37 protein-coding genes and 1 pseudogene (1 of these 38 cut by a window edge) are annotated in these 41386 nt (G+C 73.8%); 20 read left to right on the forward strand and 18 right to left on the reverse strand.

All coding sequences use genetic code 11. From position 1 onward, the window contains the following. From ACVCAH_RS13040 to fabG, 3 genes are all read right to left on the reverse strand, one after another. Positions 1 to 292: the beginning of a ferrochelatase gene (locus ACVCAH_RS13040; protein WP_447136352.1), read on the reverse strand. It extends 740 nt beyond the left edge of the window; 292 of the gene's 1032 nt are visible here — the first part of the coding sequence; its start codon is at positions 290 to 292; its stop codon lies off the left edge, out of view. A gap of 115 nt (positions 293 to 407) precedes the next feature. Beyond that, the gene (gene fabI / locus ACVCAH_RS13045; RefSeq protein WP_447136353.1) at positions 408 to 1175 is read right to left on the reverse strand and encodes an enoyl-ACP reductase FabI; all 768 of its coding nucleotides are present in this window, start codon (positions 1173 to 1175) and stop codon (positions 408 to 410) included. Between the two features lie 37 nt (positions 1176 to 1212). Then, positions 1213 to 1917 carry a 3-oxoacyl-ACP reductase FabG gene (fabG, locus tag ACVCAH_RS13050; RefSeq protein WP_447136354.1) on the reverse strand — a complete coding sequence of 235 codons (705 nt, stop codon included), beginning with the start codon at positions 1915 to 1917 and terminating at the stop codon, positions 1213 to 1215. Positions 1918 to 2068: 151 nt separating this feature from the next. Between fabG and ACVCAH_RS13055 the strand changes: the two genes are divergently transcribed. The 4 genes from ACVCAH_RS13055 to ACVCAH_RS13070 all read left to right on the forward strand — a co-directional run bounded on the left by ACVCAH_RS13055 (position 2069) and on the right by ACVCAH_RS13070 (position 6083). Then, a complete protein-coding gene (locus tag ACVCAH_RS13055) occupies positions 2069 to 3295 on the forward strand; it encodes a sensor histidine kinase (protein ID WP_447136355.1) in 1227 nt (408 codons plus the stop codon). Then, positions 3292 to 3954: a response regulator gene (locus ACVCAH_RS13060; RefSeq protein ID WP_447136356.1), complete on the forward strand. Its 663-nt coding sequence runs from the start codon at positions 3292 to 3294 to the stop codon at positions 3952 to 3954. Before ACVCAH_RS13055 ends, ACVCAH_RS13060 begins: the two co-directional genes overlap by 4 nt. A 99-nt stretch (positions 3955 to 4053) precedes the next feature. Continuing rightward, positions 4054 to 4965 (forward strand): alpha/beta hydrolase, encoded by a 912-nt coding sequence (locus ACVCAH_RS13065; RefSeq protein ID WP_447136395.1) that lies wholly within the window; start codon positions 4054 to 4056, stop codon positions 4963 to 4965. Beyond that, positions 4962 to 6083 carry an acyltransferase family protein gene (locus ACVCAH_RS13070; RefSeq protein ID WP_447136357.1) on the forward strand — a complete coding sequence of 374 codons (1122 nt, stop codon included), beginning with the start codon at positions 4962 to 4964 and terminating at the stop codon, positions 6081 to 6083. The genes ACVCAH_RS13065 and ACVCAH_RS13070 overlap by 4 nt, the downstream gene beginning before the upstream one ends. 477 nt (positions 6084 to 6560) lie before the next feature. Here ACVCAH_RS13070 and ACVCAH_RS13075 read toward each other — a convergent pair whose 3' ends face one another. Genes ACVCAH_RS13075 through ACVCAH_RS13085 form a run of 3 tightly spaced genes read right to left on the reverse strand, consistent with a single transcriptional unit; the run spans position 6561 to position 9597 of the window. Continuing rightward, entirely contained in the window at positions 6561 to 7511 is a 951-nt protein-coding gene (locus tag ACVCAH_RS13075; protein WP_447136358.1) for a VWA domain-containing protein, read from the reverse strand. Beyond that, positions 7508 to 8512, reverse strand: a complete 1005-nt coding sequence (locus ACVCAH_RS13080) for a DUF58 domain-containing protein (protein ID WP_447136396.1) — start codon at positions 8510 to 8512, stop codon at positions 7508 to 7510. Before ACVCAH_RS13080 ends, ACVCAH_RS13075 begins: the two co-directional genes overlap by 4 nt. Further along, a complete protein-coding gene (locus ACVCAH_RS13085; RefSeq protein WP_447136359.1) occupies positions 8491 to 9597 on the reverse strand; it encodes an AAA family ATPase in 1107 nt (368 codons plus the stop codon). The genes ACVCAH_RS13080 and ACVCAH_RS13085 overlap by 22 nt, the downstream gene beginning before the upstream one ends. 234 nt (positions 9598 to 9831) lie before the next feature. Here ACVCAH_RS13085 and ACVCAH_RS13090 point away from each other — a divergent pair, with 234 nt between their 5' ends. From ACVCAH_RS13090 to ACVCAH_RS13100, 3 genes are all read left to right on the forward strand, one after another. After that, entirely contained in the window at positions 9832 to 10074 is a 243-nt protein-coding gene (locus tag ACVCAH_RS13090) for a hypothetical protein (RefSeq protein ID WP_447136360.1), read from the forward strand. 22 nt (positions 10075 to 10096) lie between these two features. Next, positions 10097 to 10675, forward strand: a complete 579-nt coding sequence (locus ACVCAH_RS13095; RefSeq protein ID WP_447136361.1) for a PH domain-containing protein — start codon at positions 10097 to 10099, stop codon at positions 10673 to 10675. 122 nt (positions 10676 to 10797) lie between these two features. Beyond that, positions 10798 to 12144 (forward strand): PH domain-containing protein, encoded by a 1347-nt coding sequence (locus ACVCAH_RS13100; RefSeq protein ID WP_447136397.1) that lies wholly within the window; start codon positions 10798 to 10800, stop codon positions 12142 to 12144. Positions 12145 to 12214: 70 nt separating this feature from the next. Here the strand turns inward: ACVCAH_RS13100 and ACVCAH_RS13105 are convergent, their stop codons facing one another. Together ACVCAH_RS13105 and ACVCAH_RS13110 are read right to left on the reverse strand one after the other, a co-directional pair. Then, on the reverse strand, positions 12215 to 13246 hold the full coding sequence (locus ACVCAH_RS13105) for a phosphatase PAP2 family protein (RefSeq protein WP_447136362.1): 1032 nt from the start codon (positions 13244 to 13246) through the stop codon (positions 12215 to 12217). Positions 13247 to 13305: 59 nt separating this feature from the next. Continuing rightward, positions 13306 to 13908, reverse strand: a complete 603-nt coding sequence (locus ACVCAH_RS13110; RefSeq protein ID WP_447136363.1) for a CGNR zinc finger domain-containing protein — start codon at positions 13906 to 13908, stop codon at positions 13306 to 13308. Positions 13909 to 13991: 83 nt separating this feature from the next. Here ACVCAH_RS13110 and ACVCAH_RS13115 point away from each other — a divergent pair, with 83 nt between their 5' ends. Genes ACVCAH_RS13115 through ACVCAH_RS13125 form a run of 3 tightly spaced genes read left to right on the forward strand, consistent with a single transcriptional unit; the run spans position 13992 to position 15616 of the window. After that, entirely contained in the window at positions 13992 to 14327 is a 336-nt protein-coding gene (locus ACVCAH_RS13115) for a VOC family protein (protein WP_447136364.1), read from the forward strand. Positions 14328 to 14384: 57 nt separating this feature from the next. Beyond that, entirely contained in the window at positions 14385 to 14789 is a 405-nt protein-coding gene (locus ACVCAH_RS13120; RefSeq protein WP_447136365.1) for a thioesterase family protein, read from the forward strand. Further along, positions 14786 to 15616, forward strand: a complete 831-nt coding sequence (locus ACVCAH_RS13125) for an MBL fold metallo-hydrolase (protein ID WP_447136366.1) — start codon at positions 14786 to 14788, stop codon at positions 15614 to 15616. Before ACVCAH_RS13120 ends, ACVCAH_RS13125 begins: the two co-directional genes overlap by 4 nt. Positions 15617 to 15628: 12 nt before the next feature. Here the strand turns inward: ACVCAH_RS13125 and ACVCAH_RS13130 are convergent, their stop codons facing one another. After that, positions 15629 to 16564 (reverse strand): PfkB family carbohydrate kinase, encoded by a 936-nt coding sequence (locus ACVCAH_RS13130; RefSeq protein WP_447136367.1) that lies wholly within the window; start codon positions 16562 to 16564, stop codon positions 15629 to 15631. 109 nt (positions 16565 to 16673) lie between these two features. On the opposite strand from ACVCAH_RS13130, the gene ACVCAH_RS13135 reads away from it, so the two are divergent. Further along, positions 16674 to 17072 carry a nuclear transport factor 2 family protein gene (locus tag ACVCAH_RS13135; protein ID WP_447136368.1) on the forward strand — a complete coding sequence of 133 codons (399 nt, stop codon included), beginning with the start codon at positions 16674 to 16676 and terminating at the stop codon, positions 17070 to 17072. 52 nt (positions 17073 to 17124) lie between these two features. On the opposite strand, the gene ACVCAH_RS13140 is transcribed toward ACVCAH_RS13135, so the two are convergent. After that, positions 17125 to 18279, reverse strand: a complete 1155-nt coding sequence (locus ACVCAH_RS13140) for an XdhC family protein (protein ID WP_447136369.1) — start codon at positions 18277 to 18279, stop codon at positions 17125 to 17127. A 205-nt stretch (positions 18280 to 18484) separates the two neighbouring features. Between ACVCAH_RS13140 and ACVCAH_RS13145 the strand changes: the two genes are divergently transcribed. The 5 genes from ACVCAH_RS13145 to ACVCAH_RS13165 all read left to right on the forward strand — a co-directional run bounded on the left by ACVCAH_RS13145 (position 18485) and on the right by ACVCAH_RS13165 (position 23553). Continuing rightward, entirely contained in the window at positions 18485 to 18958 is a 474-nt protein-coding gene (locus ACVCAH_RS13145) for a (2Fe-2S)-binding protein (protein ID WP_447136398.1), read from the forward strand. Continuing rightward, entirely contained in the window at positions 18945 to 19940 is a 996-nt protein-coding gene (locus tag ACVCAH_RS13150) for an FAD binding domain-containing protein (protein WP_447136370.1), read from the forward strand. Before ACVCAH_RS13145 ends, ACVCAH_RS13150 begins: the two co-directional genes overlap by 14 nt. After that, a complete protein-coding gene (locus ACVCAH_RS13155) occupies positions 19937 to 21235 on the forward strand; it encodes a xanthine dehydrogenase family protein molybdopterin-binding subunit (RefSeq protein WP_447136371.1) in 1299 nt (432 codons plus the stop codon). Before ACVCAH_RS13150 ends, ACVCAH_RS13155 begins: the two co-directional genes overlap by 4 nt. Continuing rightward, positions 21175 to 22173, forward strand: a complete 999-nt coding sequence (locus ACVCAH_RS13160) for a xanthine dehydrogenase family protein molybdopterin-binding subunit (RefSeq protein WP_447136399.1) — start codon at positions 21175 to 21177, stop codon at positions 22171 to 22173. The genes ACVCAH_RS13155 and ACVCAH_RS13160 overlap by 61 nt, the downstream gene beginning before the upstream one ends. Before the next feature lie 279 nt (positions 22174 to 22452). Beyond that, a complete protein-coding gene (locus ACVCAH_RS13165; RefSeq protein WP_447136372.1) occupies positions 22453 to 23553 on the forward strand; it encodes a lytic polysaccharide monooxygenase auxiliary activity family 9 protein in 1101 nt (366 codons plus the stop codon). A 136-nt stretch (positions 23554 to 23689) separates the two neighbouring features. On the opposite strand, the gene asnB is transcribed toward ACVCAH_RS13165, so the two are convergent. Continuing rightward, a complete protein-coding gene (gene asnB, locus ACVCAH_RS13170; RefSeq protein WP_447136373.1) occupies positions 23690 to 25651 on the reverse strand; it encodes an asparagine synthase (glutamine-hydrolyzing) in 1962 nt (653 codons plus the stop codon). 284 nt (positions 25652 to 25935) lie between these two features. Here asnB and ACVCAH_RS13175 point away from each other — a divergent pair, with 284 nt between their 5' ends. Together ACVCAH_RS13175 and ACVCAH_RS13180 are read left to right on the forward strand one after the other, a co-directional pair. Further along, entirely contained in the window at positions 25936 to 27417 is a 1482-nt protein-coding gene (locus ACVCAH_RS13175) for an aminopeptidase P family protein (RefSeq protein WP_447136374.1), read from the forward strand. Between the two features lie 481 nt (positions 27418 to 27898). Next, positions 27899 to 30184, forward strand: coding sequence for a hypothetical protein (locus ACVCAH_RS13180; RefSeq protein ID WP_447136375.1), 2286 nt, complete (start codon positions 27899 to 27901; stop codon positions 30182 to 30184). Positions 30185 to 30263: 79 nt separating this feature from the next. On the opposite strand, the gene pulA is transcribed toward ACVCAH_RS13180, so the two are convergent. The 3 genes from pulA to ACVCAH_RS13195 all read right to left on the reverse strand — a co-directional run bounded on the left by pulA (position 30264) and on the right by ACVCAH_RS13195 (position 37358). Beyond that, positions 30264 to 35759 (reverse strand): pullulanase-type alpha-1,6-glucosidase, encoded by a 5496-nt coding sequence (pulA, locus tag ACVCAH_RS13185; protein WP_447136376.1) that lies wholly within the window; start codon positions 35757 to 35759, stop codon positions 30264 to 30266. A gap of 150 nt (positions 35760 to 35909) precedes the next feature. Beyond that, positions 35910 to 36593 carry a cellulose binding domain-containing protein gene (locus ACVCAH_RS13190; RefSeq protein ID WP_447136377.1) on the reverse strand — a complete coding sequence of 228 codons (684 nt, stop codon included), beginning with the start codon at positions 36591 to 36593 and terminating at the stop codon, positions 35910 to 35912. Between the two features lie 87 nt (positions 36594 to 36680). Further along, the gene (locus tag ACVCAH_RS13195; protein ID WP_447136378.1) at positions 36681 to 37358 is read right to left on the reverse strand and encodes a cellulose binding domain-containing protein; all 678 of its coding nucleotides are present in this window, start codon (positions 37356 to 37358) and stop codon (positions 36681 to 36683) included. Positions 37359 to 37539: 181 nt separating this feature from the next. On the opposite strand from ACVCAH_RS13195, the gene ACVCAH_RS13200 reads away from it, so the two are divergent. After that, positions 37540 to 38085 (forward strand): GNAT family N-acetyltransferase, encoded by a 546-nt coding sequence (locus tag ACVCAH_RS13200; RefSeq protein WP_447136379.1) that lies wholly within the window; start codon positions 37540 to 37542, stop codon positions 38083 to 38085. 13 nt (positions 38086 to 38098) lie between these two features. Here ACVCAH_RS13200 and ACVCAH_RS13205 read toward each other — a convergent pair whose 3' ends face one another. Beyond that, entirely contained in the window at positions 38099 to 38488 is a 390-nt protein-coding gene (locus ACVCAH_RS13205) for a hypothetical protein (RefSeq protein WP_447136380.1), read from the reverse strand. 37 nt (positions 38489 to 38525) lie between these two features. After that, positions 38526 to 39188 (reverse strand): hypothetical protein, encoded by a 663-nt coding sequence (locus ACVCAH_RS13210; protein WP_447136381.1) that lies wholly within the window; start codon positions 39186 to 39188, stop codon positions 38526 to 38528. An 87-nt stretch (positions 39189 to 39275) separates the two neighbouring features. On the opposite strand from ACVCAH_RS13210, the gene ACVCAH_RS13215 reads away from it, so the two are divergent. Further along, on the forward strand, positions 39276 to 39464 hold the full coding sequence (locus ACVCAH_RS13215) for a hypothetical protein (protein WP_447136401.1): 189 nt from the start codon (positions 39276 to 39278) through the stop codon (positions 39462 to 39464). A 21-nt stretch (positions 39465 to 39485) separates the two neighbouring features. Here ACVCAH_RS13215 and ACVCAH_RS13220 read toward each other — a convergent pair whose 3' ends face one another. Both ACVCAH_RS13220 and ACVCAH_RS13225 read right to left on the reverse strand, forming a co-directional pair. Next, complete coding sequence (locus ACVCAH_RS13220) at positions 39486 to 41159, reverse strand: right-handed parallel beta-helix repeat-containing protein (RefSeq protein ID WP_447136382.1); 1674 nt, start codon at positions 41157 to 41159, stop codon at positions 39486 to 39488. A 137-nt stretch (positions 41160 to 41296) separates the two neighbouring features. Then, positions 41297 to 41386, reverse strand: a pseudogene (locus ACVCAH_RS13225) (C39 family peptidase); the annotation flags it as partial.

The raw sequence follows: 41386 nt of genomic DNA on the forward strand, positions 1-41386 counted from the left end.
CGCGCATCTGCGTGACGGTGTCGGCGAGCATCGGGTGCCAGTTGCGGTTGCCCCAGTAGACCGGCAGGTCGAGGCCGTGGGCGGCGAAGTCGGCCCGGATCGCGGCGAGCAGGTCGCGGCTCTGCTGGTTGATCGGGGAGACGCCGCCGAAGTGCTGGTAGTGCTCGGCGACCTCGGCCAGCCGCTCCGGCGGCACGCCCCGCCCGCGGGTCACGTTCTGCAGGAACGGCATCACGTCCTCCGGCCGCTCCGGGCCGCCGAAGGACACCAGCACCACCGCGTCGTACGCCATGGCTCCATTCTTCCCCGCCGCCCGCGCGGGCCCGGCGAGGCCCCCGGGATGCGTGAGCCGGGCGACCCACGCCGGCCGGCGCCCCGGGACTTCCCGGTGCGCCGGCCGGTGCGGCTCAGGCGCCGAGGGCGTGGTAGCCGCCGTCGACGTGCACGATCTCGCCGGTGGTGGCCGGGAACCAGTCGGAGAGCAGCGCCAGGCAGGCCCGGGCGGTCGGCTCCTGGTCGGTGAGGTCCCAGCCCAGCGGCGCGCGCTCGGCCCAGGCGTCCTCGAACTGCTCGAAGCCGGGGATCGACTTCGCGGCCATGGTGCGCAGCGGCCCGGCGGCGACCAGGTTGCTGCGGATGCCCTGCTTGCCCAGGTGCAGCGCGAGGTAGCGGGAGGCGGACTCCAGCCCGGCCTTGGCCACGCCCATCCAGTCGTAGACCGGCCACGCCTTGGTCGCGTCGAAGGTCAGGCCGACCACCGCGCTGCCGGCGGACATCAGCGGCAGCGCCGCCATCGCGAGCGACTTGTACGAGTACGTGGAGACCTGGAGCGCGGTGGCCACGTCCTCCCACGGCGCGTCGAGAAAGCCGCCGCCGAGGCAGCTCTGCGGGGCGAACCCGATCGAGTGGACCACCCCGTCCAGGCCGTCGACGTGCTCGCGCACCTTGTCGGCGAGCCCGGCGAGGTGCTCGGCGTTGGTGACGTCCAGCTCGATCACCGGAGCCGGCTCGGGCAGCCGCTTAGCGATCCGCTCCACCAGGGAGAGCCGGCCGAAGCCGGTGAGCACGACCTGCGCGCCGTTCTCCTGGGCGAGCTTCGCCACCGAGAAGGCGATCGAGGCGTCGGTGATCACGCCGGTGACGAGCAGCCGCTTACCGGCCAGCAGTCCGGACATACAGGGGTTCCTCCGTACTTTCTCGAGTGACCGGTGCTCAGTGACCCATGCCGAGGCCGCCGTCGACCGGGATCACCGCGCCGGAGATGTAGCCGGCGCCGTCCCCGGCCAGCCAGGTGACCACCGCGGCGACCTCGTCCGGGCTGGCCATCCGGCCCGCCGGGATCGACTTGCGGATCTCCGCCTTGCGCTCGTCGGACAGCACGGCGGTCATGTCCGTGTCGATGAAGCCGGGCGCCACCACGTTCGCGGTGATGTTGCGGCTGCCCAGTTCGCGGGTGATCGAGCGGGCCACGCCGACCAGGCCGGCCTTGCTGGCGGCGTAGTTGACCTGGCCGGCGCCGCCGGCGAGGCCGACCACCGAGGAGATGAAGATCATCCGGCCCCACCTGGCCCGGAGCATCTTCCCCGCCGCCCGCTTGGCGCACCGGTACGCGCCGGTCAGGTTGGTGTCCAGCACGGCGGTGAACTGCTCCTCGGACATCCGCAGCAGCAGCGTGTCGTCGGTGATGCCGGCGTTGGAGACCAGCACCTCGACCGGCCCCAGCTCGGCCTCGACGGCGGTGAAGGCGGCGTCGACCGAGGCGGAGTCGGTGATGTCGCACCGGACCCCGAACAGCCCCGCCGGCGGCTCGCCGCTGCGGTGCGTCACGGCCACCCGGTCGCCCTGCTTGGCGAAGGCCTGCGCGATGGCCAGGCCGATCCCTCGGTTACCTCCGGTAACCAGCACTGTTCGAGCCACGGTGGGTTCCTCTCCGAAGATCGTGCGGCTTGGAGACTAGGCGTTACCGCACGGTAATCACTAACCCGCCCGACGTCATACCGAGGTACGACGCGCTGGATCAGCCTGCGGGAGCACGACCGGAGCGCACCGCCGAACTACCCTGCCGGGGATGGACCGCAGTCCCGTCCGTGCCGCCCGGGCCGCCCTCCGCCGCGTCGCGGCAGGGCCGGACTACCCAGCGTTCCGGCCACCGCTGGACCGCTGGCCCCGAACCGCCGCCGTCGCGCCGACGGTCGGGCTGCTGGCGCTCGTCGGGCTGACCCTGATCACCGCGGCGTTCCTGATCGACTCACGGAAACTGCCCGTCGCCACCGCCTGGCTGATCGCGATGCTCACCGTCGCGCCGCTGCCGATCCTGCTGGTCCGACCGCTGTGGGCCTGGCGGATCATGTTCGTCGGGCAGTTGTTCGGCACCTTCAATCGGCGACCGACGGACGACTGGCCGTGGAGCCCCACCCAGATCCTCGTCATCCTCGTCGTGCTGACCCTTGTGGCCACGCGGGTCGACCGCGCCGTGCTGGCCTGGATCGGGCTGTTCAGCGTCATCCCGGTCTGGATCTTCGTCGCGCCGCGCAACCAGGTCGGCATCATCCTGCTCTTCGTCGTGCTGCTCCTCCTCGGCGACCTGGTGCGGCGCAACGTGCTCACCCGCCGGGCGCTGGTCGAACAGGCCGAGCGAAGCGAGCTGGAGCAGGCCCGCCGGGCGGTGCTGGAGGAACGCACCCGGATCGCCCGGGAACTGCACGACGTGGTCGCCCACCACATGTCGATGATCGCGGTACGGGCGGAGACCGCCCCGTACCGGCTGGAGGCGGTGCCGGAACCCGCGCACGCCGAGTTCACCGCCATCGCCGGCGCCGCCCGGGCCGCGCTCACCGACATGCGCCGGCTGCTCGGCGTGCTGCGCAGCGAGTCGGAGGATCCGGCCACCACGCCGCAGCCCGGCCTGGCGGACGTGCCGGCCCTGGTCGAGGCCGCCCGGCGGGCCGGCATGACGGTGAGCGCGCACACCGACGTCCCCGCCGACCCGCCGGCACCGGTCGGGCTGGCCGCGTACCGGATCGTGCAGGAGGCGCTGGCCAACGCGGCCCGGCACGCGGCCGGCGCCGCGGTGCGGGTGACGCTCCGGGGGGAGGACGGGGCGCTGGCGGTACGGGTGGAGAACGACCGGGGCGGTCCCCCCGTCGACGGCGGCGGTCGGGCCGGGCACGGGCTGACCGGCATGCGGGAACGGGCCGTCTCCCTGGGCGGTACGTTCACCGCCGGGCCGACCGACGGCGGCGGGTACGCGGTGGACGCGCTGCTGCCCTGCGAGGGGGAGGACGGGACGGGATGATCCGGGTGCTGATCGCCGACGACCAGGCGATGGTCCGGCAGGGCTTCGGCGCGCTGCTGGCCGCCCAGCCGGACCTGCTCGTGGTCGGCGACGCCGCCGACGGGGCGCAGGCGGTCGAGGCGGCCCGCCGGCTCGATCCCGACGTGGTGCTGATGGACGTGCGGATGCCGGTGCTGGACGGGCTGGCGGCCACCCGGAAGCTGCTCGGAGACCGGCCGGCGGACCGCCCCCGGGTGCTCATCCTGACCACCTTCGACCTGGACGACTACGTCTACGAGGCGCTGCACGCCGGGGCGAGCGGTTTCCTGCTCAAGGACGCCCCGGCGGCCGACCTGGTGCACGCCGTGCGGGTGGTGGCGGCCGGCGACGCGCTGCTCGCCCCGGCGGTCACCCGCCGGCTGATCGCCGAGTTCGCGGCCCGGCCGGAGCGGCGCCGCCCCCGCCCCACCGACCTGGCCGCGCTGACCCCGCGGGAGACCCAGGTGCTGCGGCTGATCGCCCGCGGCCGGTCGAACGCCGAGATCGCCGCCGACCTGGTGGTCGCCGAGCAGACCGTGAAGACGCACGTCGGCCGGATCCTGGCCAAGCTGCGCCTGCGCGACCGGGCGCAGGCCGTGGTGCTGGCGTACGAGACGGGTCTGGTGGCCGCCGGCGAGTAGCTCCCCGGTGGCAGGCCGACAACGGCTCCCCGGGGTGACGCCCGGGCGACGGCCGGCACCGCACGCTCCCACCGTGACGACGACGGAGAGAGCACGGTGATGCGGTGCAGAGGTGTGGTGCAGGTCGCGCTGGCCGGGTTGCTCGGCGCCGGGGTGGTGCTGCCGGGCCGGCCCGCCCCGGTGGCCCCGGCCGGGTTCGTCGAGGAGTATCCGGCCACCGCGGCGGCGCTGCGGGCGGCGGGACCGCCGTACGCCGGTTGGCCGGACCGGGGCCGGCGGTTCCTGGCCTTCGACCCGCGCGGCGACGGGCTCGCCGTCGAGGTGGTCGGCGACCTGGCCACCGCGGACCGGATCGCGGTGCTGGTGCCCGGAGTGGGCGGCACGCTGCGCGACTTCGACCGGGGGCTGGGCGGGGTGGCCCGGCGGGCGCCCGCCCGGCAGGCCGCCGACCTGCACGCCGCGCTGCGGTCGGCCGATCCCGGTGCCCGGGTCGCCGTGCTCGCCTGGCTCGGCTACGACCCGCCGGACGGGGTGCTCACGGCGGCCGGGACGGCCGCCGCCCGGCACGGCGCCGACGCCCTGTCCGACCTGCTGGCCGAGCTGTCCGCGCGGCGGCCACGGGCCCGGGTCACCCTGGTCGGGCACAGCTACGGCGCACTGGTCGTCGGCCTGGCCGCGGTCCGGGCACCGGCGCAGGTGACCGACGTGGTGACCCTCGGCGGAATCGGCGCCGGGGTGGACCGGGCGGGCCAGCTCGGCGGCGTACGGGTCTGGGCGGCCGAAGCGGCGACGGACTGGATCCGCCGGGTGCCGCCGCTGCGGTTGCCCGGGCTGGGGCACGGAATCCGGCCGGCCGACCCGGCCTTCGGCGCCCGGCCGCTGCCGGTCGACGGGGTGACCGGGCACGACCGGTACCTGACCCCAGGCGGCGTCACCCTGGGTGCGGTCGCGTCGGTGGTGCTCACCGGCACCGCCGGCGGTCCGGTGGCGACGAGCGGGCCGGCCCGGTGAGCCGGGACCGCGCGGTCGACGCGCTGCGGGCGTACGCGGTGGGCGGGGTGGTGCTCGGGCACTGGCTGGTCACCGGCCTGGTGCTCGCCCCGGACGGCGCGCTGACCCAGGCCAGCCCGCTGGCCGCGATGCCGTCCCTGGCGCCGGCGAGTTGGCTGCTGCAGACGCTCGGGCTGTTCTTCTTCGCCGCCGGGTACGCCTCGGCCCGCTCGGCGGCCCGGCAGCCGACCGGCCGGGCCTGGCTCGCCCGCCGGCTGCGTCGGTTGGTGCTGCCGGCCGTGGCGCTGCTCGGCACCGGGGCGGCGGTGCTGCTGGCCGCCACCGTGCTCGGCACCCCGGACGGCACGCTGTCGGTGGCGCTGACGCTGGCGGTCAGTCCATTGTGGTTCCTGCTGCCGCTGCTCGCCCTGGTGGCGTTGACCGCCCCGCTCCGCGCCGCCGTACGCCGGTGGGGTCCGCTGCGCTGCGCCGCGCCGGCGGTGACCGCGGTGGCCGTAGCCGACCTGGCCGGCCGGCTGCTCCCGCAGGTCCCCGGCCGGCTGCCGGTCGCCGTGCTGGCCGCCTGGGCGGTGCCCTACCTGCTGGGGCTGGCGCATGCCGACGGCCGGCTCGCCGGGCGGCGGGTCGCGCTCGGGCTGGCCGGCGCCGGGGCGGCCGGGCTGGCCGCGCTGGTGGCGCTCGGCTACCCGGTCAGCGCGGTCGGGGTGCCCGGTGCCGGGGTGTCCAACCTGCACCCGCCGTCGCTGCTGGCGGTCGCCCTGGCGGCGGCGCAGGTCGGGGCGGGGCTGCTGGCCCGGCCGGTGCTGGAGCGGCTGACCACCCGGCCCCGCGCCGGGCGGGCGGTCGGCCTGGTCAACCGCCACGCGGTGCGCGTCTACCTCTGGCACCAACCGGTGCTGGTCGGGGTCACCGTGCTGGCCGCCCGCACCGGCGTCGCCCTGCCCGGCCTGCACACCGTGCCGGACGGCCCCGGCTGGCTGGTGGCCCGGCTCTGCTGGCTGCTGGTGCTGGCCGCCGTGCTGCTGGTGCTGGTGCGCGGCCGGCCGGACGGCCACCCGACGACCGCTCGCCGGGCGGAACGCCCACCGATGGACGGGGTCGCCCGACCGGTCGGCTGAGTGCGGACGCACCCGTCGGCGGGTGTACGATGATCTGCGTTTGCGGGCCCTCGTGCGGCCCGCGTTCCGGGCCCCGCCGACCGCCAGGAGGTGATCGCTGTGCGAGATAGCGATCCTCCCAGTCGTGGCCGGGCCGGACGTCCGCTCCGCTGAGCCACGGCTGAACAGCTGAGCTGACCCGATCCCGCTCCCCGCACCGCCCGCTCCCCGGCGATCCGCCGGGGCGGTCGTGCCGCGCCGCCCACCGGGCCGGCGCGCCGGGAGCCGCCCGGCCACGACGTCCTGTGTGCGCGTCCTGATCCACCCCTCGCGGTCCCCGCCCCGCGCCCGGACCGTCCAGTCGCCACCCGGAGCTGTCCATGAGCCGATACCTCGCCCCGCTGGGCTTCACCCTCGCCGCCGTCTGGGTCGCCGTCGTCTTCGTACTGGCCGGCGCGGGTCACTGACCCGCACCGGCCGCCCGGCCGGCGCCGCCGGTCAGAGCATCCGGGAGGACCAGAGCAGGCTCAGCGCCCCCGCGCAGAGGGCGAGCAGCAGGGCCACCCCGGCGTACCACTGGGTGATCTCCCGGGGCTGGGTCCGGAATCCGATCGAGCTGCCCATGTCCTGGTAGACCTGCTTCAGCTCGCTCACCGAGGCCGCCTCGTAGAAGTAGCCCTCGGTGGTCTCCGCCAGCTCCGCCAGGGCGAGCCGGTCCACCGGCACCCGCTGGAGCTGACCGCCGATGTCGACCTGGCCGGCGTCGGTGCCGAAGGCGATGGTCGAGACCGGCACGTTGGCCGCCTGCGCCGCGGCGGCCGCCTCCTCCACGGACCGGCCGGAGGTGCGAAACCCGTCGGAGAGCAGCACGATGCGCGCCGGCGGGATCCCGGCGGCGCCGTCGGCGGGCACCGAGCGGATCGCCTCCAGGCAGGTGAAGACGGCCTCGCCGGTCGCGGTCGCCTCGGCCAGCACCAGGCCGTCGATCGCGCTGGTCACCGCGTCCCGGTCCTTGGTCGGCGCGACCAGCACGTTCGCCGCCTTGGCGAAGGAGACCAGCCCGAGGTTGTAGGTCTCCGGCAGTTCGCCGACGAACTGCTTGGCCGCCTCCTGAGCCGCCTCCAGCCGGTTCGGCGCCACGTCGTCGGCCTGCATGGAGAGCGAGACGTCGATGGCGAGCATGACGGTCGCCCGTTCCAGCGGCTGCTTGGTGTCCACCGCCGGCCGGGCCAGCGCGGTGGCCAGCACCAGCAGGCAGAGCAGGAACGCGGTGGCCGGCACGTGCCGCCGCCAGCCCAGCCCCTGCGGGGCGAGGGTGCGCAGCAGGTCGACGTTGGTGAACCGCATGGCGTACGCCCGCCGGTGCAGTTGCCGCCAGACGTAGAATGCGGCCAGGGCGAGCACCGGCAGCACGGCCAGCAGCCACCAAGGTTGCAGAAAACGGATCATCGTGTCGTCCCCCGGGTGCGGGCGTGCCGCTGCGCGGCCACGAAACGCACCATGTCCAGCAGCCAGTCTCGATCGGTACGCAGTCGCAGGTGGGCGGCGCCGGCGGAGCGCACCGCGGCGGAGATCTCGGCGCGCTGGGCGGCCGCCGCCGCGGCGTAGCGGTGCCGCAGCCCCGGGTCGGCGGTCTGCACCTCGTGCAGCTCACCGGTCTCCGGGTCGACCACCGGCAGCACCCCGACGTCAGGCAGTTCCAACTCCCGCGGGTCGACCACCTCGACGGCCAGCACGTCGTGCCGGACCCGCAGCTTGCGCAGCGGCCGCACCCACTGTGCCGGCGGGGCGAGGAAGTCGGAGACGACCACCGCGACGCCCCGCCGGCGGGGCGGGCGGTTGAGCATGTCGACCAGCCGGCCGAGGTCGCTGCGCCCGGGGCGGATCTCGGTGCCGGCGATCGCCCGGAGCAGGCCCTGCGCCTCCTTGCGCCCGGACCGGGCGGGCAGCCGGGTGAACACCCCCGGACCGGCGGCCGGCGGGGCGCCCCGCCACCGGCCCGCCGGGGCGGGCCCGCCGCCGCCGCTGCCGATCACCGCGCCGATCCGGTTGCCGCCGCGCACGGTGAGGTGGGCGATCGCCGCCGCGGCGGCCACCACCACGTCCCGCTTGAGCCACCGCCCGGTGCCGAAGTCCAGGCTGGCCGAGAGGTCCACCGCGAGCCACGTCTCCAGTTCCCGGTCGGCGACCGTACGCCGCACGTGCGCCGTCGTCGTCCGGGCGGTGACCGGCCAGTCCATCCGGCGTACGTCGTCGCCGGGGCGGTACTCGCGGGACTCCCCCGCCTCGCTGCCGGGCCCGGGCAGCAGCCCGGCGTAGTCGCCCTGGAGCAGGCCGTCGAGTTTGCGGGTGACCAGCAGTTGCAGCCGGGACAGCACGGCCTCGCTGCGGTCGGCGGAGGCGCCGGGTGGTCGACGGGTGGGTGAGGTCACGGCCGCTGCCCGGGCCAGCCGGCGCCCGGCGGGGCGGCGGCCGGCGTCGGCGTCGCCTGCTGCCGGGGCGCGACCGAGGGCAGCGGAATGGTGGACATCACCCGGTGCACCACGTGGTCGGCCGGCACGTCGTCGGCGAGCGCGTCGTAGCTGAGCACCAGCCGGTGCCGCAGGATGTCCGGCGCGATGTCCTGCACGTCCTGTGGCAGGGCGTAGTCCCGGCCGCGCAGCAGGGCCAGCGCCCGGGTGGCCCGGACCAGGCCGAGCGAGGCGCGTGGGCTGGCGCCGTACTGGATGAACTGGGCCACGTCCGGCATGCCGTGCTCGGCCGGGGTCCGGGTGGCCAGCACCAGTCGGACCGCGTAGTCGACCAGGGCGTTGTGCACGAAGACCTGGTCGGCCTTGCGCTGCAGGGCGATCAGGTCCTCGGTGCTGAACACCGGGGTCGGCTCCGGCGGGGCGACCCCCATCCGGTAGACGATCTCCCGCTCCTCCGCGTCGGTCGGGTAGCCGACCAGGATCTTCATGAGGAAGCGGTCGCGCTGCGCCTCGGGCAGCGGGTAGACCCCCTCCTGCTCGATCGGGTTCTGCGTCGCCATCACCAGGAACGGGTTGGGCACCCGGTGCGTCTCGCCGCCGATCGAGACCTGCCGCTCGCTCATCACCTCCAGCAGCGCCGACTGCACCTTGGCCGGCGCCCGGTTGATCTCGTCGGCGAGCAGGAAATTCACGAAGACCGGCCCCAGCTCGACGTCGAACTTCTCGCTCGACTGCCGGTAGATCCGGGTGCCCATGATGTCGGCCGGCACCAGGTCGGGGGTGAACTGCACCCGGGCGAAGGAGCCGCCGACCACCTTGGCGAGGGTCTCCACGGCGAGCGTCTTGGCCACGCCGGGCACCCCCTCCAGCAGGCAGTGGCCGCGGGCGAGCAGCGCGACGAACATCCGCTCCACCATCCGGTCCTGCCCGACGATCACCCGTTTGATCTCGAACAACGCCCGCTCGAGCAGGGTCGCGTCCTCGGCCGGCGTGGTCGCCGGCGCGGGGGTCTCCGGGCCCGCCCCGTTCGGGGTCGGTACGTCGGGCGTGGTCGGCTGGGCCACCGGTCCTCCACAGCATGGTCGGTCGTCGCGGGTGGTGCGTATCAAGACTCGCATGCCCGGCTGAGAGCCGAGGTCGGGAGAAGCCGATTTTCGCCGCGCCGTCCCCGGCCGCCGAATCGCCGATCACGGGCTTACCGGGACCGGCCCGGCGCGTGTACGATTCACCCCGTCGCCGGGCGGCTCCCCCCGTGGCCGCCCGGCGCTCACTCTTCCATCCCGCCTAGACTGGCCTGGATGAGCACCCCCTCCCCGTCTGGCGAGGCCGCCGACAGCGCGCTGGTCTGCTCGGCGCGCGGGTGTCGCGCCCCGGCGCGGTGGGCGTTGCGGTGGCGCAATCCCCGGCTGCACGACGCCGAACGGCGCAAGACCTGGCTGGCCTGCGCCGAGCACCGGGCCACGCTCGGCGACTTTCTCGACGCCCGGGGCTTCCTGCGGGAGGTCGTACCGGTGGCCGGATCGCCTACGCTCGACGTGTGAGCCTGCACAACGGATTCCCGCGGTGAGCGGTGACGAGCCCACCCGGCCGGCGCCCGCGCCGCCCGGCTCCGCCGGGCCACCGGCCAGCCCGACCCCATCGCCCCTGCCGGCGGCCGGCCCGCTGGAACCGTGGCCGGACACCGTCCGCTGGCAGCCCATCTCGACGGATCTGATCTGGGTGGAGCTGCTCCGGCTGGCCACGGTGGGCGGGCTGGTCCTGCTCGGGCTCGGCATCGGCTGGGCGCTCAGCGGCCACTGGCTGTTCGGCGCGGCGCTCGGCGCGGTGCTGCTGCTCACCGTGTTGCGGGTCGTCGCCATCGTCCGGGCGGTACGCGCCTGGGGTTACGCCGAGCGCGAGGACGACCTGCTGGTCCGGCACGGGCTGCTGGTCCGCCGGCTGTCGATCGTGCCGTACTCGCGGATGCAGTTCGTCGACGTCAGCGCCGGCCCGCTGGAGCGGGCGTTCGACCTGGCCACCGTGCAGCTGCACACCGCCGCCGCGGCGAGCGACGCCCGGGTGCCCGGGCTGCGCCCGGCCGAGGCGTCGCGGCTGCGCGACCGGCTCACCGCGCTCGGCGAGGACCGGGCGGAGGGCCTGTGAGCGATCCGGTCGGGCGCGCCCCGGACCAGCCCGGTCCGGCCCTCCCGCCGTACCGTGCCGAACGGGCCCCCACCGGGCCGGAGCTGCCCGGCACGCGTCCCGCCGCCCCGCCACCGGGCGCGATGCCGCCGCCGGCCGGGGTGGAGCCACGGCAGCGGCTGCATCCGCTGAGCCCGGCGCTGCACGGCGCCAAGTCGCTGGTGGTGGTGATCGCCGGCCTGTCCTGGTCGACGCTGTCCCGGGTGGGCTTCGGCTGGTTCGTCGCGATGGTGGTGGTGATCGCCCTGGGCGCCACCGTGCTGTCGGTGGTCAGCTGGTACAACACCGGCTACCACGTGGTCGGCCGCGAGCTGCGGGTGTACGAGGGGCTGCTCTGGCGGCGCACCCGGGCCATCCCGCTGGAGCGGCTCCAGGCCGTCGAGGTGGTCCGCCCGCTGCTCGCCCAGCTCACCGGCCTGGCCGAGCTGCGGCTGGAGGTGGTCGGCGGCGGCAAGACCGAGGCGCCGTTGGCGTACCTGAGCGTGGCCGACGCCGCCGCGCTGCGCCAGCGGCTGCTGGCCCTGGCCGGCCGGGTCCCGCCGGGGACGGCGAGGCCGGTCCCGGCGGCCCCGGGCACGGCGCCGACGGGGGCGGTGACCCCGGCCCCGGACATCCCGCCCGGCCGGCCGCTGCACACGGTGCGTAACGAGGACCTGCTGGTCAGCCAACTGCTCACGCCGCAGGCGTTCTTCCTGCCGTTCGGTCTGGCCTTCGTGGTGGTGCAGTTCCTCTCCCAGGGCTCCTGGTCGTTCATCGCGGTGGCGAGCACCCTCACCGCGATGGCCGGCGTGCTGCTGCAGCCGATCCGCCGGGTGCTCGACGACTGGAACTTCCGGCTGGCCCGGGACGAGGACACGCTGCGGGTGCGCAACGGGCTGCTGGAGACCCGCGCGCAGACGGTGCCGCTGCACCGGGTGCAGACGGTCGGGGTGACCTGGCCGCTGCTCTGGCGGGTCAGGGGCTGGCTCCGGCTGCGGCTGGAGGTGGCCGGCTACGCCGCCGGAGAGGCCGACGACCGCAACCGGCCGGACCGGCTGCTCCCGGTCGGCGACCTGCCGACCGGCGAGGCGATCGTCGCCGAGGTGCTGCCCGGGGTCCGGATCGGCGCGTTGCCGCTGCACCCGCCGCCGCCCCGGGCCCGCTGGCTCAACCCGCTCAGTCGCGGCGTGCTCGGCGCCGGCCTGCACGAACGGGTCTTCGCGGTCCGCTCCGGCCTGCTCACCCGGCAGTTGGCGATCGTGCCGTACGCCCGGATCCAGAGCGTGCGGGTGGTGCAGGGGCCGATCCAGCGGCGACTGCGGCTGGCCACCGTGCACGCGGACACCGCCGGCGGGGCGGGCGCGGCCGCCCACGACCGGGACCTGGCCGAGGCGTGGGCCCTGGCCGCGGAGCTGACGGCCCGGGCGCACGGCGCCCGCCGGGCCGGCTGATCCCGGCGGGCCGGGACCGCCCGGCGGGCGGGTCCGGCACCGGGACGGCCAGCGCTCGGGCGATCGCCGGTCAGCGCGTCGCCGGTACCGCCGGTGGTTCGGCGCCGGCCGGCGGCTCGATCGGCCCGGGATCGCGCTCCGTCGGGGCCCGGCGGGCCTTCCGGGCCGCCCACCAGCGCTCGGCCAGGCCGACCGCCACGAAGGTCATCCCCACGTACGCCCACCCGACCAGCACGTCGATGACGTAGTGCTCGCCGCAGTAGACCAGGGTGAAGGTCATCGCCAACGGGTAGGCCAGCAGCAGCGGCCACCAGCGGCGGCGGGTCTGCCGGAGGAAGAACAGCACCACGAAGAGCGCGAACGCGGTGTGCAGCGACGGCATCGCGGCGACCGGGTTGGAGGCGATCTGGCCGGCGTTGAGCAGGTTGCCGGCGCCGTGCATGCCGAACGCCTTCCAGCCCCGGGTGGAGATCCGGGCGACCTCGTCCAGCAGGCCGTTCTGCGCCGCCCACCAGGGCGGGGCGGCCGGATAGAGGAAGTAGGTGACCAGGCCGGTGGCGCAGAGGAAGCCCCAGCGCCGCATGAACGCCGCCCAGCGCCCCCGGTCGCGCAGCCAGAGCACCGCCGCGGCGGCCAGCGCCACCACGAAGTGCGAGAAGTAGACCCAGCTGGCCAGCACGTCCCACCACTGCACCGCGGGCCGGTAGAGGTGCTGCTGGAGCCAGACCGTGGGCACCTCACCACCGGTCGCCCAGCCGAACATGAACCGGTCGGCGACGACCAGCTCGTACGCGTGCGGGGTGGCGCCGTTGTCGGCGATCCCGCGGGACAGGTTGTAGATCGCGAGCAGTAGCACCACCGGCACCCAGTCCCGGGCGAAGCGCAGGTGGCTGCGCCACGGCCGGGAGGAGTTCCAGGCGACCGTCGCGGCCCAGATCCAGAGGAACGCGTACGCCGGGTCGGTCGGCAGGCCGATGGCGAGCCAGCCGGCGACGAAGGCCACCCCCCAGGCGGTCATCGCGACCACGCGGCGGCGCCCGCCGTCGGGCGACGCGGGCGGGTCGGTCGGGGCGGGGGGCTGGGGGTCAGTCACGACGGCCATCGCGGTCAAGGTTAACGGCGGGATCGGGATCGACCGACGCGGACCACCTCGGGGCGGGCTCAGCGTCGCGGGGCGGTGCGGCGGTGGTGGGCGGCGCGCGCCTTGGCCCGGTTGCCGCACAGCTCCATCGAGCACCAGGTGCGCCGCCGGTTGCGGGAGTGGTCGTAGTAGGCCCAGCGGCAGCTCGGTTCCCGGCACGCCTTGAGCCGGCTCCAGGTGCCGAGCGCCACCGCCTCGGCGACCACCGCGAGCAGCCCGGCCAGCGCGGCGTCGACCGGCGTCCGGGTCGCGGCCACGAGGCGGGGCGGGTTGACCGTGACGTCCAGCACCAGCGGCAGGTCGCGGCTCAGCTCGGCCAGGCCGGTCCGGGCGGCCGGGTCGAGGCCGTCCGGACGGGGGCTCGCCACCGGCTCGGCGTTGTTCTCGGCGATCAGCGCCCGGATTCCCTCCCGGACCGCCCGGGCCCGGTCCAGCTGCGCCGCGGTGGCCGTGGTGCCGGCGGGGACCAGGCCGCGGGCATGCAGCCAGGCGACGAGTTGCGCCGGCGTGCCGAGGTCGTCCCGGTCCTCGTTGCGGGTGTTGACGAACGCCTCGATCCGGTCGAGCGGGGCGGGCGCCGCGTCGTCGTCCGACGGGGCGCCGGGGACGGGGTCGGGTGCCATGGGCCCATCCTAACCGGCTATTGACCGTAGCCGGTTACCTAACTAACGTACGGCCTACGTTGGTTAGAGAGAGGGATCCCATCGTGAGCATCCGCATCGGCAACGTCGGCATCGACACGAACGACCTGCCCCGCGCCACCGCCTTCTGGCAGGCGGTGACCGGCTACCAGCTCGCCTCCTCCGACGCGGGCGGCAACTACCTGGAGGACCCGACCAAGGCCGGGGTCGGCCTGTGGGTGCAGCTGGTCCCCGAGCCCGCGGCCGGCAAGAACCGGCTGCACCTGGACCTCTTCACCGCCGACCCGGCCGGCGAGGTGGCCCGGATCCGGGGGCTCGGCGCGACCGAGGTGCGCACCTTCGACGGCTGGACCGTGCTGGCCGACCCGGACGGCAACCAGTTCTGCGTGGTCGCCGCGTAGCCGGCCGGGGCCGCCGGGCGGCGGACGCCGGACCGCCGGCTCGTCTAGGCTTTGTCCATGCAGGAGCAGCCGGAGCACGCCTTCACGCCGGGGCTGACCGCCCGGGTGGAGTTGACCGTCACCGACGCCGACACCGCCCAGGCGGTCGGCTCCGGCGACGTGCCGGTGCTCGGCACGCCCCGGGTGCTCGCGCTGGCCGAGGCGGCGACGGTGGCCGCGACGGCGACCCGGATCCAGCCCGGCTCGACCACCGTCGGGGTCCGGGTCGAGCTGGAGCACCTGGCCGCGACGCCGGTCGGCCGGACGGTCGTGGCGCAGGCCCGACTGGCCAAGGTCGACGGTCGCCGGCTGCTGTTCGAGGTCACCGTCACCGAGGGCGGCGAGCCGGTGGCCGAGGGTCGGGTGGAGCGCGTGCTGGTCGACCGGCAGCGCTTCGTGGAGCGCGCCTCGCGGGCGTCATGACCGGCCGTTTCGTCGAGGTCGCCGACCGGGTGCACGTCTACCGCGAGCCACTGCTGCGGGTGAACGTCACGCTGGTCGTCGGCGACGGGGCGGCCCTGCTGGTCGACACGCTCTCCACCGCCGGGCAGGCCGCCGAGCTGGCCGCGGCGGCCCGGGCGGTCACCCCGCACCCGTGGACGCTGGTGAACACCCACCACCACTTCGACCACTGCTTCGGCAACGCGACGCTGGCCGCCGACCCGCCCCGCCCGGTGTACGCGCACGCGCTCGCCGCCGAGGCGCTGCGCGAGCGCCCCGACCAGCTGCGCCGCGAGGCGTACGAGGAGATCCGCGGTGAGCAGCCGGCGCTCGCCGAGGAACTGCTCGACACGGTGCTGCTCGCGCCGACGCACACCGTGCACACCGGGACCGCCCTCGACGTGGGCAGGCGGGAGGTGCTGCTGCGCCACCCCGGGCGCGGCCACAGCGCCGCCGACCTGCTGGTGCACGTGCCCGACGCGAACGTGCTGGTCGCCGGTGACCTGGTCGAGCAGAGCGGCCCGCCGGCGTTCGAGGAGTCGTACCCGCTGCAGTGGCCGGACGCGGTCGCCGAGCTGCTCCGGCTGAGCACCCCGTCGACCGTCGTGGTCCCGGGGCACGGCGAGCCGGTGGACGTCGAGTTCGTCCGCGCCCAGCACGCGCAGCTGGTCGAGCTGGCCTGGTTGATCCGGGCCGGGCACACCGGTGGCGCCCCGCCCGAGCGGGTCGCCGCGGAGGCCCCCTTCGGCGCCCGCCCCGCGCTGGTCGCCGCCCGCCGCGGCTACGCCGAACTCGACGGCACGAGCTGAGCCCGCGCCGGGTCAGCCGGCGAAGCGGCGGGTCACCTCGGCGCGGGTCGGCATCGCGGTGGCCCCGCCCGGCGACTCGCAGACCAGGCCGGCGACCCGCAGCGCGAACGCCACCCGCTCGTGCCAGCCGGCCGGGGCCACCGGCTCCCCGTCGACCAGCAGGTCGGCGACGAGCGCCGCCATCACCGAGTCGCCGGCCCCGGTGGCGTCCACCGCGCGCACCTTGGGCGCGGGCACGCGGACCGGATCGGCACCGGCGGCGGCGACGATCGCGCCGTCCGCGCCGAGCGTGACCACCGCGGTCGCGGCGCCCAGTTCGCGCAGGTAGGCCGCCACCCCCTCGACCGGCTCGCCGGGGTAGAGCAGGGCGGCGTCGGCGGTGCTGAGCTTGACCAGGTGGGCGCCGGCGGCGAACTCGGCCACCACCTCGCGCAGCCCGGCCAGCGCGGCCGGACCGGCGAGCAGCCGGGGGCGCACGTTCGGGTCGAAGACCCGCAGCCCGGTGGCGAGCGACCAGGCCCGCCGCGCGGCGGCCAGCACCGGCGGTTGGAGCAGGACGATCGAGCCGCAGTAGAGCACGTCGGCGGCCGCGACCAGGTCCGCGTCCAGGTCGTCCGCGGTGAGCAGCCCGTACGAGGGCGGCTCGCCGTAGAAGCGGAAGTCCGGTTCCGGCCCGGCGAAGGTGGCCACCGCCAGCGCGGTCGGCGCGGGCACGGTGACCGCGCCGGCCACCCCCACACCGGCGCCGGCCAGGAATTCGCGGATCCGGCCGGCCAGCACGTCGTCACCGAGCGACCCGACGAACTGCACCGCCCCGCCGAGCCGGGCCACGCCGACCGCCACGTTCAGCGGGCCACCGCCGATCGCCTGCCGGTAGACCGGCTCCCCGTCACACTCGGCGTCGAGCAGGTCGACCAGCGCCTCGCCGAGCACCACCGCGTATCCCATCCCGCTCCCTCCGTCGTCGCGGGCCGCCCCGCCGTCGTGGCGGGGCCCACCCGCACCCTCTCGCCGCGCCCGGGAGATCGTGTCGCACCAGGCTGGCACAGTGCGCGGCATGACGACCGCCGAAGACACGGTATTGGCGTACTGGGACGCGTGCGAGGCGCGGGACTGGCCGCGATTCGCGGCGATGCTCGCCGACGACGTGGTCTACCACCTGCCGCAGACCCGGGAACGGATCTGCGGCCGGTCCGCCCTCCTGCGGTTCAACCAGGAGTACCCGGGCGACTGGCACGTCACGGTGACCCGGGTGACCGGCGCGGGCTCCCGGGCGGCCAGCTGGATCACCTGCACGGTCGACGGCGCGGAGCTGCCTGCGGTGAGCTTCTTCGACCTGGACGACGCCGGGCGGGTCAGCGGGGTGACCGAGTTCTGGCCGGAGCCCTACGAGCCGCCGCCGGGCCGGGAGCACCTCGCCGAGCGCTACGCCCCGGGCGAGCCGCAGCCCGGCTGACCGTTCCGGGGACGATCGTCACCGGCGCCGGCCCGACCGAGCGGTGGCCGGCCTATCCCGGGTGGTGGATCGGGCCGGCCAGTTGGGCCAGCGGCCGGCCGGTGCCGCCCCAGCGGGCCGCGACGATCTGCGCGGCCACGCTCACCGCGGTCTCCTCCGGGGTACGCCCGCCCAGGTCCAGCCCGATCGGCGAGGCGAGCCGGTCGAGCTGCGCCGGGCTCACCCCCGCCTCGCGCAGCCGCTTGCGCCGCTCGTCGTGGGTGCGCCGGGAGCCCATCGCCCCGACGTACGCCAGCGGGTGGCGCAGGGCCAGCGCGAGCACCGGCACGTCGAAGCGTGGGTCGTGGGTCAGCACGCAGACCACCGTCCGCCCGTCGACCCGGCCCGCGTCCAGTTCCGCCCGCAGGTACCGGTGTGGCCAGTCGACCACCACCTCGTCCGCGTCGGGGAACCGCCGGGCGGTGGCGAAGACCGGCCGGGCGTCGCAGACGGTCACCCGGTAGCCGAGGAAGGCGCCGATCCGGGCCACCGCGGCGGCGAAGTCGATGGCGCCGAACACGATCATCCGCGGTGGGGTGGCGTACGCCGCGACGAAGAGGCTCACGCCGCTGCCGCGGCGCTGCCCGTCGTAGCCGTAGTGGAGCGTCCCGCTGCGGCCCGCGGCGAGCAGGCCGCGGGCGTCGGCGGCGGCCGCCGCGTCCAACCGGTCGCCGCCGAGCGACCCGACCACCCGGTCCCCGGTGAGCACCAGCCGCCGGCCCAGCCGTCCCGCCGGGTCGGCGGGGATCGCCGTGCCGGGTGGCTCGCCGGCGTCCGCCGCGACGCAGGTGACCACGGCCGCCGGGCGTCCGGCCCGGCGCGCCGCGACGACCGCGTCGAGTTCCGGGAAGCCGTCGGCGTCGACCCGCTCGACGAAGACCTCCAGCACCCCGCCGCAGGTCAGGCCGACCGCGAACGCGTCGTAGTCGCTGACGCCGTAGCGGGTCAGCTCCGGCGTTCCGGTGTGGAGCACCCCGCGTGCCCGCTCGTAGAGGTCGGCCTCGACGCAGCCGCCGGAGACGCTGCCGGTGACCGCGCCGTCCGCGGTCACCAGCATCGCCGCGCCGGGCGGCTGCGGCGCCGACCGCCAGGTGGCCACGACGGTGGCCAGGGCGACCGCCTCGCCGGCCCGCCAGCGGCGGTGCAGCTCGTCGATGACGTCCCGCACGCGTCCCGCCCCCCCCTGTCCCGGCGCCGCTTGGGCGTCCGCGCGCCGGACGGGTTAAGTCCGGCCATCCCGCTCGAAGCGTGCTGATCTGGAATATATGGTCGGGCCGGACATGAGGGGGTGCGAGTTGGCGAAGTCGTACCAGGCGACCCGGACCGCGCCGGCCCCGGACAGCGCGGTGGTCCGGGGGCCGGGCGAGGTCGAGGTGCGCGTGCGGGTGAACGGGGAGACCTGGACGATGTCCGTTGAGCCGCGGGTCAGCCTGCTCGACGCCCTCCGGGACCGGCTGGACCTGACCGGGACGAAGAAGGGCTGCAACCAGGGTGCCTGCGGCGCCTGCACGGTCTGGGTGGACCGGCGGCGGGTGCTGGCCTGCCTGACGCTCGCGATCAGCTGCGAGCACCGCGAGGTGACCACGATCGAGGGTCTCTCCCACGGCGACCCGCTGCACCCGATGCAGCAGGCCTTCCTGGACTGCGACGCCTTCCAGTGCGGCTACTGCACGCCGGGTCAGATCATGTCGGCGGTGGCGCTGCTGGCCGAAGGCCACGCCGGCGACGACACCGAGATCGGCGAGTACATGAGCGGCAACATCTGCCGCTGCGCGGCGTACCCGCACATCCGCGCGGCGATCCGGCGAGTCCGGGACGAGCATGGGGGCAGCGGTGCGTCCCATTAGCTACTCCCGGGTCGCCGACGTCGGCACCGCGATCGGCACCGTCGCCGCTGACCCGGAGAGCGCCTTCCTGGCCGGCGGCACCACCCAGGTCGACCTGCTGCGCATCTACGTCGAGCAGCCCCGCCGCCTGGTCGACATCAACGACCTGCCGTTGAACCGGGTCGAGGAGTTGCCCGGCGGGGGGCTGCGGCTCGGCGGGCTGGCCCGGATGAGCGACGTGGCCGAGGAGCCGGCGGTGCGCGAGCGCTACCCGATGGTGTCCGAGTCACTGCTGCTCGGCGCCTCTCCCCAGCTGCGCCACATGGCCACCGTCGCCGGCAACCTCATGCAGCGGGTGCGGTGCACCTACTTCCGCGACACCGAGGCGGCCTGCAACAAGCGTGCCCCCGGCACCGGGTGCGGCGCGCTGGACGGGGTCAACCGGGGGCACGCGGTGCTCGGCACCAGTGACTGCTGCATCGCCACCCACCCGTCCGACCTCGCGGTGGCGCTGGTCGCGCTGGACGCGGTGGTGCGGACCGAGGGACCAGCCGGGCCGCGCAGCATCCCGATCGACGACTTCTTCCTGCTCCCCGACCGGACGCCCGAGCGGGAGCACCCGCTGGCCCACGGCGAGCTGGTGACCGGCATCGACCTGCCGCCGCTGCCCGTCGCCGCCCGCTCCCGGTACACCAAGATCCGGGACCGCGAGTCGTACGAGTTCGCGCTCGTCGCGGTCGCCGCGGCCATGTCGGTGGTCGGCGGCCGGATCGCGGAGATCCGGTTGGCCCTCGGCGGGGTGGCCACCAAACCGTGGCGGGCGCGGGCGGCCGAGCGGGTGCTCGACGGGGCGCCGGCGACCGCCGAGTCGTACGCCCGCGCGGCCGAGGCCGAGCTCGCGTCGGCGGTACCGCACGGGATGAACGCCTTCAAGATCGAGCTGGCCCGGCGGACCATCGTCCGCGCGCTAACGGAGCTGGCGGAGCGGGAGGGACCGGCATGAGCCCGGCGATCGGCGCCACCCTGAACCGCGTGGACGGCCGCTACAAGGTACGCGGCGAGTCGCGGTACTCGGCCGAGGTCCCGGTGCCCAACCTGGCCCACGCGGTGCTGGTGAACGCGAAGATCGCCAGCGGCCGGATCACCGCGATCGACACCAGCGAGGCGGAGCGGGCCGAGGGCGTGCTGGCCGTGCTCACCCACCGCAACCTGGGCCGGGTCGCCAACGTGCCGCGACTGCTGCCGTCGCTGGCCGGGCTCGCCGCGCCCGGGCAGACCTTCTTCCCGATGCAGGACGAGACCGTCCACTACGGCGGGCAGCCGATCGCGGTCGTGGTCGCCGATACCATCGAGCGCGCCGACCACGCCGGCACCCTGATCCGGGTCGAGTACGCCCCGACGCCCGCCACCACCCTGCTCGACCAGGGCCGCGACCGGGCGTACGTGCCGGAGCGGATCTTCGGCGGTCTACTGCCCGGACAGGCGTCCCGGGGCGACGTGGCGAAGGCGCTGGCCGAGGCGGAGGTGTGCGTCGATGCCACCTACCGGTTCGCGCCCAACCACCACAACCCGATCGAGCCCTCGGCCAGCACGGCGGTCTGGGAGGACGTCGACCGGCTGACCGTCTACGACTCGACCCAGGGGCCGAACGCCGTCCAGTTCACCCTCGCCGAGCTGCTCGGCCTCCCTCCGATCTCGATCCGGGTGGTCAGCCACGCCGTGGGCGGCAGCTTCGGCTCCAAGGCGATGGTCTGGCACCACCCGGCGCTGGCCGCGCTGGCCGCCCGGCAGGTGGGCCGGCCGGTGCGGCTGGTGCTCACCCGGGAGCAGATGTTCACCTCCTGCGGGCACCGCGAGGAGCAGGAGCAGCGGATCACGCTCGGCGCCCGCGCCGACGGGCGGATCACCGCCCTGCGGCACCACAAGATCTCCCTCACCTCACCGTTCGACGACTGGGCCGAGCCGTCGTTGCAGAGCCCGTCGGTGGCGTACACCAGCCCGAACTACGAGGGCATCTACCACCTGGTCCGGGGCAACACCGTCACCCCGACCTTCATGCGCGCCCGGGCGAGGCGACCGGAATGGTCGCGCTGGAGTGCGCGATGGACGAGCTGGCCGAGCGGATCGGCGTCGACCCGCTGGAGTTGCGGCTGCGCAACTACTCGGAGACCGATCCGGAGAGCGGCAAGCCCTGGTCCAGCAGCGGGCTCAAGGAGTGCTACGAGCGGGCGGCCGAGCTGTTCGGCTGGCGCGACCGCGGCCCCCGGCCCGGCTCCCGCCGGGAGGGGCAGTGGCTGATCGGCACCGGCATGGCCAGCGCGCTCTACCCGGTGACCCAGCCGGTGAACCCGCAGCGGGCCCGGGCCCGCCTCTACAACGACGGCACGGCGGTGGTCGAGGCCGGTGTTTCGGAGTTCGGCACCGGGGTCTTCACCGCGATGACGCAGGTCGCCGCGGACGCGCTGGGCATCCCGGTGGAGCGGGTCCGGTTCGTGGGCGGCAGCAGCGACCTGCCGAACATCACCGCCGCGGTGGGCTCGGCCGGCACCAGCGCGGTCGGTTGCGCCGTACACGTGGCGGCGACCCAGCTGCGCGACCAGCTGATCCGGCGCGCGGTGGCCGACGACCACTCGCCGCTGCGCGGCGCCGACCCGGCCCGGGTGGAGGTGCACGACGGCAAGATGGTGCTCTGCGACCGTCCCGACGTCGGTGAAACGTACGCCGACCTGCTGCACCGCACCCTGACCCCGGACGTGGAGGTGCTCGGCAGCTGGGACCCGCCGCCGCAGGACGCCGAGTACGGGGTGCACACCTTCGGCGCGCAGATGGCCGAGGTGGCGGTGGACGCCGACCTCGGCGTGGTCCGGGTACGCCGGATGGTCGGGGTGTTCGCGCCCGGCCGGGTGCTCAACCGCAAGACGGCGCACAGCCAGCTGATGGGCGGGATGCTCTGGGGGCTGGGCCAGGCGCTGCTGGAGGTCACCCGGATGGATCCGGGGCTGGGGCGCTGGGCCAACGCCAGCCTCGCCGACTACCTGGTGCCGGTCAACGCGGACGCGCCGGACGTCGTGGTGGACACCGTCGAGGTGCGCGACGACGCGGTGAACCCGCTCGGGATGAAGGGGGTGGGCGAGATCGGCGTGGTGGGCGCGGGCGCCGCCATCGCCAACGCCGTCCACCACGCCACCGGCCGCCGCCAGTACGAGCTGCCGATCACGCTGGAGAAGCTGCTCTGACTGTCGATTGACACATCGAGAGACGGCTATTGCGTTGCGGTCCCCCGCGTGGTGGGATGACGCATGCCGGGCGGTGCGGGGGCTGCCGCGCCGCCGGCTGCCGGGTTCCTTCGCGAGGGCGTCGGCCCGCCGGGCGGGCCGTTGACGGCGCGCGTCCCGCCGGCCGGGGCACGTTGCCGCGATCGTCGTATCCGCTCGTCGCTGTGGGGCGGCCACCGCCACCCGCGCGTTTCCCGGCGGGGCGGCTCGGGCGGCACGCCCCGCGAGTCAGGAGAACCCGTGTCCCACCGTTCCCGTACGGCCGCGTTGCTCACCGCGGCCGCGACCCTCCTCGTGGGGGCCGTCGCGCTGGTCAGCGGCCCCGATCCGGCCGCCGCGCACGGCGCCGCGATGACCCCGGGCAGCCGGACGTTCCTGTGCTGGAAGGACGGACTCACCGCCACCGGCGAGATCCGGCCGAACAACCCCGCCTGCTCCGCCGCGGTCGCGCAGAGCGGCGCCAACTCGCTCTACAACTGGTTCAGCGTGCTCCGCTCGGACGCGGGCGGCCGGACCGTCGGCTTCATCCCGGACGGACAGCTGTGCAGCGGCGGCAACACCGGTTTCCGCGGCTACGACCTGGCCCGCACCGACTGGCCGCTGACCCACCTGACCGCCGGGGCGCGGATGGAGTTCCGTTACAGCAACTGGGCCCACCACCCGGGCACGTTCTACTTCTACGTGACCAAGGACAGCTGGAGCCCGACCCGGCCGCTGGCCTGGAGCGACCTGGAGGAGCAGCCGTTCCTGACGGTGACCAACCCGCCGCAGCGCGGCGCGGTCGGCACCAACGACGGGCACTACTACTTCAGCGGCAACCTGCCGACCGGCAAGAGCGGGCGGCACATCATCTACTCCCGCTGGGTCCGCTCGGACAGCCAGGAGAACTTCTTCGGCTGCTCGGACGTCACCTTCGACGGCGGCAACGGTGAGGTGACCGGCGTCGGACCGGGTGGCACCCCGCCCCCGAACCCGACCACGCCGCCGCCGAACCCGACCACTCCCCCGCCGAACCCGACCACCCCGCCGCCGCACAGCGGCGACTGCATGGCGGTCTACAAGGTGGTCAACTCCTGGCAGGGCGGGTTCCAGGGCGAAGTGATGATCATGAACCACACCACGTCGACCTGGTCCGGGTGGACGGCGAACTGGACCTGGCCCAGCGGCCAGTCGATCAGTCAGGTCTGGAACGCGTCGCAGACCACGTCCGGGGCGTCGGTGACGGCGAGCAACCTCTCCTGGAACGGCACGATCGCCCCGGAGGGCACCACGACCTTCGGCTTCCTCGCCACCACCACCGGCACCAACACCCTCCCCACCGTCACCTGCACCGGCCGCTGACCCACCCACCCGGCCGCCCGGCCCCGCTGAAACGATCATGAGGTTTGCGTCATCCGGGAGCGATCCCGGTGACGCAAACCTCATGATCAACGCGAGGCCGGCGTGGGCGCCGGCGCGGGGGCGGGGACGGTCGGGGTCAGCGGACCATGGAGCCGACGACGGGCTTGGTGAGCAGGGCGGACTGGTTGCGCTGGATGCCCGGGTCGAGGGTCTTGGCGACGAAGATGGCGTGCCAGACGCAGAAGATCAGCACCGTCCACACCTTGCGGGAGTGGTCGGCCTCCTCCCGCTTGTGCTCCTCGAGCAGCCGCAGCGCGTACGACAGGTCGAGCAGGTCGCCGGCGCCGGAGGTGGCCAGCACGTGCCGGGCCCACTCGTACATCTCGCCGCGCAGCCAGACCCGGGTGGGGGTCGGGAAGCCGAGCTTGCGGCGGTTGACGATGGCCGGCGGCACCACGCCCTGCAACGCCTGGCGCATGGCGTACTTGGTGGCGTCGGAGCGGGGCGGCAGCTTGAGGTCCACCGGGATCTTCGCCGCCACGTCGAAGACCTCGCGGTCCAGGAAGGGCACCCGGACCTCTAGCGAGTGGGCCATCGAGATCCGGTCGGCCTTGACCAGGATGTCGCCGCGCAGCCAGGTGTAGAGGTCGACGTACTGCATCTTGGTGACGTCGTCCAGCTCGGTGCACTCGGCGTAGATCGGCGCGGTGACGTCGGTGTAGCGCACCGAGGGGTCGTAGCGGCGCAGCAGGTGCTGCTTCTCCTCCTCGGTGAACATCCGGGCGTTGCCGTAGTAGCGCTGCTCGATCGGGGTGGTGCCGCGCTCCAGGAAGCTCTTGCCCTTGACCCCCTGCGGAATGGCCTTGGAGACCGCCCGCAGCCCCTTCTGCACGCCGCCGGGCAGGCCGTTGACGCCGCTCAGCGAGAGTGGCTCGCGGTAGATCGTGTAGCCGCCGAAGAACTCGTCGGCGCCCTCGCCGGAGAGCACCACCGTGACGTGCTCGGCGGCCTTCTTCGCCACGAAGTAGAGCGGCACCAGCGCCGGGTCGGCCACCGGGTCGTCCAGGTGCCAGACGATCTTCGGCAGCGCCTCCATCATGTCCTGCGGCCCGATCTTGGTCGGGATGGTGGTCACGTCGAGGTGGCGGGCCGAGTCCTGGGCCACGTCGATCTCGGAGTAGCCGGGCACGTCGTAGCCGACGGTGAAGGTGAGGATGTTCGGGTTGAACTCGCGGGCCAGCGCGACCACCGCGGTGGAGTCGATGCCACTGGACAGGAACGAGCCGACCGGCACGTCCGAGCGCATGTGCATCCGGACGCTCTCCCGCAGCGTCTCCCGGATCTCGTGGTAGAGCTTCTGCTCGTCGTCGACCGGGGCGGGCCGGAACACCGGCCGGTACCACCGGCGCACCTCGATCCGCCCGCCCGGGGTCCAGGTGAGGTACTCCCCGGAGCCGATCCGGTTGATCCCCTTGTGCAGGGTGCCGGGCTCCGGCACGTACTGCAGGGTCAGGTAGTGGCTGAGGTTGGCCGTGTCGATGCCCGCGTCGCCCTGGTAGTTCGAGTGCGCGAACGGCAGCAGCGCCTTCTTCTCGGAGGCGAGGTAGAGCCCGTCCGCGGTCTCCAGGTAGTGCAGCGGCTTGATGCCGAAGTAGTCGCGGGCGCCGAACGCGCGCCGCTCCTGCCGGTCCCAGATGACGAAGGCGAACATGCCGCGCAGCCGGGTGAGCACCTGCTCACCCCAGTGGTGGTAACCGGCGACGATCACCTCGCCGTCGCCGTTGGTGGCGAACTGGGCGCCGTAGTCGCGGATCAGCTCCTCGCGCAGCTCGATGTAGTTGTAGATCTCGCCGTTGAAGGTGAGCAGGTAGCGCCCGCCGGCGTAGGGCAACGGCTCGTGGCTGAGCGCCACGTCGATGATCGCCAGCCGCTTGTGGGCGAACACCCCGTCCGCGTAGCGACCGGAGGCGTCGCCGACCACCTCGACACCGGTCTCGTCCGGCCCGCGGTGGTGCAGGCATTCCAACGCTCCGGCGATGTTGTCGCGGTGGGCCGCGGCGTCGCCGCGCGCGCTGAAGAAGGCCAGGAGTCCGCACATGGGGGTCATCTTTTCACGCGACCGGAGCGGACGTCGCGGCACCGCAGGCTCTCTCCCCGCTCCGGCCCGCGGCGGCCTCCGGCACCAACGCTCCGGCGGTTCGCGCGGCGACTATCGGTAACGGGCCCGGCCCGGTCGCGGCCCGTACCACCGCCGGCCCGCGGCAGCTCCGGCCGCCGCGTCGGACGAGGTCGCACCCGCCCGGCCGCGGCGGGCGACCGCCGGGTCCGTCCGACCGACGGCCGCGCGGTACCGTCGGGACCAGCAACGAGGAGGGAGCGAGCATGACCGAGGAACGCACCGGCGGCAAGCCGGCGGACGGCACCGAATCGCACGACCCGGACTTCCCGGAGGCGTTCCTGTCGTTCATGCGGCAGGGCTGGCGGGACACCGCGCTGCCGGTCGGCCCGCGGCCGGAGGTGCCGAACTACGCCAAGCGCCGGGCCGCGCTCTCCGCGGCCTTCCCGGGCGAGACGCTGGTGATCCCCACCGGCGGCGAGAAGGTACGCGCCAACGACACGGACCACCCGTTCCGGCCGGGCAGCGACTTCGCCTACCTGACCGGCGACCACGACCCGGACAGCGTGCTCGTGCTGCGGCCGAACGGCTCGGGGCACGACGCGACGCTGTACATGCGGCCCCGGTCCTCCCGGGCCACCGACGAGTTCTTCCGCAGCCGGCACGGCGAGCTGTGGGTCGGGCGCCGGCACACCCTCGGCGAGAAGTCGACCGAGCTGGGCCTGCCGACCGCCGACCTGACCGAGCTCGAGGCCGCGCTGGCCGACCTCGCGCCGGGGCGTACCCGGGTGCTGCGCGGTTTCGACGCCCGGGTGGACGCGGCCGTGCACCCGTACGACGGTCAGCGCGCCGAGGGCCAGCCGGCCCGGGACCGGGAGCTGGCGATCGCCATCTCGGAGCTGAAGCTGGTCAAGGACGAGTGGGAGATCGCCCAGCTCCAGGACGCCATCGACGCCACCGTCCGGGGCTTCGAGGACGTGGCCCGGGTGCTGCCGGCGGACCGGGCCGTCTCCGAGCGGCTGCTGGAGGGGGTCTTCGCGCTGCGTGCCCGGCACGACGGCAACGAGGTCGGCTACAACTCGATCGTCGGCGCCGGCGAGCACGCCACGATCCTGCACTGGGTGCACAACAACGGCGCCACCCGTCCGGGTGAGCTGCTGCTGATGGACATGGGCGTGGAGAACCGGAACCTCTACACCGCCGACGTGACCCGGGTGCTGCCGGTCAACGGCCGGTTCACCGCGCTGCAGCGGCAGGTCTACGACATCGTGCACGCCTCGCAGCAGGCCGGCATCGACGTCATCAAGCCGGGCGTGAAGTTCCGCGACGTGCACCTGACCTGCATGCGGGTGCTCGCCGAGGGCCTGGCCGACCTGGGCCTGCTGCCGGTGAGCGTGGACGAGGCGATGGACGAGAAGTCGACCGTCTACCGGCGCTGGACGCTGCACGGCTTCGGCCACATGCTCGGCATCGACGTGCACGACTGCTCCAACGCGCGCAAGGAGGTGTACCGGGACGGCACCCTGGGCGAGGGCTACGTGCTCACCGTCGAGCCGGGGCTCTACTTCCAGCCCGAGGACGACCTGGTCCCCGAGGAGCTGCGCGGCATCGGCGTGCGGATCGAGGACGACGTCCTGGTCACCGCCACCGGCGCGGTGAACCTCTCCGCCGGGCTGCCCCGGGCGGCCGACGAGGTGGAGACCTGGCTGGCCGAGCAGCGCGAGGCGGGCCCCCGCCTGCCGGGCTGACCCCGCACGTACGACCACGGCGGGCCCCACCGCCGGCGTCTGCGACGTATCTCGTCGCCAGGATGCCGATGGTGGGGCCCGTCGGCGTCGTGGCCTGATCTCGCCCTTCCCACCTGCCCGGACCGCGGTCGCTCCACCACCGGAGTAGGACCGAAGCGGGCTGTCGGGGTGCGCCTGCCATCGCCAGGGCGCTACGGGTTGAGCGTGCCCGATCATCACCGTTGACCCTCCGCGGCGTCGCCGCGAGCTTTCCGCCACCGGCCGCGTTCTCCGCACCGGTCATGCCGGGCGGGTCCTGGGTGTCCCCGCTCCTGCCCTCCGCGTCGGGCATACCTAATGCGGGGTTTCTTCAGATACGCCCGCATAGTGAGGAACACTCTCATACGGTGTTGTTCAGCAGCTACAACCGATTTGTAGCGAAGGCCGCCTCGCCACGGCGAAGCGACCTTGTCTGGGTACAAGGAGAGGGCAGAGAGCTCTGATGTCCAACTACCTTCGCAATAACACTGACGCGACCGGCGAGAAGACGTCACCGTTCCGCCGGCGCCGGCTCTGGCTCGTCACCGGCGTTGCTGGCCTCACGGGAGCGGTCAGCCTCGCGGGCGTCGCCTACGCCACCACCGGGGTAACCGGTGCGCACCGAGTGACCGACGTCAAGTGGTCGACCTCCCAGCTGGTCAGCGACGACGGCAAGGACAAGGCCAAGGACGAGGTCAAGGACGACAAGGACAAGGACGACAAGGACAAGGACGACAAGGACAAGGACGACAAGGGCAGGGACAAGGACGACCGCGATGACGTGCGGGAGGTGGAGTGCGACGACGACGACCTCGTCGAGGCCCTCGACCTGGCCAACCGTGACGACGGCGGCACCCTGAAGCTGGCCAAGGACTGCACCTACGAGCTCGACCAGCACGACAAGAAGTCCGAGGCGGGCCTGCCGACGATCAAGCAGGAAATCACCATCGAGGGCAACGGCGCGACGATCAAGCGGGAAGCCGAGGAGGGCTTCCGGATCTTCCGCGTCGCCAACGGCGGCGACCTGACCCTCAAGGACGTCGAGGTCCGTAACGGCGCCGCCGGCGAGGACCGCAAGGACGACAAGAACGACAAGGACGACAAGCACGACGACAAGGACGACAAGCACGACGGCAAGGACAAGCACGACGGCAAGGACAAGCACGACGACAAGGACGACAAGCACGACGGCAAGGACAAGCACAACGGCAAGGACAAGCACAACGGCAACCAGTCCGGGACCGGTGGCGGTGCTCCGGCCCCGGCGCCCGCCCCGGCGCAGCCGGCGGCCGCGAAGCCGACGGCTGCGCAGCAGGCGGAGGCCAAGCTGGCGGCTGCCCTGAAGGCTGCTGTCGAGAAGGCGGCCGCGCAGCGGGCGGCCGGCCAGGCGTCGTCCGGCAACGGCAAGGACGGCAAGGACGGCAAGGACTGGAACGGCAAGGACGGCGAGGACCGGGACCGCGAGGACCGGGACCGCAAGGACGACAAGGAGCACGAGGGCGACGGCGGTGGCCTGCTGGTCGAACGCGGCGGCGAGGCCCACCTGGTGAACGCCAAGTTCTTCCTCAACAGCGCCGAGAACAACGGCGGTGCCATCGCCAACTTCGGCCGGGTCAAGGCCGAGGGCAGCACCTTCGACAACAACCACGCCGGAAAGGACGGCGGCGCCATCTTCAACGCCGGCGTCCTCGACGTCACGGGCTCCCACGACGGCAAGGGCCCCGAGTCCCGCATCACCAACAACACTGCGGGCAAGAACGGCGGCGGCGTCGCCAACGGCAAGGACGACAAGGACAAGGACAAGGACAAGGACAAGGACAAGGACAAGAACGGCAAGGACAACCTCAGCAGCGGCGGCCGCCACGACGACCGCGACGACCGCGACGACCGCGACGACAACAAGGCCGGCACCGTCACGATCGAGAAGACCCTGATCGAGGGCAACACCGCCAAGAAGAACGGCGGCGGCCTGTTCAGCAACGACGGCTTCGTCGAGGTCAGCTGGACCTTCGTCAAGAACAACACCGCCGGCGAGAACGGCGGCGGCATCGCCGCCGTCGACACCGTCCTGAAGGTCAAGGACAGCAAGATCGAGAAGAACAAGGCCCACAAGGACGGCGGCGGCATCTACAACGTCAGCAGCGACGAGAAGGACAAGGACGAGAAGAACCACTGGTCCAAGGGCCGGGACAAGGACAAGGACGACGACAAGGACGAGGAGAAGCGCGCCACGGCCACCGTCACCGACACCGAGATCCTTGAGAACAGCGCGGGCCGCTTCGGCGGTGGCATCTTCAACGGCAAGCCCTTCGAGGACAAGCACAACGGCGGCAACATGTACGGCCCGGCCGCCTGGCAGGGCTCCTGGTCCAACCACAAGGACCACGACGACCGCGACGACCGCAAGGACGACGCGGCCACCCTGGTCCTGCGCGACACCAAGATCAAGGAGAACTTCGCCCGCAAGAACGGCGGCGGCATCTACAACAACGAAGGCAAGGTGACCCTGACCAACACCAAGGTCACCAAGAACAAGGCCGACAACGGCAACGACAAGAACGACGACAAGAACAACGACCGGGACAACGACCGGCACAACGGCCGGGACAACGACCGGGACAAGGACCACAAGGGGATCGCCGGCGGCATCTTCAACAACGATGGCAAGGTCAAGCTCGACGACGACTCCACCATCACCGACAACGACCCCACCAACTGCGCCAACACCGTCGAGGACTGCTTCGACTGAGTAACGCGACAGGCCGAACAGCGACGGAAAAGGTCGGCCCCCTGCCACCGGAGGTGGCAGGGGGCCGACCCCGTGCGAACTAGCGCTGCACGAACACCGCGACGCTCCGCGCCGGAACGGTGAACGTGCCGGTCGACGCGTCGAACGAGGCGGTCCGCAGCACCGGGTCGGCCGAGGTGCGCAGCACCGGGTGCAGCGTCACGTCCGCCCCGCGCAGCCCGGTCGGCCGCTGCGTCGCCGCCTCCGCGGTGGCGTTGAAGACCACGATGACGGACATCCACCGCGGGTCCAGGCCGCGACCGTCCAGCGTCATGGTCAGCACGCCGGGGGTCTCCGCGGCGCCGGAGAGCGGGAAGGCGACCCGCTGCTGCACCTGCTCGGCGGTGGTCAGCCCGAACACCGGCGACGAGGACCGGATCCGCAGCAGCTCGGCGTACCGGGCGGCGGTGGTGTCGATCGCCGCGCAGTCCGGCACCAGCGCCGGATCGGCCAGCAGCGGCCGGGCGTACGACCACTTGTCCTGGTTGTCCTGCGCGGGCGGCAGGCCAACGCCGAACCCGTTGCCCTGGGTGCAGTCCCACCGGATCTGGTTGAACCAGTCCCCCGAGTTGTACGAGTTGCGGTCCAGCGACTTCGAACGCAGCCGCTCCGTGCCGGTGGTGACGAAGCCGGTGCCCTGCCCCATCACCACCGTGCTCAGCGCGAGCACCTGCATCCGGGACCGGTCCGCCGCCGAGGTGTCCTGCGGCAGCTTGTACGCCAACGCGTCGTACAGGATCTCGTTGTCGTGCGCGTCGACGTAGGTCACCGCCTCCCCCGGCGCGGCGGTGTAGCCGGCGGGCGAGCCGTTGTAGTCGACCTGGGCGCCGTTGACCCGGTCGCCGGCCGAGTTGGTGAACCGGTAGCCGGCGAGGTTGCCGGTCAGCCCCACCTTGATCAGGTCGTGCTGGTGCAGCAGCCGGGCCCGCTGGTCGGCGGCGGAACCGTTCACCGGATCGCCGTTCGGGTCGGTGAACAGGCCCGAGGCGAAGCCCTGCGCCCGGGGGTTGGCGTCGAACGGCCCGCCGCCGCGTACCGCGTCGCGAAGCCGGTCGTTGAAGGTGCCGATCCCGGTGCCGGCCATGTTCGCCTGGGTGGCCTGCACGAAGCGGGCGTCGTTCGCCACCTCGCCGAAGTTCCAGCCCTCGCCGTAGAGCAGGATCGACTTCCCGTCCACGCCGTCCCGAGCCGGGGTCAGCTCGTCCAGCGCCTTCCGCACGGCCACGATGTTCGCCTTCGGGTGGTGGCCCATCAGGTCGAACCGGAACCCGTCCACCTTGTACGCCCTGGCCCAGGTGACCACCGAGTCCACCACCAGCTTGCCCATCATCGCGTGCTCCGGGGCGGTGTTGGCGCAGCAGGTCGAGGTGGCCACCGTCCCGTCCTCCAGCAACCGGTGGTAGTAGCCGGGCACCACCTGGTCGAGCACCGACTTCGGGTCGGTGCCGGCGGCCGAGGTGTGGTTGTAGACGACATCCATCACCACCCGCAGCCCGGCGCCGTTCACCCCGGCGACCATCTGCCGGAACTCGGTGGTCCGCTTCGCCCCGGCCGGGTCGACCGCGTAGCCGCCCTCCGGGACCGTGTAGTGCAGCGGGTCGTACCCCCAGTTGTAGCCGTCGGTGTCGGCGACGGCCGCGACGCACTTCTGCTGCTCGTCCGAGTCCGGCGGCAGCGCGGCCAGGTCGCACGCGGGCTGCCGCTGGTCGGCCCGCCGTTCGGGGATGGTGGCGAAGTCGAACGCGGGCAGCAGGTGCAGGTGGGTCACCCCGGCCGTACCGAGCGCGGTGAGGTGCTTCATGCCGGCCGTCGCCGGGTCGGTGAACGCCAGGTAGGTGCCCCGCCGCTCCGCCGGCACGGTGGTGTCGGCGATCGAGAAGTCGCGCACCGACAGTTCGGAGATCTGCACCCGGGTCGGCGGCACCGCCGCCGGCTTGCGCAGCCGCGCCCAGCCCGCCGGGGCCAGCGCCGGGTCGGCCAGGTCGACGATCTGGCTGTGCGTGGAGTTCGGCGCGAGGGCCAGCGAGTACGGGTCGGTCACCGCGGCGGTGACCACCTGCTGGGCCGCCGGCTGCCACGCCTCGACCTGGTAGCGGTAGTACTTCCCGGTCCAGGCGCGCGCGCCGCGTACCGACCAGACGCCGGTGCGGTCGTTGCGGCTCATCGCCACCGTCCTCGGCTGTCCGGTGGGCGAGTCGAAGAGCTGGAGCGAGACCGTGCGGGCGGTGGGCGCCCAGACCGCCAGCGTCGGGACCCCGCCGGTGAAGGTCGGGCCGAGGCGGGCGTCGGTGGCTCGGGCGTAGACGTCGTCGAGCACCCCGGGAATCTGCACGCCGGTGGCGGCGAGCAGCTCGCCCTCGGCGTCCCGCTCGGTCACCAGCAGCTGGCCGCGCAGGGCCGCCGGCACCTTGGCCAGGTCCCGCCGGTCCAGCGTGAAGCTCTGGTACGCCCAGAGGTGCGGGAAGGCCGCGCGCTGGGCCTCGGTGAGCCCGTTGCGCTGCGCCCGCAGCGGCAGCGAGGTGTACGTCCCGGCGAGCTCGCCGTCGACCACGGTCACCCCGCCGGCCGGCGCGGTCACCAGGGCGTACGTCCGGCCGTCGGTGGGACCGGTGCGCCAGGCGACGGTGGACCGGTCGATCCAGTGCGCCTGCTGCTTGGTGATGTCGGTGTCCCGCCCGCTGCCGGTCGCGGTCGACGGCAGCAGCCGGCCCCGGGTGCCGGCGAGCAGCCAGACCTCCCGGCCGGCGCTGGCGAAGTCGAGCCGCTGGTCCTCGGGCAGGTCCTTCTCGTCTCCGGAGTGGATGATGTAGCTCAGCCCGGTGGCGCCGGCGGCCAGCGGCACCCGGAAGACCGCGCCGAAGGAGTCCACGCTGGTCGGCGGCATCGGGGTGGCCCAGTCGGTCGGGTTGGCCGCACCATCCCACAGGTGCAGGCCCCAGCCGTCGTAGTTGCCGTCGGCCCGGCGGTAGTGGATGACCGCGGTGCCCTCGGAGACCGGCGGGTCCGGCTCGCCGGTGGCCGCCTGCCGGGTCGGGTAGATCGTCGGGTCGCCCTGCTTGACCCAGATCTCGCCGGTCTGCGTCACGTCGACGGTGCGGTCCTGCCCGACGTCCTTGTTCCCGTCCTTGTCGACCACCAGGAAGCCGACCGACTTCGCGCCGGGCTTGAGCTTCACCCAGGCGAACCGGCCGTAGGAGTCCGCGCCGGCGAACGGCTGCCCCTTCGGCCACTCGGTGGCGTACGCCGGGTCGATGTCGCCCCAGGCGTAGAGGCCCCAGTCGGCGTAGTCACCCGCGGGGCGCTGGTAGTGCACCACCACCCAGTCCCGCGCGGCCGCCTGCCCGGGGGTGCCCACGGTGGCGGTGGAGCGGGCGGTCGCGGTCCGCCCCTTGCCGTCCCGCACCACCGCCTTGTACTCGATCGTCGTGCCGCCGGCCAGGCCGGTCAGGTCGTGGTGCACCGTGTACGGAGCCCGGTCGGCGCTGCCGAGCAGGGTCCACTTCCCGCCGGCCACGCGGGCGGCGACGGTGACGGTGGCCAGCGGGTCGCCGGTGACCTGGGCGGTGACGGCGGCCTTCGTGGCGACCGGCTGGTCGGGGGCCGGGGCGGTGATGGTGACCGCCGGCGTGCCGTCGGGCAGCGCGATCGGCGTGCCGGCGCGGTGCACCACGGCCGACAGCGGCGGCACGGTCAGGGTGAGCCTGCCGTCGGCGGCGGCGACCGGGGCGGCCGACCCGCCGTAGACGCCGGTGAAGGTGGCGCCGGCCGACCAGGTCTCCACGGTGACAGTCTGCGCGGTGGCGGCGTTGTTCACCGCGACGACGTACTCGGTGCGCTGCTTCGGGTCGATCCGGGAGAAGGCGAAGACGCCGGGGCCGTCGGCGGCGTACCGGGTGACCTGGACGCCGTCGCGCAGCGCCGGGTGGGCCTGGCGCAGCCGGCCCAGCTCCGCGATGGAGCGGTAGAGCGGGTGCGTAGGGTCGAACTGGTCGACCGCGTGGGTGCGGTCGGTGCCGAGCAGGTCGTCGTCGAGGTAGTCGGGGGTGCGCGAGGCGAACATGTCCTGCCGGGCGTCCTTGTCGCCGCCCGTGCCGGTGAAGCCCTGCTCGTCGCCGGAGTAGACCACCGGCTGGCCGCGGGTCAGGAACATCAGCTCGTGGGCGAGCTGGTCGCGGCGCAGGTGGCTGGCCGGGTCGGTGCCACCGCCCGCGATGAACGCGCCGATCCGGCCCATGTCGTGGTTGCCGAGGAAGGTGGGCAGCCGGCGGGCGTCGGTGTCCCGGGAGTTGTAGAGGTCGTCGCGGGCGTACACGTCGGCCAGCGCCCTGGCCGAGCCGTCGCCGGCGGTGTAGCCGCGGGCGGCCTCCTGGAAGGCGAAGTCGAGGGTGGCCGGCAGCCCGCCCCGCCGCACGTAGCTGGAGGTGAACTCCGGGTCGGCGCTGTAGACCTCGCCGAACATGAAGAAGTCCGGCTTGCCGGCGCGGGCGGCGGCCCGCTCGACGCCCTGGCTGAACTGCGGCCAGAACTCCAGGTTGGCGTGCTTGACGGTGTCCAGCCGGAAGCCGTCGACCCCGGTCTGCAGCACCCAGTCCGAGTAGACCTCGGTGAGGCCGCGCACCACCTCGGGACGCTCGGTCCACAGGTCGTCCAGGCCGAAGAAGTCGCCGTACTCGCTGTTCTCCCCGGCGAAGGTGGAGTCGCCCCGGTTGTGGTACATGGTGGGGTCGTTCAGCCACGCCGGCACCTTGACCTTGGCGTCGGCCGGCCTGGCGAAGGTCGGGGGGTACGGGAACGACTTGGCGTTCACCGCCGGGAAGTCGCGGCTGCCGTCGGCGTAGTTGCGATCCTCGAAGGCACGCCCCTGCGCGTCCCGGTACGGCGCGCTGGCCTTGTCCACGTAGGTGGCGGACTCGCCGTACCGGATGACGTCCGCGGTGTGGTTGACGATGACATCCAGGTAGATCTTGATGCCGCGCTGGTGGGCGAGCTTGACCAGCCGCTTCAGGTCCTCGTTGGTACCGAAGTGCGGGTCGACCTGGGTGAAGTCGGTGATCCAGTAACCGTGGTAGCCGGCGGAGACGTCGGCTCCCCTGACCTGCACCGGCCGGTTCTTGAAGACCGGGGCGAGCCAGATGGCCGTCGTCCCCAACCCCTGGATGTAGTCGAGCCGGTCCATCACGCCCTTGAGGTCGCCGCCGTGATAGAAGCCCTTGTCGGCCGGGTCGAGGCCGGTGCTCAGCCGGTCGCCGCCCAGTCCACCCCGGTCGTTGCGCCGGTCGCCGTTGGCGAACCGGTCCGGCAGGACGAAGTAGAACTGCTCGGCTCGGGCGTCGTCGGCGCCCGCCTCGAGCAGCGCCGCGGCGGAGGGTTCGGCGGTCCACTGGACCGCGCCGGCGACCGCGAGCGGGTCGGTGCCCGCCCGGCCGGTGGCGGTGCCCTCGAACTGGCGCACGGCGACCGGAATCGCGACGAGGGTGAGGGCGAGCAGGCAGACGAGGGCGAGCAGGGCCTTGCGCGGTATCGGCGGGGGTTTCATCGACGGCCTTCCTCTGGTCGCTGATTCGCCCGCACGCTAGCCCTTGCCGAAACATTCTGCAATACCTTGCAAACAGCGTCGCAACAAAGCAGTACGCTTGCAAAAGGACGGCCCGGCGCTGTCCCGCGCCGGGCCGTGACGTTCCTAGTGCTACAGACCGGTGCAGGCGACGCCCTCGACGGTGCAGCTCGCCGGGCGGCTGTCCGCGTCCTCGACGTAGAACCGCAGGGCGACCGAGGCGCCGCCGGCCAGATCCTCGCCGCTGCGGTAGGTGAAGCCGTCCTCGAACCGATCCGCCGTCCCCTGTGGCGCGCCCTCCAGCCACGCGCTGACCAGCCGCCCGCCGGGGAAGACCAACCGGGCCCGCCAGTCCCGTCTGGTCGAGGAGGTGTTGCGGATCAGCACCTCGCCGACGAACCCGCCGTGGAACGACTCCACCACCCGGTACCGGCCGCTCACCGGCGACGACCCGGGCGGCGGCGCGGCCAGCGGGGCGCCGTCACCGCTGGACGTGGGCGAGGGCGAGCGGCTGCCGCGGCTCGGCGTGGGCCGGTCCGGAGTGGACGGGCTGGACGTGCGGGCGACCGGCGTACGCGACGCGCGCGGGGTGGGCGTGGCGGAACCGGTCGGGGGCAGCGGCAACTCGGGCAGGGCGACCGTGGGTGGCGGGCCGGGCTGCGCGTCGAACCCCGGGCTGCGCCCCCGGTACGCCCCGAGCGCGACGACCAGCAGGACCACCATCACGGCCACGCCGATCGACACCACGATCCAGGGCGAGGACGCGAGGGCGGTCCTGCCGTAGGACTTGCTCGGGGATCGGCGCGTGCCGGACATGTCTCTCCTCCAGCGGTCGTCCGCAGCGTAGCGGTCGGCGGCACGGTGGTGGCGTCGGCCCGGCGCCGCGCTGCCCGGTACCGCCGCTCAGCCGATGACGCAGGCGGCGCCGTTCACCGTGCAGGTGCCGGGGCGGTCGCCGGTGCCGTGCCGGGTGAACCGCAGGCCGATCGTCCGGGTCTGCCCCGCACCGAGCGGACTGGTGCCGCGCAGCACGTACCCGCCGCCGCCGGTGGCGGTCACCGAGATCCCGGAGCCGCCAGAGGAGACCGCGATGCTCTTCACGTTGCCGCCGAACAGCAGTTCTACCCGCCAGTCGCGGGCCCCGTCGGTGCCGTTGCGGATCACCAGCCGCGCCGTGAAGGAGTCGCGGTCGCTCTCGGTCACCCGGTAGCTGGCGGTCAGTTCGCCGTCGTCATCGGCGCTCGGGCGGCCGGCGTTGGTGTCCGGCGAGCCGTCGACGGCGGGCACCGGCGGTCGCGAGGTCGCCGGGGCCGAGGGCGAAACAGCCGTCCGGGTCGGAGTCGGTGCCAGCGGGGACGCCGCCGGCTCCCCGGGTAGCACGGGCAGGGAAGGCATGGACAGCGGCTGCGCCGGGGGTGTCGCCGCCGCCGGACGGCGTTCGGGACCGCGGAACGCCAGCAGCGCGACGACGAGCATCGCGGCCAGCAGGGCGACACCAAGCAGGACGATGACCCAGGGCGCCGACGCCAGCACCCGGGATGCGGTACGCGGGCCAGGGTCCCCGGCGGGCCGCACCGACATCCGTCCCCCTTTTGTCAGAGCCTCCTCGCGGAGATCCCCGGCCCACCGCACGTCGAGCCGAAGCGCCAGCCTAGCCACCGGTTCGGTCGGCCGGAACGGGGCCGACCGCGATCCGACCGACCGGCCGGTACGCCCCCGAAAACGGTTGGCCGGCCGGCGGCGGTTCGGGTGTGATCGGCACATGCCCGCCTTGACGCCGCCGACCGAACGGGTACATGCCAGCTTCCTGGCCGCGATGGCCGAGTTCCGGGCCGAGGGCCGGGGCGAACGCCAGGACCACACCATGGTCGGCGCCGAGATCCGCCGGTACGCCGCGACCTGGCACCGACCGGCGGCGTTCGCCCGCTTCGCGGCCGACCTGCAGGCGCAGGCGCTGCCGGACACGCCCCGGCCGGAGGGCTGGGCGCCGGACACCACACTGTGGTGGGTCGACGGCGACGAGTACCTCGGCCGGATCTCCGTCCGGCACCGGCTCACCCCGCTGCTGCGGGAGGCCGGCGGCCACATCGGCTACGACGTACGGCCCACCGCCCGCCGCCGCGGGCACGCCACCGCGATGCTGCGGGCGGCGCTGCCGGTCGCGCACCGGCTCGGCATCGACCCGGCCCTGGTCACCTGCGACGTCGACAACGTCGGCTCGCGCCGGGTGATCGAGCGCAACGGCGGGGTGCTCGCCGACGAACGGGCCGGCAAACTGCGGTTTTGGGTGCCCACCGGCCGGCCCTGACCGCCGCCGCCGGTCAGCCGGCTCGTACCACCGTGCAGATGACCGGGCCCTGGTCGGTGGTGCGCAGCAGGTAGCGGTACCGCTCCCCGGGCACCGCCCGCCCCTGGCTGTCCAGGAACTCCCACTCGACGGCCACTATGGTCAGCAGGGCGGAGACCGGCTGCACGTCCTCGATGGCGGCGTGCGCGGCGACCAGTTCGTGCTCCTGGTAATCCGGCGCGGCGCCCACGAAGGACAGTGCGACCGCCGCCGGCGAGGTGAACGAGAAGCTGTACGTGTCGGCCACCACCAGCCCGGGCAGGGCGTAGCAGCCGGCGATGGCGGGCACGTCGCCGGCGGTCAGCGCCACGCCGTACCGGTCGAAGAAGTCGGTCAGCGTGTCCAGGTCGGTGGAGGCTCTCACGGCGCTGACAATTGCCGGTCAGCCGGCCCGCCAAACCTCAGCGCGCCGGGACGCGTACCTCGATCTCGGCTCCGAGCTGGGCACCGCCGGCCAGGCCGAGATCGTCGCCGCTCCAGAACCGGCCCGGGTCGTACCAGTTCGGCCGCCGTCCGGCCGGGAGCAGCCCCATCGCCTCGTAGGTGACCGCGACGACCTCCGCGCAGTACGCCGACTCCAGCGCGCGGTCGCGCACCGGCGTGCCGGAACCGGCCCGGCGCCCCGGCGCGGGCAGCCGGACCGCTGGGACCCGTCCGCGCAGCCAGCGCCAGGCGAGCTGGGCGGTGGAGGGGAAGGGCGTGCCGTCGAGGCGGGCGACGGTGCGCAGCACCGCGTCCTCCATCCCGGCGTCCGCGGGCGGGTCGAGCTGGCGCAGCCAGGCCCGCTGGCCGTACCGGTTCGCCCAGACGCAGACCGCGTCCTGCAGGTCGTGCAGTTGCACGCCGCGCTGGTGGGTGCCCGACCAGAGGTCCGGCAGCGACCGGCCGAGCTCGGCGTGCCACATCAGCGGCGGCATGTCGTCCAGCACCACGGCCATGCCGACGTGGTTGACCGGACTGTTGGTGGTGAACTGGATGGCCCGGTCCGGCACGCTGCGACCGCGGAACACCCACAGGTCACCGGTGCGGGTCAGCTCGACCGCCTCGTCCAGGCTGATGGTCATGCCCGCGCCCGCTCCACGGCCGCCGGCGACACGCCGCCGGGGGTCGGACCACTGATTCGCACCCTCATGGACGTCTACCCTAGGCCGATGCGGCGACGGATGCGGTGGTGGAAGGTGCTCGGGCTCGCGGGTCTCGCCGGTGTCGCAGCGTCCGGCGTGGTGATCGCCCGCGCGGAACGGCGGCGGCGCGCGTACACCCCGGAGGAGATCCGGGCCCGGTTGCGTGACCGGCACACGCAGGCCACCGCGGCGAAACCGGCCGACGACGCGGCCTGAGCGGCCCGCCGGGCGGCGCGGTCAGGGGACGTCGTGGTGGTTGCGGTCCCAGGCACCGCCGACCAGCGGCGTGTCCAGCCGCACCGGGCCCTCGGCGTTGCCCGCGAAGTCGTTGTCCTCGATCCGACAGGCCACGCACCTGCCCCGCTCGGTGACCCACACCCCGTAGGTCTGGGTCTGCTGGTCCCGCCGGTCCCAGATCCGGTTGCCGCGCACGATGGCCGAGTCGACGGCAGCGTTGACGGTGATCCCGGCGCGCGTCGGCAGGGCGTCGGGCAGGTCGTACCGGGTGCCGGGGGTGGGGGTGTCCTCGTTCCAGGCGGTCGCGCCGTCCGGGCGGATCTCGGCCAGGGTCAGTTCGGTGTCGGTGTTGCCGGCCACCACCGCGGTACGGGACCCGACCCGCAGCACCTTGCCCCGGTGCCCGTCGGGGGTCCAGTCGGCGGTCCGGTCCGTCATGGACCTGCTGCCGTACCGCACCGACTCGCCGCCGCCGCTCGCCGCCGGCGCGCATCGCCGCCCGTTGTTGCGGATCCGGTTGCCGACCAGCACCGGGTCGGTCATCGGCCGGTCGATCCGGATCCCGTCGCCGCCGTTCTCCCAGATCTCGTTGCTCTCGATCACGACGTCCAGCGCCGGGCCCTGGAAGCCGTCGCCGAGCACGTGTTCGCGGTAGCCGTGCCCGCCGTTGCGGCTGATCCGGTTTCCCCGCACCGTGTACGGGCCGGGGGTGTTGCCCATGTTCACCCCGTCGCCGATGTTGCCGTCGATGACGCAGTGGGTGAGCATGCCACCGCGACCGGCGATCCCCGCGGTGCCGTTGGCCGACACGTCGAAACCGGCCTCCAGGTTGCCGGTCATGGTGCAGGCCGAGACGATCAGGCCGTCCGCGCCCCAGTCGGAGATGCCGAACCGGTTCGCCTCGCTGTGGCAGCCGATGATGCGGTAGCCGCGCGGCGGGGTCCAGTAGTCCTTCTGCAGCTCCAGGAAGATGCCGTTGGTGCCGTTGCCGAGGGCGGTGCAGTTGGCGATGGTGAGCCGCTCCACCGCACCCCAGCCGCCGATGCCCACGCCGATGCCGGCGCCACCCATCTCCTCGCCGTTGTCCAGCCGGCCGCAACCGACCACCACCACCCCGTCGATCAGGCTGTCCTGGAGGAAGTCGCAGCCGAGACCGGTCGCCCCGGTGTGGTGGATGTAGAGGTTGCGGAAGACGCCGCGCACCACGTACTGCAGGCCGAGCCCCTTGGCCAGGTAGTCGTACTGCACCATGGCCACGCCGGAGCCGTCGATCTCGAAGTCGGCGAAGGTGCAGTCGGCGATGTGCCGGTCCCGGTCCGCGCCGTGCTGCACGGTGGTCCAGAACGCCAGCGGCGTCGGGTCCGACCGGTTCCCCTCGTTGCTCAGCACGAACCGGGTCGCCCCCGGTCCGGCGCCGATCAGCGACACCCCGCTGCGCCAGACCGTGCCCGCGTCCCGGATCGAGTAGATCCCCGGCGGGCAGTGGATGACCCGGGCCCGCCCGTCGGCCGCGTAGCCCTCGCCGAGGCGGTCCACCAGCGCGGCCAGCGCCGGCTGGTCGTTGGTCACGCCGTCGCCGGTGAGCCCGTACTCCCTGGCGTCGCAGTACAGCGGCGCGCCGGCCACAGGCGTACGCCGCACCGGGGCGACCGTACCCACGCTGCGCTGCCCCACCGGACCACTCCCCTCGGCGTTCGGTCGGTTCCCTCCCGCCGGCCGGGTTCCCGCTCCCGGTGCCCGAAAACGCGCGGCGGAGACGGCGAAGGGCCGGCCCCCGGGGGCCGGCCCTTCGTGGTTGTTCTGGTTGTGGGTCAGGCGGTGTAGCCGCGGGTGGCGATCCAGTCGGCCAGGTTGTCCACGCTCATCCGGTAGGAGGCGGTGTCCGGGTTGGCCGAGTCGGC

This window comes from Micromonospora sp. LZ34 (assembly GCF_052981855.1).

Bases quoted from the DNA above. Each gene is read 5' to 3' on its own strand.
- fabI (WP_447136353.1), bottom strand. From the start codon at position 1,175: ATGTCCGGACTGCTGGCCGGTAAGCGGCTGCTCGTCACCGGCGTGATC.
- ACVCAH_RS13055 (WP_447136355.1), top strand. From the start codon at position 2,069: ATGGACCGCAGTCCCGTCCGTGCCGCCCGGGCCGCCCTCCGCCGCGTC.
- ACVCAH_RS13060 (WP_447136356.1), top strand. From the start codon at position 3,292: ATGATCCGGGTGCTGATCGCCGACGACCAGGCGATGGTCCGGCAGGGC.
- ACVCAH_RS13065 (WP_447136395.1), top strand. From the start codon at position 4,054: ATGCGGTGCAGAGGTGTGGTGCAGGTCGCGCTGGCCGGGTTGCTCGGC.
- ACVCAH_RS13075 (WP_447136358.1), bottom strand. From the start codon at position 7,511: ATGATCCGTTTTCTGCAACCTTGGTGGCTGCTGGCCGTGCTGCCGGTG.
- ACVCAH_RS13090 (WP_447136360.1), top strand. From the start codon at position 9,832: ATGAGCACCCCCTCCCCGTCTGGCGAGGCCGCCGACAGCGCGCTGGTC.
- ACVCAH_RS13100 (WP_447136397.1), top strand. From the start codon at position 10,798: ATGCCGCCGCCGGCCGGGGTGGAGCCACGGCAGCGGCTGCATCCGCTG.
- ACVCAH_RS13105 (WP_447136362.1), bottom strand. From the start codon at position 13,246: ATGGCCGTCGTGACTGACCCCCAGCCCCCCGCCCCGACCGACCCGCCC.
- ACVCAH_RS13110 (WP_447136363.1), bottom strand. From the start codon at position 13,908: ATGGCACCCGACCCCGTCCCCGGCGCCCCGTCGGACGACGACGCGGCG.
- ACVCAH_RS13120 (WP_447136365.1), top strand. From the start codon at position 14,385: ATGCAGGAGCAGCCGGAGCACGCCTTCACGCCGGGGCTGACCGCCCGG.
- ACVCAH_RS13125 (WP_447136366.1), top strand. From the start codon at position 14,786: ATGACCGGCCGTTTCGTCGAGGTCGCCGACCGGGTGCACGTCTACCGC.
- ACVCAH_RS13130 (WP_447136367.1), bottom strand. From the start codon at position 16,564: ATGGGATACGCGGTGGTGCTCGGCGAGGCGCTGGTCGACCTGCTCGAC.
- ACVCAH_RS13135 (WP_447136368.1), top strand. From the start codon at position 16,674: ATGACGACCGCCGAAGACACGGTATTGGCGTACTGGGACGCGTGCGAG.
- ACVCAH_RS13155 (WP_447136371.1), top strand. From the start codon at position 19,937: ATGAGCCCGGCGATCGGCGCCACCCTGAACCGCGTGGACGGCCGCTAC.
- asnB (WP_447136373.1), bottom strand. From the start codon at position 25,651: ATGTGCGGACTCCTGGCCTTCTTCAGCGCGCGCGGCGACGCCGCGGCC.
- ACVCAH_RS13175 (WP_447136374.1), top strand. From the start codon at position 25,936: ATGACCGAGGAACGCACCGGCGGCAAGCCGGCGGACGGCACCGAATCG.
- ACVCAH_RS13180 (WP_447136375.1), top strand. From the start codon at position 27,899: ATGTCCAACTACCTTCGCAATAACACTGACGCGACCGGCGAGAAGACG.
- pulA (WP_447136376.1), bottom strand. From the start codon at position 35,759: ATGAAACCCCCGCCGATACCGCGCAAGGCCCTGCTCGCCCTCGTCTGC.
- ACVCAH_RS13190 (WP_447136377.1), bottom strand. From the start codon at position 36,593: ATGTCCGGCACGCGCCGATCCCCGAGCAAGTCCTACGGCAGGACCGCC.
- ACVCAH_RS13195 (WP_447136378.1), bottom strand. From the start codon at position 37,358: ATGTCGGTGCGGCCCGCCGGGGACCCTGGCCCGCGTACCGCATCCCGG.
- ACVCAH_RS13200 (WP_447136379.1), top strand. From the start codon at position 37,540: ATGCCCGCCTTGACGCCGCCGACCGAACGGGTACATGCCAGCTTCCTG.
- ACVCAH_RS13210 (WP_447136381.1), bottom strand. From the start codon at position 39,188: ATGACCATCAGCCTGGACGAGGCGGTCGAGCTGACCCGCACCGGTGAC.
- ACVCAH_RS13215 (WP_447136401.1), top strand. From the start codon at position 39,276: ATGCGGCGACGGATGCGGTGGTGGAAGGTGCTCGGGCTCGCGGGTCTC.